General features: G+C 63.5%; 56 protein-coding genes and 1 pseudogene. 18 read left to right on the top strand and 39 right to left on the bottom strand.

The window, feature by feature from the left end; all coding sequences use genetic code 11:
* Positions 1–43: 43 nt before the first annotated feature.
* From BQ8482_RS17820 to tesB, 3 genes are all read right to left on the bottom strand, one after another.
* A complete protein-coding gene (locus BQ8482_RS17820) occupies positions 44–1462 on the bottom strand; it encodes an ammonium transporter (RefSeq protein WP_123148826.1) in 1419 nt (472 codons plus the stop codon).
* Positions 1463–1493: 31 nt separating this feature from the next.
* Positions 1494–1832 (bottom strand): P-II family nitrogen regulator, encoded by a 339-nt coding sequence (locus tag BQ8482_RS17815; RefSeq protein WP_023800571.1) that lies wholly within the window; start codon positions 1830–1832, stop codon positions 1494–1496.
* Positions 1833–2051: 219 nt separating this feature from the next.
* Positions 2052–2927, bottom strand: a complete 876-nt coding sequence (tesB, locus tag BQ8482_RS17810; protein WP_123148825.1) for an acyl-CoA thioesterase II — start codon at positions 2925–2927, stop codon at positions 2052–2054.
* Between the two features lie 93 nt (positions 2928–3020).
* Between tesB and BQ8482_RS17805 the strand changes: the two genes are divergently transcribed.
* Positions 3021–4283, top strand: a complete 1263-nt coding sequence (locus tag BQ8482_RS17805; protein WP_123148824.1) for a ubiquinone biosynthesis hydroxylase — start codon at positions 3021–3023, stop codon at positions 4281–4283.
* A 45-nt stretch (positions 4284–4328) separates the two neighbouring features.
* Here BQ8482_RS17805 and BQ8482_RS17800 read toward each other — a convergent pair whose 3' ends face one another.
* The 3 genes from BQ8482_RS17800 to BQ8482_RS17790 all read right to left on the bottom strand — a co-directional run bounded on the left by BQ8482_RS17800 (position 4329) and on the right by BQ8482_RS17790 (position 5552).
* Entirely contained in the window at positions 4329–4856 is a 528-nt protein-coding gene (locus BQ8482_RS17800; RefSeq protein WP_123148823.1) for a hypothetical protein, read from the bottom strand.
* A gap of 114 nt (positions 4857–4970) precedes the next feature.
* Positions 4971–5327, bottom strand: coding sequence for a YciI family protein (locus BQ8482_RS17795; RefSeq protein WP_095495584.1), 357 nt, complete (start codon positions 5325–5327; stop codon positions 4971–4973).
* A gap of 3 nt (positions 5328–5330) precedes the next feature.
* Complete coding sequence (locus BQ8482_RS17790; RefSeq protein ID WP_123148822.1) at positions 5331–5552, bottom strand: hypothetical protein; 222 nt, start codon at positions 5550–5552, stop codon at positions 5331–5333.
* 194 nt (positions 5553–5746) lie between these two features.
* Here BQ8482_RS17790 and BQ8482_RS17785 point away from each other — a divergent pair, with 194 nt between their 5' ends.
* Positions 5747–6172 carry an OsmC family protein gene (locus BQ8482_RS17785; protein ID WP_123148821.1) on the top strand — a complete coding sequence of 142 codons (426 nt, stop codon included), beginning with the start codon at positions 5747–5749 and terminating at the stop codon, positions 6170–6172.
* Between the two features lie 79 nt (positions 6173–6251).
* On the opposite strand, the gene BQ8482_RS17780 is transcribed toward BQ8482_RS17785, so the two are convergent.
* From BQ8482_RS17780 to BQ8482_RS17755, 6 genes are all read right to left on the bottom strand, one after another.
* On the bottom strand, positions 6252–6890 hold the full coding sequence (locus BQ8482_RS17780; RefSeq protein ID WP_123148820.1) for a YceH family protein: 639 nt from the start codon (positions 6888–6890) through the stop codon (positions 6252–6254).
* Between the two features lie 215 nt (positions 6891–7105).
* Positions 7106–7885, bottom strand: a complete 780-nt coding sequence (locus tag BQ8482_RS17775) for a succinate dehydrogenase iron-sulfur subunit (protein ID WP_123148819.1) — start codon at positions 7883–7885, stop codon at positions 7106–7108.
* 64 nt (positions 7886–7949) lie between these two features.
* Entirely contained in the window at positions 7950–9788 is a 1839-nt protein-coding gene (sdhA, locus tag BQ8482_RS17770) for a succinate dehydrogenase flavoprotein subunit (protein WP_123148818.1), read from the bottom strand.
* A 4-nt stretch (positions 9789–9792) separates the two neighbouring features.
* Positions 9793–10167, bottom strand: a complete 375-nt coding sequence (sdhD, locus tag BQ8482_RS17765; RefSeq protein WP_425294108.1) for a succinate dehydrogenase, hydrophobic membrane anchor protein — start codon at positions 10165–10167, stop codon at positions 9793–9795.
* A gap of 23 nt (positions 10168–10190) precedes the next feature.
* Positions 10191–10610, bottom strand: a complete 420-nt coding sequence (sdhC, locus tag BQ8482_RS17760) for a succinate dehydrogenase, cytochrome b556 subunit (RefSeq protein WP_123148816.1) — start codon at positions 10608–10610, stop codon at positions 10191–10193.
* 388 nt (positions 10611–10998) lie between these two features.
* Positions 10999–11343 carry a hypothetical protein gene (locus BQ8482_RS17755; protein WP_123148815.1) on the bottom strand — a complete coding sequence of 115 codons (345 nt, stop codon included), beginning with the start codon at positions 11341–11343 and terminating at the stop codon, positions 10999–11001.
* Between the two features lie 227 nt (positions 11344–11570).
* On the opposite strand from BQ8482_RS17755, the gene BQ8482_RS17750 reads away from it, so the two are divergent.
* A complete protein-coding gene (locus tag BQ8482_RS17750; protein WP_123148944.1) occupies positions 11571–11924 on the top strand; it encodes a hypothetical protein in 354 nt (117 codons plus the stop codon).
* Here the strand turns inward: BQ8482_RS17750 and BQ8482_RS17745 are convergent.
* Both BQ8482_RS17745 and BQ8482_RS17740 read right to left on the bottom strand, forming a co-directional pair.
* Entirely contained in the window at positions 11908–13131 is a 1224-nt protein-coding gene (locus tag BQ8482_RS17745) for a GGDEF domain-containing protein (protein ID WP_123148814.1), read from the bottom strand. The two genes, BQ8482_RS17750 and BQ8482_RS17745, sit on opposite strands and share 17 nt — an antisense overlap.
* Positions 13132–13210: 79 nt before the next feature.
* A complete protein-coding gene (locus BQ8482_RS17740) occupies positions 13211–14422 on the bottom strand; it encodes a GGDEF domain-containing protein (RefSeq protein ID WP_123148813.1) in 1212 nt (403 codons plus the stop codon).
* Positions 14423–14583: 161 nt separating this feature from the next.
* On the opposite strand from BQ8482_RS17740, the gene BQ8482_RS17735 reads away from it, so the two are divergent.
* The gene (locus BQ8482_RS17735) at positions 14584–14895 is read left to right on the top strand and encodes a hypothetical protein (RefSeq protein ID WP_095495597.1); all 312 of its coding nucleotides are present in this window, start codon (positions 14584–14586) and stop codon (positions 14893–14895) included.
* A gap of 71 nt (positions 14896–14966) precedes the next feature.
* On the opposite strand, the gene leuC is transcribed toward BQ8482_RS17735, so the two are convergent.
* The 5 genes from leuC to rplS form a co-directional block, all read right to left on the bottom strand.
* Positions 14967–16376: a 3-isopropylmalate dehydratase large subunit gene (gene leuC, locus BQ8482_RS17730; RefSeq protein ID WP_123148812.1), complete on the bottom strand. Its 1410-nt coding sequence runs from the start codon at positions 16374–16376 to the stop codon at positions 14967–14969.
* A 473-nt stretch (positions 16377–16849) separates the two neighbouring features.
* Positions 16850–17485, bottom strand: a complete 636-nt coding sequence (locus tag BQ8482_RS17720) for a class I SAM-dependent DNA methyltransferase (RefSeq protein WP_123148810.1) — start codon at positions 17483–17485, stop codon at positions 16850–16852.
* A 57-nt stretch (positions 17486–17542) separates the two neighbouring features.
* On the bottom strand, positions 17543–18358 hold the full coding sequence (locus tag BQ8482_RS17715) for an amino acid ABC transporter permease (protein WP_123148809.1): 816 nt from the start codon (positions 18356–18358) through the stop codon (positions 17543–17545).
* A 242-nt stretch (positions 18359–18600) separates the two neighbouring features.
* Positions 18601–19398 carry a transporter substrate-binding domain-containing protein gene (locus BQ8482_RS17705; protein ID WP_123148808.1) on the bottom strand — a complete coding sequence of 266 codons (798 nt, stop codon included), beginning with the start codon at positions 19396–19398 and terminating at the stop codon, positions 18601–18603.
* A gap of 241 nt (positions 19399–19639) precedes the next feature.
* Positions 19640–20179 carry a 50S ribosomal protein L19 gene (gene rplS / locus BQ8482_RS17700; protein ID WP_123148807.1) on the bottom strand — a complete coding sequence of 180 codons (540 nt, stop codon included), beginning with the start codon at positions 20177–20179 and terminating at the stop codon, positions 19640–19642.
* 332 nt (positions 20180–20511) lie between these two features.
* On the opposite strand from rplS, the gene BQ8482_RS17690 reads away from it, so the two are divergent.
* Positions 20512–21264 carry a sulfite exporter TauE/SafE family protein gene (locus BQ8482_RS17690; RefSeq protein WP_123148805.1) on the top strand — a complete coding sequence of 251 codons (753 nt, stop codon included), beginning with the start codon at positions 20512–20514 and terminating at the stop codon, positions 21262–21264.
* Here BQ8482_RS17690 and trmD read toward each other — a convergent pair.
* Both trmD and rimM read right to left on the bottom strand, forming a co-directional pair.
* The gene (gene trmD / locus BQ8482_RS17685; protein ID WP_123148804.1) at positions 21246–21944 is read right to left on the bottom strand and encodes a tRNA (guanosine(37)-N1)-methyltransferase TrmD; all 699 of its coding nucleotides are present in this window, start codon (positions 21942–21944) and stop codon (positions 21246–21248) included. The genes BQ8482_RS17690 and trmD overlap by 19 nt on opposite strands.
* Complete coding sequence (rimM, locus tag BQ8482_RS17680) at positions 21941–22540, bottom strand: ribosome maturation factor RimM (protein ID WP_123148803.1); 600 nt, start codon at positions 22538–22540, stop codon at positions 21941–21943. Before rimM ends, trmD begins: the two co-directional genes overlap by 4 nt.
* Positions 22541–22672: 132 nt before the next feature.
* Here rimM and BQ8482_RS17675 point away from each other — a divergent pair, with 132 nt between their 5' ends.
* Both BQ8482_RS17675 and BQ8482_RS17670 read left to right on the top strand, forming a co-directional pair.
* Entirely contained in the window at positions 22673–23611 is a 939-nt protein-coding gene (locus BQ8482_RS17675) for a tyrosine recombinase XerC (RefSeq protein WP_123148802.1), read from the top strand.
* Between the two features lie 118 nt (positions 23612–23729).
* Positions 23730–24797 (top strand): TraB/GumN family protein, encoded by a 1068-nt coding sequence (locus BQ8482_RS17670; protein WP_123148801.1) that lies wholly within the window; start codon positions 23730–23732, stop codon positions 24795–24797.
* A gap of 720 nt (positions 24798–25517) precedes the next feature.
* Here the strand turns inward: BQ8482_RS17670 and lpdA are convergent.
* The 9 genes from lpdA to mdh all read right to left on the bottom strand — a co-directional run bounded on the left by lpdA (position 25518) and on the right by mdh (position 36243).
* Complete coding sequence (gene lpdA, locus BQ8482_RS17660) at positions 25518–26924, bottom strand: dihydrolipoyl dehydrogenase (protein ID WP_123148800.1); 1407 nt, start codon at positions 26922–26924, stop codon at positions 25518–25520.
* A 39-nt stretch (positions 26925–26963) separates the two neighbouring features.
* Complete coding sequence (locus tag BQ8482_RS17655; RefSeq protein ID WP_123148799.1) at positions 26964–27719, bottom strand: SDR family oxidoreductase; 756 nt, start codon at positions 27717–27719, stop codon at positions 26964–26966.
* A complete protein-coding gene (locus tag BQ8482_RS17650; RefSeq protein ID WP_244602861.1) occupies positions 27716–28234 on the bottom strand; it encodes a hypothetical protein in 519 nt (172 codons plus the stop codon). Before BQ8482_RS17650 ends, BQ8482_RS17655 begins: the two co-directional genes overlap by 4 nt.
* A 45-nt stretch (positions 28235–28279) precedes the next feature.
* A complete protein-coding gene (gene odhB / locus BQ8482_RS17645) occupies positions 28280–29581 on the bottom strand; it encodes a 2-oxoglutarate dehydrogenase complex dihydrolipoyllysine-residue succinyltransferase (protein ID WP_123148798.1) in 1302 nt (433 codons plus the stop codon).
* A gap of 49 nt (positions 29582–29630) precedes the next feature.
* Positions 29631–32615, bottom strand: coding sequence for a 2-oxoglutarate dehydrogenase E1 component (locus BQ8482_RS17640; RefSeq protein WP_123148797.1), 2985 nt, complete (start codon positions 32613–32615; stop codon positions 29631–29633).
* Between the two features lie 148 nt (positions 32616–32763).
* Positions 32764–33666, bottom strand: a complete 903-nt coding sequence (gene sucD / locus BQ8482_RS17635; protein WP_123148796.1) for a succinate--CoA ligase subunit alpha — start codon at positions 33664–33666, stop codon at positions 32764–32766.
* A 64-nt stretch (positions 33667–33730) separates the two neighbouring features.
* Positions 33731–34045, bottom strand: coding sequence for a cupin domain-containing protein (locus BQ8482_RS17630; RefSeq protein ID WP_123148795.1), 315 nt, complete (start codon positions 34043–34045; stop codon positions 33731–33733).
* A gap of 4 nt (positions 34046–34049) precedes the next feature.
* The gene (gene sucC / locus BQ8482_RS17625) at positions 34050–35243 is read right to left on the bottom strand and encodes an ADP-forming succinate--CoA ligase subunit beta (protein WP_123148794.1); all 1194 of its coding nucleotides are present in this window, start codon (positions 35241–35243) and stop codon (positions 34050–34052) included.
* 31 nt (positions 35244–35274) lie between these two features.
* Complete coding sequence (gene mdh, locus BQ8482_RS17620) at positions 35275–36243, bottom strand: malate dehydrogenase (protein ID WP_123148793.1); 969 nt, start codon at positions 36241–36243, stop codon at positions 35275–35277.
* Between the two features lie 218 nt (positions 36244–36461).
* Here mdh and BQ8482_RS17615 point away from each other — a divergent pair, with 218 nt between their 5' ends.
* Positions 36462–36890: a GNAT family N-acetyltransferase gene (locus BQ8482_RS17615; protein WP_123148792.1), complete on the top strand. Its 429-nt coding sequence runs from the start codon at positions 36462–36464 to the stop codon at positions 36888–36890.
* Between the two features lie 80 nt (positions 36891–36970).
* On the opposite strand, the gene zapE is transcribed toward BQ8482_RS17615, so the two are convergent.
* Positions 36971–38173, bottom strand: coding sequence for a cell division protein ZapE (gene zapE, locus BQ8482_RS17610; RefSeq protein ID WP_123148791.1), 1203 nt, complete (start codon positions 38171–38173; stop codon positions 36971–36973).
* 82 nt (positions 38174–38255) lie between these two features.
* Positions 38256–38795: an AprI/Inh family metalloprotease inhibitor gene (locus BQ8482_RS17605; protein ID WP_123148790.1), complete on the bottom strand. Its 540-nt coding sequence runs from the start codon at positions 38793–38795 to the stop codon at positions 38256–38258.
* Between the two features lie 262 nt (positions 38796–39057).
* Here BQ8482_RS17605 and BQ8482_RS17600 point away from each other — a divergent pair, with 262 nt between their 5' ends.
* The 8 genes from BQ8482_RS17600 (at position 39058) to BQ8482_RS17565 (ending at position 46772) form a co-directional block, all read left to right on the top strand.
* A complete protein-coding gene (locus BQ8482_RS17600) occupies positions 39058–40098 on the top strand; it encodes an MBL fold metallo-hydrolase (RefSeq protein WP_165848606.1) in 1041 nt (346 codons plus the stop codon).
* A 307-nt stretch (positions 40099–40405) separates the two neighbouring features.
* Positions 40406–40567: a DUF1328 family protein gene (locus tag BQ8482_RS17595; protein ID WP_077380919.1), complete on the top strand. Its 162-nt coding sequence runs from the start codon at positions 40406–40408 to the stop codon at positions 40565–40567.
* Positions 40568–40847: 280 nt separating this feature from the next.
* Positions 40848–41732 (top strand): diaminopimelate epimerase, encoded by an 885-nt coding sequence (dapF, locus tag BQ8482_RS17590; protein WP_123148789.1) that lies wholly within the window; start codon positions 40848–40850, stop codon positions 41730–41732.
* Positions 41732–43087 (top strand): tRNA (N(6)-L-threonylcarbamoyladenosine(37)-C(2))-methylthiotransferase MtaB, encoded by a 1356-nt coding sequence (mtaB, locus tag BQ8482_RS17585; protein WP_123148939.1) that lies wholly within the window; start codon positions 41732–41734, stop codon positions 43085–43087. The genes dapF and mtaB overlap by 1 nt, the downstream gene beginning before the upstream one ends.
* Before the next feature lie 11 nt (positions 43088–43098).
* Positions 43099–44829, top strand: coding sequence for a signal recognition particle-docking protein FtsY (ftsY, locus tag BQ8482_RS17580; RefSeq protein ID WP_123148788.1), 1731 nt, complete (start codon positions 43099–43101; stop codon positions 44827–44829).
* A 62-nt stretch (positions 44830–44891) separates the two neighbouring features.
* A complete protein-coding gene (locus tag BQ8482_RS17575) occupies positions 44892–45566 on the top strand; it encodes a septation protein A (RefSeq protein WP_123148787.1) in 675 nt (224 codons plus the stop codon).
* A gap of 16 nt (positions 45567–45582) precedes the next feature.
* Positions 45583–46203: a pyridoxamine 5'-phosphate oxidase family protein gene (locus tag BQ8482_RS17570; protein WP_123148786.1), complete on the top strand. Its 621-nt coding sequence runs from the start codon at positions 45583–45585 to the stop codon at positions 46201–46203.
* Positions 46204–46238: 35 nt separating this feature from the next.
* A complete protein-coding gene (locus BQ8482_RS17565) occupies positions 46239–46772 on the top strand; it encodes an NADPH-dependent FMN reductase (RefSeq protein WP_123148785.1) in 534 nt (177 codons plus the stop codon).
* Between the two features lie 339 nt (positions 46773–47111).
* On the opposite strand, the pseudogene BQ8482_RS39335 reads toward BQ8482_RS17565, so the two are convergent.
* Positions 47112–47279, bottom strand: a pseudogene (locus BQ8482_RS39335) (tautomerase family protein); the annotation flags it as partial.
* A gap of 32 nt (positions 47280–47311) precedes the next feature.
* Positions 47312–48229, bottom strand: coding sequence for an SMP-30/gluconolactonase/LRE family protein (locus tag BQ8482_RS17550; protein ID WP_123148784.1), 918 nt, complete (start codon positions 48227–48229; stop codon positions 47312–47314).
* 309 nt (positions 48230–48538) lie between these two features.
* Between BQ8482_RS17550 and BQ8482_RS17545 the strand changes: the two genes are divergently transcribed.
* The gene (locus tag BQ8482_RS17545) at positions 48539–48706 is read left to right on the top strand and encodes a hypothetical protein (protein WP_084646772.1); all 168 of its coding nucleotides are present in this window, start codon (positions 48539–48541) and stop codon (positions 48704–48706) included.
* A 73-nt stretch (positions 48707–48779) separates the two neighbouring features.
* Here BQ8482_RS17545 and BQ8482_RS17540 read toward each other — a convergent pair whose 3' ends face one another.
* The 5 genes from BQ8482_RS17540 to ccmA form a co-directional block, all read right to left on the bottom strand.
* Complete coding sequence (locus BQ8482_RS17540; protein WP_123148783.1) at positions 48780–49823, bottom strand: DUF2332 domain-containing protein; 1044 nt, start codon at positions 49821–49823, stop codon at positions 48780–48782.
* Between the two features lie 15 nt (positions 49824–49838).
* A complete protein-coding gene (locus tag BQ8482_RS17535) occupies positions 49839–50414 on the bottom strand; it encodes a DsbE family thiol:disulfide interchange protein (protein ID WP_123148782.1) in 576 nt (191 codons plus the stop codon).
* Entirely contained in the window at positions 50411–50578 is a 168-nt protein-coding gene (gene ccmD / locus BQ8482_RS17530) for a heme exporter protein CcmD (protein WP_123148781.1), read from the bottom strand. Before ccmD ends, BQ8482_RS17535 begins: the two co-directional genes overlap by 4 nt.
* A gap of 137 nt (positions 50579–50715) precedes the next feature.
* Positions 50716–51381, bottom strand: coding sequence for a heme exporter protein CcmB (gene ccmB, locus BQ8482_RS17525; protein WP_123148780.1), 666 nt, complete (start codon positions 51379–51381; stop codon positions 50716–50718).
* A 52-nt stretch (positions 51382–51433) separates the two neighbouring features.
* Positions 51434–52036 (bottom strand): heme ABC exporter ATP-binding protein CcmA, encoded by a 603-nt coding sequence (ccmA, locus tag BQ8482_RS17520; protein ID WP_123148779.1) that lies wholly within the window; start codon positions 52034–52036, stop codon positions 51434–51436.
* Positions 52037–52321: 285 nt separating this feature from the next.
* Between ccmA and acnA the strand changes: the two genes are divergently transcribed.
* The gene (gene acnA, locus BQ8482_RS17515) at positions 52322–55012 is read left to right on the top strand and encodes an aconitate hydratase AcnA (RefSeq protein WP_123148778.1); all 2691 of its coding nucleotides are present in this window, start codon (positions 52322–52324) and stop codon (positions 55010–55012) included.
* The last annotated feature ends 120 nt before the right edge of the window (positions 55013–55132 follow it).

Raw genomic sequence — 55132 nt, 5'->3', positions numbered from 1 at the left:
GGCGGCCAAGGCCGCCCCAGACAAGGCTTACGGGTGGCAAGGCTTACGGGTGATAGGCCGCTTCGCCATGCGCGGTGAGGTCGAGCCCTTCACGCTCTGCATCGGCTGTCGGGCGCAAGCCTACGATCATATCGACGATCTTGTAGAGGATTGCGCTGCCAATACCCGACCACAGCACGGTTACGAGGACACCCTTGAACTGCGACCACAGCTGGGTCGCCGTGCCGGCATAGCCGGCGGCGAAGTCGGCTGTCGAATAGTCGACGATGCCAGCGCCGCCGAGGGCGGGATTGACCAGGATGCCGGTGCCGAGTGCGCCGATGATGCCGCCGATGCAGTGAATGCCGAAGACATCGAGGCTGTCGTCGTAGCCGAACTTGTTCTTCACTACTGAGACGAAGAAGTAGCAGACACAGGTGGCGACGATGCCGAGCACGATGGCGCCCATCGGTCCGGCAAAACCGGCGGCGGGCGTGACGGCGACAAGGCCGGTAACAGCGCCCGAAACCGCGCCAAGCATCGACGCCTTGCCGCGCAGCAGCGTTTCAAGCACGATCCAGGTCACTGCCGCCGCCGCTGTGGCGACGAAGGTGTTGACCATGGCCAGCACCGCATAGGCGTTGGCTTCGAGGTTCGAACCGGCGTTGAAGCCGAACCAGCCGACCCACAGCAGCGAAGCGCCGACCATGGTCAGCGTCATGGAGTGCGGCGCCATGACGTCCTTGTTGTAGCCAATGCGCTTGCCGATCATGAGCGCCCCGACAAGGCCGGCGATGCCCGCATTGATGTGAACGACGGTGCCGCCGGCGAAGTCGATGGCGCCGAAGCCGAAGATGAGCCCCGACGGGTCGCTATAAGCGCTCGGGCCACCCCAGAACCAGACCATATGCGCGATCGGGAAGTAGACGAATGTGACCCAGAGGATGGTGAAAAGGATCACGGCGGAGAACTTGACGCGTTCGGCGAATGCGCCGACGATCAGGGCGGGCGTGATGCAGGCGAAAGTCATCTGGAAGAGGACGAACACCAGTTCAGGAATGGCGACGCCCTTGGTGAAGGTTTCCGATACCGTCGTCACGTCGACACCGGCAAGAAACATCTTGGAGAGGCCGCCGACGAAGGCATTGCCGGGGGTGAAGGCAAGGCTGTAACCGTAGAAAACCCAGACGATCATGACCACGCTGGTGATGGTGAAGACCTGCATCAGCACCGACAGCATATTCTTGGCACGAACCAAGCCGCCGTAGAAAAGCGCAAGGCCGGGAATGGTCATCAACAGCACCAGAATGGTGGAAATCATCATCCACGTCGTGTCGCCCTTGTCGACGGTAAAGGCCGGTGCCGCTGGCGCTGCCGGAGCCGCTTCCTGCGCGAATGCGGCGACCGTGCCCAGTGCTGTGACAGCGAGCGAGCCCAGCAGCGCGGTGCGCGCCGCCGACTTCAAAGTAGCAGAAATATTCATTGAACTCTCCATTGGAATACGTGTCCGCAGATCAAAGCGCGTCGGTGTCTGTTTCGCCGGTGCGAATGCGCACCGCCTGGTCGATGCCGAAAACGAAGATCTTGCCGTCGCCGATCTGACCGGTCTTGGCCGCCGCGGTGATGGCTTCGACGGCCTTGTCGACCATGTCCAGGCCGACCGCGACTTCGATCTTGATCTTCGGCAGGAAGCTGACCGCGTATTCCGCCCCGCGATAGATTTCCGTGTGTCCCTTCTGCCGCCCGTAGCCTTTGACTTCGGTGACGGTCAGGCCCTGGATGCCGACTGCGGTGAGCGCTTCGCGCACCTCGTCGAGCTTGAACGGCTTGATGATTGCCATCACGATTTTCATAAGGTTTCACCCTTTGCTGTTGCGGTCCCCCGCGTTTGTACGACGTCGCCGATCCCCATGAGAGCCGGAGAGTGCCCGCTAGGATTCAAGCTCCGTGCCAATTGCCGAAGCAGGGTGTTAACCTGTTGTTAAATAAGGAATTCGGGAAGGTTTGTCGGCTGACTGTGCATAGTCGCGGCAACGCATCTGATTAAAAAATAGGCAATTTTGCAAAAATGCCTATTCGGCGGGCGGCCGCTTCAGCCTGATCAGGCCTTCCTGGGCAACCGAGGCGATCAGCGTGCCGTCGCGGGCAAACAGCGACCCGCGGGTGAACCCCCGCGACCCTTGCGTCGACGGGCTGTCCTGCGTGTAGAGCATCCAGTCGTCGAGCGGATGGCTGCGGTGGAACCACATGGCGTGATCGAGGCTCGCCGCCTGGATGTCGCTATCGAAAATGGCGCGGCCATGCGCAAAGGTTGAAGTATCGAGCAGCGTCATGTCGGAAAGATAGGCAAGCACTGCCGCCTGCGTGGCGCGATCGGCCGGAACCGGGCCGGTCGTGCGGATCCAGATGTTCTGCTTCGGCTCCAGCTTTTCCCGGCTGGTGTAATGCTCCAGCATCACCGGCTTCATCTCGATCGGCCGGTCACGCTCCCAGTAGCGCCTGATGCCGTCGGGCACGGCCTCGCCGAACTTGCCAATCAGTTCGCGCTGCGACAGCAATGTGTCGGGCGCCGGCACGTCCTGCGGCATCGGCACCTGATGCTCGAGCCCGACCTCTTCCTGCTGGAACGAGGCTTCCAGCGAAAAGATCGCCTGGCCGTGCTGGACAGCCACGACACGGCGCGTGGTGAAGGAGCCGCCGTCGCGGATGCGGTCGACCTGGTAGATGATCGGCACCTTGGTGTCGCCGGGCCGCATGAAATAGCCGTGCAGCGAATGCACGTGGCGTTCGGGCTCCACCGTTCGCTGGGCGGCGACCAGCGCCTGGGCGATGGTCTGGCCACCGAAGACACGCTGCCAGTCGAGTTTGGGGCTGCGACCTCGGTACAGGTTGTGTTCCAGCTGCTCGAGGTCGAGAATGCCGAGAAGCTCGTCCATGGCCGCCGTCATGTTTCGCGCCCTCGCCGTAGAAGTGTTATTGCTTTCCGACAGGAATGACGGGCAGTCAAGGCCGGAAGGGAATTTGGCCGGAAAGGAATTGCCATGGTGGACCGCAAGGCGGATGCAAAAAACCGAACCTCGCTCGATATCTTGGTCGCCGGCGCCGGCTATGTCGGCCTTGCCGCCGCGGTATCGCTGAAACAGGCACGACCAAGCCTGGCGGTCGCTGTCGTCGACGCCGCGCCCGCCGGTGTCTGGCAAAAGGACGGCCGCGCCTCGGCCATCGCCGCTGCCGCTTGCCGCATGCTCGACCAGCTCTGCGTCTGGGCCGAAATCGCGCCCGAGGCGCAGGCGATCACCGAGATGATCGTCACCGATTCGCGCACTTCCGATCCGGTGCGCCCGGTGTTTCTCACTTTCGATGGCGAGGTCGCGCCCGGCGAAGCCTTTGCGCATATGGTCGCCAACAGGGATTTGAATGGCGCCTTGCGCCGGCGCGCTGAAAAACTCGGCATCGACATCATCGAAGGCGTCGCAGTCAGTGCCTTCGACGTGAACGGCGCCGGCATCACCGTGCATCTTGCCGACGGCGCGACGCTGAAGGCGCGGCTGCTGGTCGCCGCCGACGGCGTCAACTCGAAGCTGCGCGACATGGCCGGCATCAAGACGGTGAAATGGGAGTACGGCCAGTCCGGCATCGTCTGCACCGTGGCGCATGAACGGCCGCACAATGGTCGCGCCGAAGAGCATTTTCTGCCAGCCGGCCCGTTTGCCACGCTGCCGCTCAAGCCGGACACGGACGGGACCAACCGCTCGTCGATCGTCTGGGTCGAGCGGTCGGAAGATGCCGAAAAACTGGTCGACAGCGACGACCTCGTCTTCGAGCACGAGCTGGAACAGCGGTTTGGCCTGAAGCTCGGCGAAATTCACGTCGCCGACAGGCCACGCGCCTGGCCGCTCGGCCTGACGCTTGCCCGCGCCTTCGTCGCGCCGCGCATTGCGCTCGCCGGCGACGCCGCCCACGGCATCCACCCGATCGCCGGCCAGGGCCTGAATCTCGGCTTCAAGGATGTGGCGGCTCTTGCCGAGGTGGTGGTCGAGGCCGACCGGCTCGGCCAGGATATCGGCGCGCTCGACGTGCTCGAGCGCTACCAGCAGTGGCGGCGTTTCGACACGCTGCAGATGGGCATCACCACCGATGTCCTGAACCGGCTGTTTTCCAACGACATCGGCCCGTTGCGCGCCGTCCGCGACATCGGCCTCGGCCTCGTCGAACGCATGCCGCGCTTGAAGGATTTCTTCATTCGCCAGGCGTCCGGACTGTCCGGCGACACGCCGAAACTGCTCAAGGGCGAGGCGATCTGAACCCGGAAGGGCGGCAAACCAATATTGAGCGTCAGGCAATTTCGTTCAGTTGACCTCGAAGCCCAGCTTCTGCCGCAGCCGCAGTACCCGCTGGTCGGATATCTTCAGGGGTTGCTCACCAGCCTGCGCCGCGCGGTTCACCATCTGCAGCAAATCGTTTCGCTCAGTCACATCCAGACGTTCGCGCAGGAACGGCGCCAGCTTGTCGATGACGATCGTGGCATCGTCGATCTGTGACGCCGCCCATTTGGCGTAGACCACGGCCTCATCGGTCTTCTTGTCGTCCGCAATCTCCGAAATCACCGACCGAATCGCGGCTTCGCGCTGCGGCAGGACAGGGCCGTTCTCGGAAACGATGGCGGTGATCAGCGTCGCGGCCGCCACGACCGAATCGTCGATCGCCGTCAGCGGTGAGAGCGCCGCCTGCTTGCGCAGTCTCTTGCGGCGAATGTTCCCTTGCACACGCCCGACGACGTCCGCGACCTCGCGCGCCGCATCGTTCATGGCCTTCATCCGATACCACCAGAACGCCGCCGCTCCCAACAGCCCAATTGCAGCAATCAGTATATGCATGCCCGTGATCCCCAAACCGCAGCGACGATAGGAGAAGTGCTGCCTCGCTTCAACACGCAAAAGTTGCACCCGCCGAAGAAATTTGATTCAGCCGGACGCAAAACAGAATAATCGCTAGGACCCCGGCACGTTGTAGATCGCCCTGACCTCGATCGTGCCGATTTCGGCCAGCGGGATGCCGCCGGCAATCTCCAGCGCCTCGTCGATATCCCCGGCCTCGATCATGACGAAGCCGAGCAATTGCTCCTTGGTCTCGGCGAAGGGGCCGTCTGTAATCAGTCGCTTGCCCTTGCGCCGGCGCACGGTTTTCGCGGTCTTCACCGACTGCAGCGCTTGCGCGATGATCAGCCGACCGCTTTGCTCTACCGATTTGTCGTAGGCCAGCGAGTCAGCGTCGAGCTTGGCCAGCCTCTCCGGACTCATTGCATAAAGGTCTTTTTCCTCACCATAGACCAGGCAAACGTATTTCATCTCTCATCTTCCTTGTTGTGGGGAACCATAGGATGCGGCCACCTCGGTGTCAGCCGCGCCTATGCCGGTCGCCGCGTGATCGAGAACGCATGCCGCGACCCCGATGATGGCGACCGCCGCCAGAAGCCGGCCGAAACCGAAAGGCGGCGGATGCAGCCAGTAATCTTCCCGCCGTTCGGGCTTGCGGCCCGAGCTCTTCCACAGTGCGATGAACAAACCATCCATGTGAACCTCCATCCGGCCGCGAAATCCGTGACCGCCCGCAGGACGGTCGAGGCCGATGGAAGTCGACATTTTTGCACGCGCATTTTTTTAACGCCTGGCCATTGGCGCGAAAGCACGGGTGGCCTTCGTGCCCACGCGCGCTATAGTCGATCAGACGCCGATCACGGCTCAGCCACCACATCAAGGAGGAATTCATGGACCGCACCGCAAACGCCGTCTGGAAAGGCAATCTGAAAGAGGGCAAGGGCACGCTCGACACGCAGAGCGGGGCTCTGAAAGGCACGCCCTACTCGTTCAAGATGCGCTTCGAGGATGAAAGCGGCAAGTCCGGCACCAATCCGGAGGAACTGATCGCAGCGGCGCATGCCGGTTGCTTTGCCATGCAGCTTTCGCATGTCCTGGCCGAGAACGGCACCCCCGCCACCGAACTCGACGCCAAGGCCGTGGTGACGCTGGTTCCCGGCACCGGCATCACCGGCAGCGCGCTCACGCTGGTCGGCAAGGTGCCGGGCATCGATGCCGCGAAATTCCAGGAGCTGGCCGAACAGGCCAAGGCCGGATGTCCGGTTTCGAAGGCACTTGGCGCCATAAAGGTGTCACTCGACGCCAAGCTCGGCTGAGAGTTTTTTTCAACCACACGCGCCGCCGGCTTTCGGGCCGGCGTTTCTTTAGGCTCAACGCACAGACCAGGTGCCGTCGCTAGCGCGCTTCGCCGATCAGCGCGTCGATTCGTGCGCGCAATTGTGCGACCTCTTCCTCTAGAGCCTGCACGCGCGCTTCGAGGTCCGCGGCCGGCGAAGGTGATTGCAGGGGCATTGCAGCCACTGGCGTCAGCACCGGCCCGCTCAAGAGATGCACATAGCGGTCCTCACGCTGGCCGGGTCCACGGTCGATCTGCTGGACGAGAGGCGGCTTGCGGCCGATCAGCAGGTCGAGATTGCTGCGAAGCTCGTCGATGGAGGGTAGGCGCGCCATGCGCTCGCTCCGCGCCAGCAATTCATGCGCGGTCTGCGGACCGCGCAGCAACAGCAGCCCGAGCAGCGCGATCTGCGCCGAAGTCAGCGAAAAGCGCTGCGCAACGACATGCTCGTAGCGCTCGACGCGCGAGGCAAAGACCTGCCTGACCAGGCCCTTGTGCTCAAGCTGGCCAAGCGCTCGTCTTACCTCGGCAAGCTCGACAGACATCACCGGCTCGCGCGCCGTCTTCTGGTTAGCGGCGACATGCGCTGCATTGAGCGTCAGCGGGTAGATATCGGGCGTCAGTTCCTTCTTTTCGATCAGGCAACCGAGCACGCGCGCTTCGACGGTAGAGAGGATGGGCAGTTCGGTGTCGGTCATTGGTCGGCTATCCTTTGAAGCTGGCGGGACAGCGCCCCCCACTTGGGGGAGATTGGATGTCACCTCGGCTTTCGCCAATCTCCAACATTGCAGACGGGGCGAGGTCGGTGAAGCTGCCGATCTCCCTCCTTGTGGGGGAGATGTCCGGCAGGACAGAGGGGGGGCGCGAAGGATCACTACCGACGAGATGATCCCTGCAGCAACCCCGTCCGCCGCTACACCCTTCTCTCCACCATCATCTTCTTGATCTCGGCGATCGCCTTGGCCGGGTTGAGACCCTTGGGACAGGTCTGGGCGCAGTTCATGATGGTATGGCAGCGATAGAGCCGGAACGGGTCTTCGAGATTGTCGAGCCGTTCGCCCGTGGCCTCGTCCCGGGAATCGATCAGCCAGCGATAGGCCTGCAACAGCGTCGCCGGGCCGAGATAGCGATCGCCGTTCCACCAGTAGCTCGGGCATGAGGTCGAGCAGCAGGCGCATAAGATGCATTCATAGAGCCCGTCGAGCTTTTCGCGGTCCTCATGACTCTGCAGCCATTCCTTGGCCGGCTCGGGCGACACCGTCTTCAGCCACGGCTCGATCGAGGCGTGCTGGGCGTAGAAATTGGTGAGGTCGGGCACCAGGTCCTTGACCACCGGCATATGCGGCAGCGGGTAGACCTTGATCGCGCCGGAAATGTCGTCGCAGCCCTTGGTGCAGGCGAGCGTGTTGGAACCGTCGATATTCATGGCGCAGGAGCCGCAAATGCCCTCGCGGCAGGAGCGGCGCAGCGTCAGCGTCGGGTCGATCTTGTTCTTGATGTAGAGCAGCGCGTCGAGCACCATCGGCCCGCAATCGTCCATGTCGACGAAATAGGTGTCCATGCGCGGGTTCTCGTCATCGTCCGGCGACCAGCGGTAGATGCGGTACTCCCGCAGATTGGTAGCATTCTCCGGCTTCGGCCAGGTTTTCCCGGCCTTGATCTTTGAGTTCTTGGGAAGCGTGAGTTCGACCATTACCTCAGGTCCTTTCGGATGACGAGCTTCAGCCCGGACCAAGTCCCGTTCACGGCGGCCATCGTCAATACACCCTCGCCTTGGGGGCGATCTTGGCCGGGTTGATGCCGCCGTCTGCTTCCCTAAGCAGCGGCTCGGTGTGCACCGGCCGGTAGCTGAGCGACACCTCGCCGGTCTCGCTGAGCCGGGCCAGCGTGTGCTTGCGCCAGTTCGCATCGTCGCGCGCCGAAAAATCTTCCCGCGCATGCGCGCCGCGGCTCTCCTTGCGCGCCTCGGCGCCGTAGACCGTGGTGATGGCGTTGGCCATCAGATTTTCCAGCTCCAGCGTCTCGACCAGGTCGGAGTTCCAGATCATCGAGCGGTCGAACACTTTTACATCCTTGAGCTCGCCCCAGATCTGCGAAATGCGCTTGCAGCCGCTTTCCAGCGATTCCTGCGTGCGGAACACCGCCGCATCGTCCTGCATCGCCTTCTGCATTTTTTCCCGCAGCACGGCGGTCGGCGTCGAGCCGTTAGCATGACGCAGCCGGTCGAAGCGGTCCATGGTCTTTTCGACCGAGGCTTCGTTGGGCGACGGGATCGCGGCGTTGCGGTCGATCACCTGGCCGGCCCGGATCGCCGCCGCGCGGCCAAACACCACCAGATCGATCAGCGAATTCGAGCCCAGCCGGTTGGCGCCATGGACGGAAGCGCAGCCGGCTTCGCCGACCGCCATCAGCCCGGGCGACACCTGGTCCGGGTTCAAGGCAGTGGGGTTGAGCACCTCGCCCCAGTAATTGGTCGGCACGCCGCCCATATTGTAGTGGACCGTCGGCAGTACCGGGATCGGCTCCTTGGTCAGATCGACGCCGGCAAAGATTTTTGCTGATTCCGAAATCCCCGGAAGTCTCTCGTGCAAAACGGCCGGATCGAGATGGTCGAGGTGGAGAAAAATATGGTCCTTGTTCTTGCCGACGCCGCGCCCCTCGCGGATCTCCAGCGTCATGCAGCGCGAGACCACGTCGCGCGAGGCAAGGTCCTTGGCTGATGGCGCGTAGCGCTCCATGAAGCGCTCGCCCTCTGAGTTGACGAGATAGCCGCCCTCGCCGCGAGCGCCCTCGGTGATCAGGCAGCCGGCGCCGTAGATGCCGGTCGGATGAAACTGCACGAACTCCATATCCTGCAGCGGCAGCCCGGCCCGAGCCGCCATGCCGCCGCCATCGCCGGTGCAGGTGTGTGCCGAGGTCGCCGAGAAATAGGCGCGGCCATAGCCGCCGGTCGCCAGCACCACCATTTTTGCCGAAAAACGGTGGATGGTGCCGTCGTCGAGGTTCCAGGCGACGACGCCGGTGCAGGTGCCGTCCGGCTCGATGATCAGGTCGAGCGCGAAATACTCGATAAAAAACTGTGCGTTGTTCTTCAGCGACTGGCCGTAGAGCGTATGCAGGATGGCGTGGCCGGTGCGGTCGGCGGCGGCGCAGGTGCGCTGCACCGGTGGGCCGTCGCCGAAATTCATCATGTGGCCGCCGAACGGCCGCTGGTAGATCTTGCCCTCTTCGGTGCGCGAGAACGGCACGCCGTAATGTTCGAGCTCGTAGACGGCGGCGGGCGCTTCGCGCACCAGATATTCCATGGCGTCGACGTCGCCGAGCCAGTCCGATCCTTTAACGGTGTCGTACATGTGCCACTGCCAGGAATCGGGCCCCATATTGGACAGCGAGGCGGCGATGCCGCCCTGAGCGGCGACAGTGTGCGACCGCGTCGGGAAAACCTTGGTGATGCAGGCGGTGCGCAGTCCCTGTTCGGCCATGCCGAGCGTGGCGCGCAGGCCGGCGCCGCCGGCGCCGACGACCACCACGTCGAATTTGTGGTCGACATAGCTGTAGGCGGACGCCGTGTTGGCGTTTTTCGCGTCCTTGGCCAAAACTTCAGCCTCCAAATGCCAGTTTGAGCAGGGCGAAGATCGAGGCGACGCCGACCACTATGGGAAAGAATGTGTTGAGCGCGAGCAGCGCCAGCCTCATGCCTTCGCCGTGCACATAATCCTCGATGATCGCCTGCATGCCGAGCCGCATATGATAGAGCCCGGACAACAGCACCAGGGCGAGGACCAGCGCCACGAACGGGTTGGCAAGTGCGGCGCGCACTTCCGCATAGCCGGCGCCGTTCAACGCGATCAGGAAGCCGACGAAGAACAGGATCAGCGGAATGTTGGCGATCGCCGTCAGGCGCTGGCGCCAGAAATGCTCCGTGCCCTCGCGGGCGGAGCCGAGGCCGCGGACTTTCGCCAGCGGCGTGCGCATGTCGGTGTTGTGGTGGCTCACGATCAGGCTCCCCGCGCCATATAGCCGACGATCCAGATCAGCAGCGTCAGTACAATCGAGCCGGCCAGCGTCGCCCAGGCGATCCTGGAGGCCGTGTCCTTTTCAAGACCCGCCCCGGTGTCCCAGATCAGATGGCGCACGCCGCCCAGCATGTGGTGCATCAGCGCCCAGGTATAGAAGAACAGCACCAGCCGCCCCAGCCACGAACCGAAGGCCCAGTTGACGGCATCGAAGGTGGACTGCGAACTCGCCGCCGCCATCAGCCACAGCGCGACCAGCACCGTGCCGAAATAGAGCGCCCCGCCGGTGATGCGATGGATGATCGACATCGTCATCGTGATCGGCGGCCGATAGACGGTCAGATGCGGCGAAAGCGGCCGTTCACGTCTGGCAAATTCGCGGGTGGCTGGTGATTTGCTCATGGCTCCCCCAGTTCGGCGTCTCTGGAGCCCCAGGTGGAAATGCGGCGTTACCGCTTCCGGTTGCGACTTCGGACAGCCGGTTTCTAATGCTCTTTTTGCACCGCGTCAAAGCCGGAAAATCGTTTCGAAAACGTAATTTAGTCTGACCGAATAGCCCGTTTTCGCTTCAATCGATTAGGGCGCGACCCAAAGTCGGCGCAATGTTCGCTGCACTGCGGCATATCTGCCCGGCTTGGGCGTCCAGGGTGTGTTGAGATTCAGGTCAGGCCGAGTCGAAAATGGTAGCTTACGAGAACCGGAGCGGAGCGTACATTTCCGTACGTGAGCACCGGAAGCGGAGGAGGCTGCCAGTTGCAGGCCGGCCTCACCTGAATATCAATGCACCCGATTAGCGCTTGCAGGTCAGCGGCGTCTTCCCGCCCTTCATCACCAGCGCGTCGCGTCCGTCGATCACGATTGCGTCATGCGCCTCGCCGAAGCGGCTATTTTGATTGGCTGGTGAGGCCGGCAGGTCCTCGCTGGCGCCGTCCGGGCCAAGCACGCGAACCGAGGTGCCGAGATTTTCGATGGTGATCCTGGCGCCATCGGCGCAAGTGTAGGTCGCGGTGCGCGGCTGCGGCGAATCGGCGAGCGGATTTCCGGCATTCGGCGCATTGGTCTGCGACACGCAGGCAGCAGTGATCAGCAATGGGAAAAGCGCAGGCGTTATCCGAAACGTCCGGCCTAACGCCATATGCTGCCTCCCTACGCGTCAATCCAGCCGCGGTGGTTTGCCGAGATCACCCGCGCCACGCGATGGTGCGGGCAAGCATGGCCGAATGATGGCCGCAGCGCAGGCGCCGGATATTAACCATGTTTGCCGAGATCTGGCTGCCAGCAGGGGCCGGTATCTTAACAAAGGTTAAGAAAAGATTAATTTGTGATTCGAGCAAGACTCGCCTCTGACAAATGGGGGACGCCATGCGTTCGAATTCAGGCAGATCGCGCCTTCCGGCGCTCATCCTGGTGGCGGTGGCCATCGGCTTCGCAGCACCGGCACTCGCCGGGACGCGCGACCGCGTCTACGCCGATTCCTTCGGAAATCTCGTCATCGAGAGCGCCGCCGGTTACAAGCGCATCCTCGTTGGCGACGGCAACCTGGCCAAGGAACTGTCGGACTACACCGGCGCCGGCCAGCCCAAAATCATCTATGAAGACGACCCGGATGACATCAGCAGCCGCGACTGCTACAGGCCGCCGGTTTTCGTGAAGGGCCGCAGCTATATGTACGGGCTTTCCGACGGCGAGATGCCCGAGCTCAGCCCCTGCCGCTGATCTTCGGCCCGGCGTTGGCGACAGCCGTCTGCCGGGAGGCGATCGACCCTATCGAGATGCGCACGCAATTGCGTCCGCTGCCCTTCGCTTGATAGAGCGCTTCATCGGCGCGCTGCTGCAGGTCGGAAAACCCTTCGGCCGGGTGAAGCTCGGCAACGCCGAAGCTGGCGGTGCAACGATGGTGCGCCGGCAGACAGTCTATCGGCAGGGCCCCGAAAGCGCTGCGCGTGCCTTCGGCGAAGAGCCGCGCGGCGGCGAGGTTGGTTCCCGGCAGGATGATGGCGAATTCCTCACCACCGATGCGGCCGGCGAAGTGGTGATCGGCGGCCGCATCACGCAGGAAGCCGGCAAAGGCCTCGATGACCCGGTCGCCGGGCGCGTGGCCGAAACTGTCGTTGATGCTCTTGAAATGATCGAGGTCGGCGATGACCAGGGCGACCGGAATACCCTTGCGCACGGCGTCACGCATCGCGAGCTCGGCATGACGTTCGAAGCCGCCCCGGTTGAGCAGCCTTGATAGCGTGTCCGTCTCCGACTTCGATGTCGCCTCGGCGAGCACGTCACGGACCACAATGACCAGAATGAGAAGCGCGATTGTCATGCCGAATACAGTGCCTAGTGATTGCGACACCAGAGCGTAGTTGCTCTGCAGATAGGCCTGCGGATTGACACCCCAGCCGCCCAATGCATGGGCGATGAACGGCTTGCTCACGAATTGCAGGGCGCTGGCCGCCAGAACGGCCATCAGCGCATGGTCGAGCCAGTCGCTTCTTTGCCTGGACGACCAGACGATGCCGACGCCGACGAACTGCATGGCCGCATAGGGAAGCTGGTAGGCCATCATGCGGGCAAGCGACTGGCGCGGCAGGTCCTGCACGAAATACACGGCCACGGTGGCCGCAAACAGGAAGACGAGCATCGGCGCCCAGGGCGGCGCCACACCGTATTTATGGGCAAGCCCGCCATTGAAGGCGATGGTGGCGCCAAGGAAAACGGCGAAGCCCGCGACGACCGCAGGTCGCGCATTGTCGAAGACCGGAATGCTGAACTCGATGGCGAAGTAGGCCATCCCGAGCAGATAACCGAAGACCAGCCAGCGCGCCGGCGCGCGCGCCACATCGTTGAACGAGATAGTCATGAAGGCGGCCGCCAGCAGACCGGCGACGAGCAGGTTGATTGCAAGGATGAACTCTGCGCCGCCGCCCATGTGGTTTCTCGCACTCCCTGCGCCAGCAAATCACGAACGGGCGAAAAAGACGTTAACGCGAGCCCGGGCGCGGATGCGATCAGCCGGCTTTGAGCGGTTCCACAACCGACACCGTTTCCGACGGTTCACAGGCCGACTGGTCATAGGACAGGCGCACGCTGTCGCGGCCGTTCCTCTTGGCTTTGTAGAGCGCCTCGTCGGCGCGGCGCATCAGCGGCTCCAGCCCTTCCTCGCCGGTGCGGGCCGCCACGCCGAAGCTTGCCGTCGCTCTTGTACCGTGCGGAAGCCCGTCGACGCTGCCCGCCGAATAGAGCGTGCGAATGGCTTCGGCAAACAGCCTTGCCGCGCCGAGGTCGCTCAGCGGCAAAAGCACTGCGAACTCCTCGCCACCGATGCGGCCGGCGACGCCGCTGGTGCCGGCAGCCGATCGAAGCTTGGCGGCGAAGTCGGCGATCACGCGATCGCCCGCCGCATGCCCGTGCAGATCGTTGAGCGCCTTGAAATGATCGAGGTCGGCGAGCACCAGAGAGACCGGCAGTTTGGCGGTGGCGCAGTGCTGCAGGAGAAGCGTGGCGCGCTCCTCGAAGCCGCGGCGGTTGAGCAGGCCCGACAGCGGGTCGGTGTATGCCTCAGCCTTCAGCACTTTCATCACGTCGAGCGCAGCCGCACAGAACAGGCAAAGCGCGATGAGCAGCGACAACAGCGCGTGCGACAGCAGCGCCGTCGTCCAGTAGGACGAGGCATAGAACCCGTCATAGCTTTGATAGGGTCCATGCGCGATGACGATAACGAGGGTGCGCACGAAGAAGTTCAGCCCCGAAAGCAGCGACAGCACGAACAGGATCATTTCCGTCGGGCCCTTGTCGCGCACGACGCGCAGTTCGGCGGCGACAACCAGGCTGAGGCCGCCGAAAGCGAAATTCATCACTAGGATCCGCCAGGTGAGGTCCGGCTGGATGAACATGAACCAGCAAAAAGCGGTCAGGCCGCCGCTCGCCAGAACGCCGATCGCAGCAAAGGGCACGCGCCGTCCATAACGTGTCACGATCGCGCCGGCGAGACCACAGGCGGCGATGGTGAAGCAGATGTTGGAGATCAGCTTGGTCGGCGCCATGCCGATGGGCAGGGTGAAATGCTGCAACAGGAAGCCGGCCGCCGAAAGCCAATAGCTGGCGGCCAGAACGGCCAGATAGGGGCGGTGACGTTGATAGAACCAAAGCACGAGAAACACCGCGCCGAGCGCAAGCGCGATCGTCGGGTTGAGCAACCCTACCAGCAGACCGGTGTCCAAAGGACCGTGACCCCCACGCTTCCTGAGGGAAGACCTTAGAGCGGAAGCCCAAACAAGCGGTTAAGCGGGATCGAATATGCGCGAGGTCACCCATGAAGCTGCTACACGGAACTTGAGACCGCGGCCGGCGTTTTCCAGCAGCAATCGATGGAGACGCTTTCATGGCCGATACGATCATGCTGACCGATCACGAGGCAATTCGCTCATGGGCCGCGTCACGTGCCGGATTTCCGGCAATCGTCGATGTATCGCCCGAAACAGGCACGCAAGCCATGCTGAGGCTGGTTTTCGGCCAGCATGCCTATCAGGACCAGGACCAGGCCGAACGCCCGGCCAACGCCGGCGGCTACGAACTGGTCGAATGGGACGAATGGTTCAAGCTTTTCGACGAACGCCAACTGGCGCTCGTGGTGGCAAAGGATCAACCCGGCCGCCGTGAGCAATTCCACGAGTTCGTTAGGCGCCCCGGCTGAAAGAAAGGGCCCGAATCGCGTTGCGGCTCGGGCCTGGCATGCACTCACATACGGACTGTGGCAGCCCTGAACTATTTCCACTCACGGATGTCGACGAAATGGCCGGCGATCGCCGCCGCCGCCGCCATCGCCGGCGACACCAGATGGGTGCGGCCCTTGAAGCCCTGACGGCCCTCGAAATTGCGGTTCGAGGTCGAGGCGCAGCGCTCATGCGGCTTCAGCCGGTCGTCGTTCATGGCAAGGCACATCGAGCAGCCCGGCTCGCGCCAGTCGAAGCCGGCGGCGACAAAGATCTTGTCGAGACCTTCGGTCTCCGCCTGCTCCTTGACCAGACCGGAGCCCGGCACGATCATCGCATCGACATGCGGGCTGACTTTCTTGCCCTCGACCACCTTGGCGACGGCGCGCAGATCCTCGATGCGGCCGTTGGTGCAGGAGCCGATGAAGACGCGGTCGAGCGCGATATCGGTGATCCTGGTACCCGGCGTCAGCCCCATATAGTCGAGCGCGCGCTGCTTGGAGGTGCGCTTGTTCTCATCGGCGATATCGTCGGGGTTTGGCACGATGCCCTGGACCGAAACGACGTCCTCGGGCGAGGAGCCCCAGGAGACGATCGGCGGCAATTTCGCCGCGTCGAGCACGACCACCTTGTCGAAATGCGCGCCCTCGTCGGACTGCAGCGTCTTCCAGTAGGCGAGCGCGGCATCCCACGCCTCGCCCTTGGGGGCCCGCGGCTTGTCCTTGACATAGGCGAAGGTCGTCTCGTCAGGCGCGATCAGGCCGGCACGGGCGCCGCCCTCGATCGACATGTTGCAGATGGTCATGCGGCCTTCCATGGACAGCGCGCGGATCGCTTCGCCGGCATATTCGATGACATAGCCGGTGCCGCCGGCAGTGCCGATCTCGCCGATGATCGCCAAAATGATGTCCTTGGCGGTGACGCCTTCCGGCAGTACGCCGTCGACGCGCACCAGCATGTTCTTGGCCTTGCGCTGGATCAGCGTCTGCGTGGCCAGCACATGCTCGACTTCCGAGGTGCCGATGCCATGCGCCAATGCGCCGAAAGCGCCGTGCGTCGAGGTGTGGCTGTCGCCGCAGACGATGGTCATGCCGGGCAGCGTAAAGCCCTGCTCCGGACCGATGATGTGGACGATGCCCTGGCGGATATCCTTTTCGGAGTAATATTCGACACCAAAATCCTTGGCGTTCTTGGCCAGCGCCTCGACCTGGATGCGGCTTTCCTCGTTCTTGATGCCGAACTTGCGCTCCGGCGAGGTCGACACATTGTGGTCAACCACGGCCAGCGTCTTTTCCGGATGCCGGACCTTTCTGCCGGTCATGCGCAGGCCTTCGAAGGCTTGCGGGCTGGTCACTTCATGGACGAGATGACGGTCGATGTAGAGCAGGCAGGTGCCGTCGTCCTGGCGGTCGACGACGTGGTCGTCGAATATCTTGTCGTAGAGGGTGCGCGGTGCGCTCATGTGCGTAAATCCGTCGATATAAAAAATGGGAAAGGACAAGCGCCGGCTAGCCGGCGAACACGGCCTAACGAAGTCGGCTGGTCAGAGCGCCGCAAACGCGCGCCGAGAATCGCGACGGCAGGCGTTTTCTGTCCTGCAGCACGAAACCCTTGTAAGCCGGATCGCCAAAAAGCTGTTCCATGGCGTGGCTCATATCAATCTTTTGGCTTTTCGGCAATCGCGGCTGCGTTCGCAGAACCTGGGTTCCTCGCCCCACGGAGTGGGGAGAGGTGGCCCGGCGAAGCCGGGACGGAGAGGGGCCTTCGCGGCGTCTGGGAGTTCGTTATGATAGGGTTGCATCATGGCCGGTCTTGCGCCCAGTCCCTCACCGGCTCTGGCTCACGAATGTCGTCCCCCTCTCCGTCCCGGCTTCGCCGGGCCACCTCTCCCCCGCTACGCGGGGGCGAGGAACCCAGGTTTCTGCAAACCGGTATTCAAACCACTTCGAAAACAAATGTCTTCACCAGCGCCTCGGGCTCGGCGATCGCATAGCAGCGGAACCACGGGCTTTCCTCGACCGGCCGCCATTTTTTGTCCTGTTCCAGCTTGGCAAAGACATCACGAAACCCGCCGTTTTCGAGCACCTGGTCGCGAACGGTGAAGATGGCATGGCCGCCCTTCTTGGTGATCCGCACCAATTCATGCAGGCCGGACGCCGGCGCGTGGCTGATGGTGAACACGCCGGTCGAGAAGAAGGCGCGGAAATACCCGTCCGGCCAAGGCAGCGGACCGCCAAGCATCGCCTGTTTCAGCTCGCTGTAGGCCTGGCGGCTGCCGGCGATGTCAAGCATTTCATCCGACAGGTCGAGCCCGGCGATGTCCTGATAGCCGAGCGCTTTGAGCGATGGTCCCGATAGGCCGGTGCCGCAGCCGGCGTCGAGCAGCGGCCCCTCGCCGGATGGCACATGGCGCGCCACCCAGGCGGCGATCAGGAACGGCAGGAGATAACCGAGCGAGGCGGTTTCGCTGTCATAGGTCGCAGCCCATGCGGCATAGGCCTGCGCCAGCGCTTCCGGCGTGTCGGCCGTATAGACGGACTCCAAGGCCGCATTGGCTTTGTCGATGTTCATGGAACTGACCCTCCAAAACGTATTGGCTGCAATCGTAGCGCCGCCTTCGCCTGCCGGTTATTGCTCATGCTGGCGGCGCAGCCGCTGCTCCAGCGCCCGCAAGGCCAGCGACAGGCCGACCGTCAGGATGAGATAGATATAGGCGACGATCGAATAGGTCTCGAAGAAGCGGAACGAGCCGGCGGCGTAGATCTTGCCCATCTGGGTGATGTCGGCGACGCCGAGCACCGAGACCAGCGATGAATCCTTGACCATGGCGACGAAATCATTGCCGAGCGGCGGCAGGATGGTGCGGATCGCCTGCGGAAAGACGATCAGCCGGAAACGCTGCGTGCGCGTCAGCCCCAGCGCCTTCGCCGCCTCGATCTGGCCCTTCTCGACTGCCTGGATGCCGGCGCGGAAGACCTCCGAGATGAACGCGGAATAGCCGATGGTCAGCGCCATGATGGCGCGCCACAGCAACGACACGTCGCGCACCAGCAGTTCTCCGAACAGGCCGGCATTTTGCAATGGCGCGGTCAGCGCATTCCACGCCGCGACGAAGGCTGGCGCCCCGGCAAAGGCGATCCAGAACAACAGCACCAGCATCGGCACGCCGCGGATGATCTCGACATAGAAGCGAGCGATCTGGCGCAGCCAGCGCGACCCCGACAGCCCCATCAGCGCAATGCCGAGCCCAATTGCCGAGGCCAGCGCGAAGGCGACCATTGTGACGAAGACGGTGATGCCGATGCCCTTGGCGACGGTCGCGAAAACCTGGGCGTAGAGGTCGCTTGCCGCAATGAAGACGGCAGTGGCCGCGGCGAGCGCCGCGGCCACGGCAAGCCACCACGGGAAGTCGGTTTTGGACGTGGAAGATGCGGGGGTTGCCATCAAGGCGCGCCGACGAAACAACGTCGAGCCAAGTGGCCCCCCTCTGGCCTGCCGGCAATCTCCCCCTCAAGGGGGGAGATTGGCAGCCTTGACGTCGCCGCCCATTCTGCAACGCTGAAAATTGGCGAAAGCCGATGCGAAAGCCGATCTCCCCCCTTGAGGGGGAGATGTCCGGCAGGACAGAGGGGGGTGCACGGGCGCAAAGTCAGCGTGAGCTCCTGTGCATCACCCGGCACTCGCAGCTACTGCCCCATCTTGTAGTCAAGGAACCATTTCTTGTTGAGCGCGTCGAGCGTGCCGTCGGCCTTCAGTGCGGCGATCGCTGCATTGACCGGTTTCACCAGATCCGAGCCTTTCGGGAAGATGAAGCCGAAATCCTCGGTTCCGAGCGGGCCGCCGATCAGCTTCAGCCCGCCATTGGACGCCTCGACATAGCCCTTGCCGGCAGTGCCGTCGGTCAAAACGACGTCGACGTCACCGGTCTTCAACGCCTGCACCGTCGCACCGAACGTCTCGAACAGTTTGATGCGCGGGTTCTGCTCATTGCCGTCGAGTACGCTGTAGACGGCGGTGTAGAAGGGGGTGGTGCCGGCCTGCGCGCCGATCAGCCCGTCCTTGAAGGCGCCAAAGGTCTTGGCGTCGGTGAAGCGCTTCTCATCGCCACGCACCAGCATGAACTGTTCCGAGCGCATGTAGGGGTCGGAGAAATCGACCTTCTGCTTGCGGTCGTCCTTGATGGTGATACCGGTCATGCCGATGTTGTACTGGTTGTCGGAAACCGCCTGGATCATCGCGTCCCAAGAGGTGTTCTGGTACTCGACCTGGAAATTGACCCGCTTGGCGATCTCGTTCATCGCGTCATATTCCCAGCCGATCTGCTTGCCGGTCTTGGCGTCGATGAACTGCAATGGCGGATAGGCGTTCTCCGTCACCACCACCACTTTCTTGCCGCCGAGATCGGGAAGCGCCTGCGCCAGGGCGGCGACGGGCGCAAGTATCAGAGCCAACAGGCCGGCCAACAGCAGTTTCGATTTGGTCATGGTACACCCCGAGAATTTGAACGGCCTCGACATGGTCGAGGCTTGCAGGAAATCCGGCGCCGACTTTAGCTTTCCGCAAGCGCCTTGCAAGCCGGCTTGATGCGCCGCTTTGCGCGAAAATGAACTCCCATGCTTTCACCAAACGATTACGGAACGATCCGTTTCGATTGCATCGAATCCATCCCGCGAAACAAAAAGGCGGCCGAAGCCGCCTTTTCGAAACATAGGTTTTGAAGACCCCTTATTCGGCGGGAGCGGCTTCCTCGGCCTTGGCGGCCTCGTCGGCGGCCTTCTTCTCGGCGGCGTCCTGCGCGGCCTTCTCAGCGGCCAGCGCCTGCGCGGCGGCCACCTTCTCGGCCTCGATGCGGGCCTTCTCGGTGTTCAGCAGATCACGCTCTTCGTCGTTGAGCTTGCGGGCGCGCACACCGGTGTTTTCCGAAATGCGGGCCGACTTGCCGCGACGATCGCGCAGGTAGTAGAGCTTGGCGCGACGCACCTTGCCGCGGCGCACGATCTCGACGCCCTCGACCATCGGTGAATAGACCGGGAACACGCGCTCCACGCCTTCGCCGTAGGAAATCTTGCGAACGGTGAAGTTTTCCTGGAAACCGGCGCCGGCTCGGGCGATGACGACGCCCTCATAAGCCTGGACGCGGGTGCGGGTGCCTTCGGTCACGCGGACCTGGACGCGCACGGTGTCGCCGGGCTGGAATTCGGGAAGCTTGCGCTTGGCTTCGATCTTGGCGGCCTGTTCGGCCTCGAGCTGACGGAGGATATCCATCTCTACAAATCCACTTCTTGTTCTTCCGACAGTCAGAGCGTCCGACACTCGCCTTGCAGTTGCATTAACCGCTCGGCTATGCCCTTCGTTCGAGAACATCTGGGTTCGAGAACATCGGGCAGGGGCGACTACACCGTCATTGTTGACGGGTCCGGCAGATTGTTCTTCCGGTTCGGCGCGCACATACAGCTATTTCGACGCTTTGTCACGCCTTCGCCGTGTCTTTTTTGGTCGTTGGCCGACATTGCAATCTTTCAGCGCAGGGGTTGCGTCGAAGGCCCAAGCTTTTTAAGCCGGGGAAACGTGACTTTCCTCCGGCGGCAACACCCTCCATGCCAGTTCTCGATGCGGCCCTGCTCTTTTTTGCGGGCTTTCTCTCAGGCGCCGTCAACGCCATAGCCGGCGGCGGGACGTTCATAACCTTCGGCGCCATGTCGCTGGTCGGCTTGCCGCCGATCGTCGCCAACGCCACCTCGTCGCTGACACAGTTTCCCGGCTACATCACCTCGACGCTCGCCTACTGGTCCGACATCAAGCATTTCTGGCGCACGGCATTGCTGCTCGGCCTTATCTCGGCTTTCGGTGCACTGGCCGGTGCGCTCATCCTTCTGGCGCTCGACAATCCGTCGTTTCGCGTCCTGGTGCCCTGGCTGTTGCTGGCGGCAGCCGCGCTGTTCGCCGCCGGGCCGTGGCTGAGGCCGGCGCCCAAGCAGGGACGTGAGGCCGCAGTGGGTTCGCTGGTCGGTGCCCTGGCGCAATTCGCCACCGCCGTCTATGGCGGCTTCTTCGGCGCCGGCATGGGCGTCATGATGCTGGCGACGCTCGGCCTCACCCAGCCCGGCGACTATCACCGTCTGAACGCGCTGAAGAACATGCTGGCCGTGGTCATCGCGGCGGTAGCCATCCTGGTTTTCATCTCCGGCGACGTCATCGCCTGGCCGCAGGCCATCGTCATGATACCCGGCGGCGCGCTGGGCGGCTATGCCGGCGTCTGGATCGCCAAGCGCGTGCCACAGATTGCCGTGCGCGGCTTCGTCGTTGGGGTCGGCGTGTTCCTGGCCTTTTACTATTTCACCAGGGGGTGAGCAGCTAACAGGTCCGGCCGCCGCTCCTTCGTCAATCTTTCCGACTCGGCGCGCCGCCATGCGGCGATCTTCTTGTGATTGCCCGAGGTGAGAACCTCGGGGATTTGACGGCCCTCGAATTCCTGCGGCCGCGTGTAGTGCGGATGTTCGAGCAGGCCGTTTTCAAAACTCTCTTCATCGCCCGACACCGCGTTGCCCATCACGCCGGGCAACAGCCGCACCACGGCGTCGAGCAGCACGAGCGCCGCCGGCTCGCCACCGGACAGGATGAAGTCACCGACCGAGACCTCCTCCAGTCCCCGCGCCTCGATAACCCGCTGGTCGACGCCCTCGAAGCGGCCGCAGACGATCACCGCGCCAGGCCCGGCGGCCAGTTCGCGCACGCGGGCCTGCGTCAGCGGCCTGCCGCGCGGGCTCATCAGCAGGCGCGGGCGCGGATCACCCGCCGGCGAGGCGTGGTCGATGGCGCTGGCCAGAACATCGGCGCGCATCACCATGCCGGCGCCGCCGCCGGCCGGCGTGTCGTCGACGGTGCGATGGCGATCGCTGGCGAAATCGCGGATCTGGATTGCTTCCAGGGACCACGTGCCGGCCTCCAGCGCCCGGCCGGCCAGCGACAGGCCGAGCACGCCGGGAAACATCTCGGGATAGAGCGTCAGCACCGAGGCGGAAAAACTCACCGGTTGCCCCCGGCGTCCTTCGGCCCGCGCGGCCTGCCCTTCGGGTCGAAACCATCGCTGCCGGGAGCATCGCCGTCTTCGTCATCGATCAAGCCCGCCGCCGCCGGATCGATGCGGAGGAAGCCCTCTTTGATCGACACGTCAGGCACGGCAGCCTGCGTGAACGGAATCAGCACGCCTTTGCGCTCGCCAAGCGTCACGTCGAGAATGTCGCCGCCGCCGAAATTATGCACGGCAACGACCTTGCCGATGTCAGCACCGGTATCGTCCCGGACTGCCAGCCCGACGAGATCGGCATGATAGAATTCGTCCTCTTCGCCGTCGTCCGGCAACATCGAGCGATCGACGAACAGTTCCGTGCCGGCAAGCGCCTCGGCGGCGTTGCGGTCGCTGATGCCCTTGAAGCGCACCACCACGACGTTATTGGCCGGCCTGATGTCGACGATCTGGAAGGCGCGGCCGTCCGTGGCATAGAGCGGCCCGTAGTCGGCCAGCGCCAGCGGATCGCCGGTGAAGGTTTTCACGCGCAATTCGCCCTTGATGCCGTGGGCGGCGCCGATCACGGCCATCTGGACAGGGTTTTGCGGTTTGGTCATCGGTGGAAAAATCCTTTGGCCTTGCTCTAGCTCCACCCTCTTGTCATTTCAATGACGCGGCTCTTCACAGCTTCCTAACCCGGCTGCCGGAAGATGGCCCAGAATGGAAGAGCGGCATATCGGAAGAGCGCAATGCAGGAATTCCTTATCCCGGCCAAGCCAGACCTTCTGGCGGCCCGCGAAAGCTGGCTGAAGATGCTGGCGCGCGAACGCCGGCTGTCGCCGGAAACCGTGGAAGCCTATGAGCGCGACACGCGCCAGTTCCTGCACTTCCTGACAAGCCATTGCGGCGGTTCGCCCGGCATTTCGGATATCGCCGATCTGCGCCCTGCCGATCTGCGCGGCTTTCTCGCCGCCCGCCGCGCCGGGGGCGCCGGCGCCCGCACGCTCGGACGCGGGCTCGCCGGCATCCGCTCACTGCTGCGTTTTCTGGAGCGGCGCGGCCTCGTCAATGCGGCGGGTGCTGCGGCACTGCGCGCGCCACGGCAGCCGAAGTCGCTGCCCAAGCCGCTGACGGCAAGCGATGCGAAACACGTCGTTTCGGTGGAAGGCCAGCTGGCCGAGGAGCCGTGGATCGCTGCCCGCAACGCGGCCGTGCTGACGTTGCTTTACGGCTCAGGTCTGCGCATTTCCGAGGCGCTCGGGCTGCCTGGCGCCGATCTGTCGGCCGCCGGCGATAAGGTGCTGCGCGTCACCGGCAAGGGCGGCAAGACGCGGCTGGTGCCGGTGCTGCCGATCGCGCTGCGGGCGATCGCCGAATACCGCCGGCTCTGCCCCTATCATCTCGATCCGAAGGGCCTGCTGTTTCGCGGCGCCCGCGGCGGCCCGCTCAACCCGGCCATCGTCCAGCGCGACATGGCCAAGCTGCGCTCGGCGCTCAATCTGCCCGACACCGCCACCCCGCACGCCTTGCGCCATTCCTTCGCCACGCATCTGCTTGGGCGCGGCGGCGACCTGCGCACCATCCAGGAATTGTTGGGCCACGCCAGCCTGTCGACGACGCAAATCTACACCGGCGTCGACACCGCGAGGCTGCTCGAAGTCTATGAAGCGGCCCATCCGCGGGCGTAACCGACCGACGCATGATTTCGCAAAGTTGCAGCCAGGATATCAGCCGTGGAACGATGTCCGAGACAATTTTGCTGCCCCGGTTAACCGTTTCGCCGTTCTTTGTCTCTAAAAAGCGGCCATGAAACGCGTCATTATCATCGCCGACCGCACGGCCCTTGCGTCGTTGAAGCTGCTCGTGGCGCTCAACGTCCTGTTTTTTCTCTCTTTCCTCGTCATCGCGCTGCTCGCCGCCGGCAAGGCGCGCGCCGAAACCCCGGTCTGCGCCGGCGCCGACATGCTGTCGGCCTTGCAGAAGGACGACCCCGCCACCTACCGCAAGATCGAGACGGAAGCGGCCGCAACACTGAACGGCAGGGGCCTGTTGTGGAAACTGGAAAAGGCGGGCGAAAGGCCGTCCTTCCTGTTCGGCACCATGCACATGACCGACCCGCGCGTGACCACGCTGCCGCCCGCCGCGCAAAAGGCCTTTGACGCTGCCGACACTGTCGTCATCGAGACCACGGAGGTGCTCGATCAGCAGAAGATGATGGCGGCGTTCCTGAAAGAGCCGGAGCTGATGATGTTCACCGACAGCACCACGCTGTCCTCGCTGCTGTCGCCGGACGATGCGGCGGCGGTGAACAAGGCGCTCGACGCGCGCGGCATCCCGCCGGCCAGCGTCGCCAAGATGAAACCGTGGATGCTGTCGACCATGGTCGCGCTCCCGGCCTGTGAACTGGCCCGCCAGGCCGGCGGCGCGCCGGTGCTCGACATCAAGCTCGCGCAGGACGCCAAAGCCTCAGGCAAGGCCGTCGATGGCTTGGAGACCGTCGCCGACCAGCTTCGCGCCATGGCCTCGCTGCCGCTCGCTTTTCACATGAAGGGCCTCGTCGACACATTGAAGCTCGGCAACAGGGTGAACGACGTCAACGAAACCATGATCGTGCTTTACCAGCGCGGCGACATCGGCATGCTCTGGCCGCTGTTTCGTGCCGTCCTTCCCGGCGGCGAAGACGATTCGGCGGGCTATGCCGCCTTCGAGGAAACCATGATCACCCGCCGCAACAAGGTGATGATCGATCATGCCGGGCCGATCCTCGCCAAGGGCAACGCCTTCATGGCGGTCGGCGCCTTGCACCTTCCGGGCGCGGAAGGCCTGGTCGAAGATTTCCGCAAGGCCGGTTACACCGTTACTGCCGTCGACTGAGTTGCACGGTCGAGTTGCAGACCCGGCAAGACGTGATTCGGGGCGATGCCTTTCCCGAATCACGGAAGGCTTGTCTGAGTACAGGAAGGTCGAAAGGTTTGTTTTGGCTCGATCGCTGCGAATTTTGCGAGTAAAGTGCATGCGGACAAACGATTCCCGGCGAAGATTGCCCTGTTTTTGGCGTTTTCGATCCCTAGCGTGAAACCTGTTCGACGATTGCGCGTTGATGTGTGTTGATTGATACTTTTCATCCCACGGAGGACACTTTTATGGCGAATCCAAACGACCCGTACACCACTCCGACACCCCCTCCCAAGTCGGGTGGCGGCAGCACCGGCTGGCTGATTGCCCTGGTTGTCGTTATTCTGGCCATTGTTGCTTACTATGTTTTTGGAACAAGCGGTGAGGCGCCAGCACCTGGTGAGCCGCCGGCCGCAACCACGCCGGCCCCGGCGCCAGCGCCCGCGGAACCGACGCCTGCTCCGGCAGAGCCTGCGCCAGCCCCGGCACCTGCAGAGCCTGCACCTGCCCCGGCACCCGCAGAGCCTGCTCCGGCGCCTGCCCCGGCACCTGCTCCGGCGCCTGCAGAGCCAGCGCCTGCTCCGGCGCCCGCACCGGCCCCGCAGTGATCGGCTGCTGACTCCAAATACGAACGGCCCGCTTTCAGCGGGCCGTTTTGCTTTGAGCCGTCAGATGGCTGCCGGAGTAGCTTGGGAAGGCCTACATATGGATCGGCTTGAAGAAGGTCGCCAGTGCCGCTTCCTTCACCGCTTCCGACATCGTCGGATGAGCGTGGCAGGTGCGGGCAAGATCTTCCGACGAGCCGCCGAACTCCATGAGCACCGCCGCTTCGTGGATCATCTCACCGGCGCCGAAGCCGACGATGTGGACGCCGAGCACGCGGTCGCTCTGCTTGTCCGCCAGGATCTTGACGAAGCCGTCGGTATGCAGCATGGCGCGCGCCCGGCCATTGGCGCTGAACGGAAACTTGCCGGCCTTGTAGTCGATGCCGGCCGCCTTCAGCTCTTCCTCCGTTTTGCCGACCGAAGCGATTTCCGGACTGGTGTAGACGACGTTCGGGATCACCTCGTAATTCACATGGCCGGCCTGGCCGGCAATGATCTCGGCCACCGCTACCCCCTCGTCCTCGGCCTTGTGGGCAAGCATCGGCCCGGCGATGACGTCGCCGATGGCGTAGATGCCGGGGACATTGGTCTTGAGATGGCCGTCCGCCTTGACCCGGCCGCGCTCGTCGACCTCGACCCCGGCCTCCTTCAGCCCAAGACTGTCCGAATAGGCCCGGCGTCCGGTCGCGATCAGCACCGCATTCGCCTCGATCGTCTCGGCCGCACCGCCCTTGACCGGCTCGAAGGTGACGATGGCGCCCTTCTTGGCCTTGGCGACACCAGTCACCTTGGCGCCGAGCCTGAATTCGATGCCTTGCTTGGACAGCATGCGCTGGAACTGTTTGGCGACCTCGCCGTCCATGCCGCCGAGAATGGTGTCGAGGAACTCAACGACGGTCACCTTGGCGCCGAGCCGCGCCCATACCGAGCCGAGCTCCAGCCCGATGACGCCGCCGCCGACCACCACCATGTGGCCCGGCACCTTGTCCAGCGACAGCGCGCCGGTCGAGGACATGATCACTTTCTCGTCAAAGTCGACCTTGACCCCCGGGATGCCGGTGACGTCGGAGCCGGTGGCGATGACGATGTTCTTGGTCTCGATCTCCTCGACCTTGCCGCCCTCGCCGGTCACCGACACTTTTCCGGCGGACATGACCTTGCCGGTGCCGCGAAAGCTGTCGATCTTGTTCTTCTTGAACAGGAAGGCGACGCCGTTGACGTTGGACGCCACCGTCGCGTCCTTGTGCGCCATCATCTTCTCCAGATTGAGCTTCGGCGCGCCGATTTCGACGCCCAGCGTGTCGAAGGAATGACCGGCCTCGGCGAATATCTCGGACGCATGCAGGAGCGCCTTGGACGGGATGCAGCCGATATTGAGGCAGGTGCCGCCGAAGGTCGCGTCCTTCTCGACCACCGCCGTCTTCAGGCCGAGCTGTGCCGCCTTGATGGCGCAGACATAGCCGCCTGGTCCCGATCCGATGATAACGACGTCATAAGCCATGATTTATCCTTCTGGTCTGGTACTCAGCCTTGGCTGGGATTAGCGGCCGCCGCCCACTTCCAAATTCGCGCCTGTCGTATAGGACGCCCCGTCCGACAGGAGCCAGAGAATTGCCGCGGCGACCTCTTCGGTGGTCCCAGCCCTTTGCATTGGCACGAGGTAACGCATCCTGTCGACGCGATCCGGCTGTCCGCCGGAGGCGTGGATTTCGGTGTCGATGATGCCTGGACTGACCGCGTTGACGCGAATGCTTTCGCCAGCCACCTCACGCGCCAGGCCAATCGTGAACGAATCGATCGCGCCCTTCGAGGCGGCGTAGTCGACATATTCGCCCGGCCCGCCAATTCTTGCAGCAATCGAGGAAACATTCACGATGGCGCCGCCCTTGCCGCCATGGCTGGTCGACATGCGCTTCACCGCTTCACAGGCACAGAGCATGGCGCCAATGACGTTGATGCGCATCATGCGCTCCAGCCTTGCTCCGCTCATTTCGTCGACACGCGCCCTCTGGTCGACCACGCCAGCATTGTTGACGAGCGCGTCGAGCGGCCCGAAGGCATGATCGATCCTCTCGAACATCGCCTGAATATCGGCCTCGCTGCCGACGTCGCCCTCGATGGCCAGCGCTTCGCCGCCATCCTGCTCGATCGCCTCGACAATTGCGGCGGCGGCGGCCTCGTTCGAGGCATAGTTGATCGCGACGCGGTACCCGGCCTTGGCGGCAAGCATGGATGTGGCAGCGCCGATGCCGCGGCTGCCGCCGGTCACCAGCAGCACTTTTTTGGCCGCGCTCATTCCTGACAGCCCATCAACGAAAAAACATCCCACGGCACCTTTGAAAACCCGTTGGCGCCATAGGCGGTCGACCTCTGCAGTGACGGTCCGAGGTCGGGAAAGATCAGGGTCTTCGGCGCGTCAACGCCTTCGGCCGGCAGCAGAGCGACGTTGCCCTTGTCGTCAGCACTGTAGACGACCCCCTCCCACAGCGTGCAGGCGGCGAGCTCGTCGCCGGTGACGTCGCCTGTCGGGCATTTGTACATCAGCGAACCATGCGGCCGCGCCACGCCTTCCGTCCACATGACGATCCCGTCGAGCACGACATCGTTATCGAGCACCATCTTGAACGTGTTGGTGACCACAGCCGACCCGCCGGTCGGCCTGAAATCGATCTCGGCCGCACCTTCGGCATCGCCATAGACGGCGAGCTCGAGCGGGCAGGCGGCAAAGGCTGCCGATCCCGTCTGCGCGACGCCGGCCGCGAGCACAGCTGCGAAAAACACCCTGGACCGGAAATGCGCGGAACTGGTCATCATTCGGTGGCGCAGATCCATTCTCCGGCTCAACTCGACCGGCCCCTAGAGGTCGAGCACCAGCCGCTCCGGATCCTCCAGGCTTTCCTTGACCCGGACCAGGAAGGTCACCGCTTCCTTGCCGTCGACGATGCGGTGATCGTAGGAGAGCGCCAGATACATCATCGGCCGGATCACGATCTGGCCGCCGACCACCACCGGTCGCTCCTGGATCTTGTGCATGCCCAGAATGCCCGACTGCGGCGCGTTAAGAATCGGCGTCGACATCAGCGACCCGTAAACGCCGCCATTCGAGATGGTGAACGTGCCGCCCTGCATGTCGGCGACCGACAGCTTGCCGTCACGCGCGGCGATGCCCAGCCTGCCGATATCCTTCTCGATCTCGGCGATCGACATCTGGTCGGCGTCGCGCACCACCGGCACGACGAGGCCCTTTTCGGTGCCGACGGCGACGCCGATATGGGCGTAATTCTTGAAGATGATGTCGGTGCCGTCGATCTCGGCATTGACGGAAGGGATTTCCTTCAGCGCATGGGTGACGGCCTTGGTGAAGAAGCCCATGAAGCCCAGCTTCACACCGTGCTTCTTCTCGAACACATCCTTGTATTTGGTCCTGAGCGCCATCACCGCGCTCATGTCCACCTCGTTGAAGGTGGTCAGCATGGCGGCGGTCGACTGCGCTTCCTTGAGGCGGCGCGCGATGGTCTGCCGCAGCTTGGTCATGCGCACGCGCTCTTCGCGCGACGCGTCATCGGCCGAGGACGGCGCACGGGCGGCGACCGGTGCAGGGGCCTTCGGCGTCTCGGCCGGTTGCGACGGCGCGCCCCTGGCGATCGCGTCGAGCACGTCGCCCTTCAGCACCTGGCCGCGCTTGCCGGAACCCGAGACCTGGTCGACCGCGAGATTGCTCTCGGCCAGCAGCTTCGCCGCCGCCGGCGCCGGCGGCATCGTGCGGGCCTCGATCGGCCCGGCATCGCCGGCGATCTTGGCGGTCTCGGCCGCTGCTTGCTTGACAGTGGATGCGGCGGTCGGCGCCGAGGCCTGCGATACCGCGTCCTGCTTTGGTTCGGGAGTTGACGCCTTCGCGGGTGCTGCCGCTTTTGCCCCGTCGCCCGCCGAAATCATGCCGAGCAAAGCGCCGACCTCGACCGTCTCGCCCTCCTTGACCGCGATCTCGCTAAGCGTTCCTGCGGACGCGGCCGGCACTTCCACCGTTACCTTGTCGGTCTCGAGTTCGACCAGCGGTTCGTCGGTGGCGATCGCGTCGCCTACCTTCTTGAACCATTTGCCGATGGTCGCCTCGGTGACGGATTCGCCAAGAGTGGGGACGCGGATTTCGGTAGCCATTGTGCCTGTCCGTTTTCTGTCGGTTCTGTTCTATTCACCGAGCTCTGTTCTATTCACCGAGCGCATCTTCGAGCAAGGCGGCAAGTTGGGCGAGATGCTTGGACATCAATCCGGTCGCCGGCGACGCCGCGGCCGGCCGGCCGGTATAGCGCACCCGCTGATGCTTGGCGTCGATATGCGCCAGTACCCATTCCAGATACGGATCGATGAACGACCAGGCGCCCATGTTCTTGGGCTCCTCCTGGCACCACACCATCTCGGCGTTGCGGAAGCGTGACAGTTCGGTGATCAGCGCCTTGGCCGGGAACGGATAGAGCTGTTCGACGCGCAGCAGATAGATGTCGTTGATGCCGCGCTTCTCACGCTCCTCGTAGAGGTCGTAATAGACCTTGCCCGAGCAGAGCACGACACGGCGGATCTTCGAATCCTTGGTGAGCTTGATCGCCTGGCCGGGGAGCTGCTGGGCATCGTCCCACAACAGCCGGTGGAACGCGCTTTCGCCCGACATCTCCGGCAGCGTCGACACCGCCCGCTTGTGGCGCAGCAGCGACTTCGGCGTCATCAGGATCAGCGGCTTGCGGAAATCCCGCTTCAACTGCCGCCGCAGGATGTGGAAGTAGTTGGCCGGCGTCGTGCAGTAGGCCACTTGCATGTTGTCTTCGGCGCAAAGCTGCAGGAATCGCTCGAGCCTGGCCGACGAATGCTCCGGCCCCTGGCCTTCATAGCCATGCGGCAGCAGGCAGACGAGGCCCGACATTCTGAGCCACTTGCGCTCGCCCGACGAGATGAACTGGTCGAACACCACCTGGGCGCCGTTGGCGAAATCGCCGAACTGCGCTTCCCAAAGCGTCAACGCCTTCGGCTCGGCCAGGCTGTAGCCATATTCGAAGCCGAGCACGGCCTCTTCCGACAGCATCGAGTTGATGACCTCGAAACCGGCCTGCGCCGCCGACAGATTGTTGAGCGGAATGTAGCGTGTCTCGTCGCGCTGGTCGTAGAGCACGGAGTGGCGTTGCGAGAACGTGCCGCGCTCCGAATCCTGTCCCGACAGCCGGACCGGGTTGCCGTCGAGCAGGATGGCGCCGAAGGCCAGCGCCTCGGCCGTCGACCAGTCGATGCCTTCGCCCGACTCGATCGCCTGGCGGCGATTCTCGAGAAAGCGCAGGATCGTCTTGTGGGCCTCGAAATCCTTCGGCACCTCGGTGAGCTTCTTGCCGATTTCCTTCAGCGTCTTGACCGGCACGGCGGTCTTGCCGCGCCGCTGTTCGTCCTGGTTGTCGGCCGTGCGCAGGCCCGACCAGGCGCCATCCAGCCAGTCGGCCTTGTTGGGCTTGTAATGCTGGCCGACCTCGAATTCCTGCTCGAGATGCGCCCGCCAGTCGGCCTTCATCTTGTCGAATTCGGCCTGGGTGATGTGCCCTTCGGTGATCAGCCGGTCGGCATAGATCTGCACCGTCGTCTTGTGGCGGCGGATGTTGCTGTACATGATCGGCTGGGTGAAGGCCGGCTCGTCGCCCTCATTGTGGCCGAAGCGGCGGTAGCAGAACATGTCGACCACGACAGGCTTGTGGAACTTCATGCGGAATTCGATCGCCACCTTGGTGGCGTGGACCACGGCTTCCGGATCGTCGCCATTGACGTGGAAGATGGGCGCCTCGATCATCTTGGCCACATCCGACGGATAGGGCGACGAGCGCGAGAAGCGCGGATTGGTGGTGAAGCCGATCTGGTTGTTGATGATGAAATGCAGCGTGCCGGCGACGCGGTGGCCGCGCAGGCCCGACAGGCCGAGGATTTCGGCAATCACGCCCTGGCCGGCAAAGGCGGCGTCGCCATGCAGGAGCAGCGGCAGCACCTTGGCGCGCTCTTCCAGCGGCACGATCTCCTCGCGGCTGCGGCCGAACAGGGAGTCCTGCTTGGCCCGCGCCTTGCCCATCACCACCGGATCGACGATTTCCAGATGCGAGGGATTGGCGGTCAGCGACAGGTGCACCTTGTTGCCGTCGAACTCGCGGTCCGACGAAGCACCGAGATGGTACTTCACGTCGCCCGAGCCCTCGACCTCGTCGGGTGCGGCCGAGCCGCCCTTGAACTCGTGGAAGATGGCGCGGTGCGGCTTGGCCATCACCTGGGAGAGCACGTTCAGCCGGCCGCGATGCGCCATGCCCAGCACAATCTCCTTCATGCCAAGCTGGCCGCCGCGCTTGACGATCTGCTCCAGCGCCGGGATCAGCGCCTCTGCGCCGTCGAGGCCGAAGCGCTTGGTGCCCTTGTACTTGACGTCGATGAACTGCTCAAAGCCTTCGGCTTCGACCAGCTTCTGCAGCATCGCCTTCTTGCCGGCGGCGGTGAAGGAGATCTCCTTGTCGGTGCCCTCGATGCGCGCCTGGATCCAGGCCTTCTCCTCGGGATCGGAAATATGCATGAACTCGACGCCGAGCGTCGAGCAATAGGTGCGGGTCAATATGTCGAGCATCTGCCGGATGGTGCCGAATTCGAGCCCGAGCACATTGTCGAGGAAGATCGGGCGGTCGTAGTCGGCGGCGGTGAATCCGTAATTTTCCGGCGACAGCTCGTTATAATCCTCGAGCTTGGCAATGCCGAGCGGATCGAGATTGGCGTGCAAATGGCCACGCATGCGGTAGGCGCGGATCATCATGATGGCGCGCACGGAATCGCGCGTCGCCTGATGCACGTCGGCGTCGGAAAGGGAGACGCCGTTCATCACCGCCTTGTGCTGGACCTTCTTCTCGATGTGCTTCTCGACGATGCCCCAATTGCCGTCGAGCGCCGACACCAGTTCGCCATTGGCCTGCAGCGGCCATGAGGGCTTGGCCCACGAGGCGCCCTTGGCATTCTTGCGGACATCGCCGGCGTCGTCCTTCAGCGCCGCGAAGAAATCCCGCCATTCGGGATCGACCGAAGAGGGATCGTCCTCATAGGCGGCGTAGAGCGCGTCGATATAATCGGCATTGCCGCCATAGAGGAAAGAGGTAAGCGAAAATTGGTCGTTGGCCTGATCTTGTCTTGCCATTTTTTCCGCGGAGCCTGGCTCCGTCTCCTTTTTTGGAGGGGAGTAGGGCAGTAAGGGAGTAGGGCAGTAGGGAAAAGTAGGCACTTGCCATCGTTCGTCCCGTTCTTCCTATTCCCCTACTCCCATACTGCCCTACTCCCTTACTGCCCTAACCTTTGATCGCTTCGACCAGCGTCGTGCCGAGCCGGGCCGGCGACGGCGAAACCTTTATCCCGGCCGATTCCATCGCCGCGATCTTGTCCTCGGCGCCGCCCTTGCCGCCGGAAATGACCGCGCCCGCGTGGCCCATGGTGCGGCCGGCTGGGGCCGTGCGCCCGGCTATGAAACCGGCCATTGGCTTTTTGCGCCCACGCTTGGCTTCGTCCTTGAGGAACTGCGCGGCGTCTTCCTCGGCCGAGCCGCCGATCTCGCCGATCATGATGATCGACTGGGTCTCGTCGTCGGCGAGGAACATCTCCAGCACGTCGATGAACTCCGTGCCTTTGACCGGATCGCCACCGATGCCGACGGCGGTGGTCTGGCCGAGGCCGACATTGGTGGTCTGGAACACTGCCTCATAGGTAAGCGTTCCCGAGCGGGAAACAACGCCGACCGAGCCCTTGCGGAAGATGTTGCCGGGCATGATGCCGATCTTGCATTCGTTGGGGGTCAGCACGCCGGGGCAGTTGGGGCCGATGAGCCGCGATGTCGAGCGGTCGAGCCTCGCCTTGACCTTGATCATGTCGATCACCGGGATGCCCTCGGTGATGCAGATGATCAGCGGTATCTCGGCTTCGATCGCTTCCAGGATCGCCTCCGCGGCGCCCGCCGGCGGCACATAGACAACGGAAGCATTGGCACCGGTCGTTGCCTTGCCTTCGGCAACCGTGGAAAAGATCGGCAGGCTCTCGCCCTTGGCGCCGGTCCACGTCTCGCCACCCTTCTTGGGGTGGATGCCGCCGACCATTTTTGTCCCGTGATAGGCCAGCGCCTGCTCCGTATGGAACGTGCCGGTCTTGCCGGTCAGGCCCTGCACGAGGACCTTGGTGTTCTTGTCGACGAGAATGGACATGGTGGTCCTTTTTACAAACCGTTGATCGAGGAAGGCTGCGCGGTCATCGTCAGAGCCGCCATAGTCAGAGACGCTTGAGGTCGGCGACGGTGAGGTCGCTCTTGGCGTTGCCGGTGTTGAGCGTCGTCGCCGGCTCGAACATCAGCACCACCGGCTCCTCGCTCAGCGAGCGCGGCCGGTGCTCGACCGACCGCGGCATGCGGCCGCGCTGCACCAGGAACGCTTCGTCCTCATCGTCATGCGCGTGCCAGTCGAAGACGTCACCGAACTTGGCGATCTTGACCTGGGCGTCGTTGACGTCGCCGGCGATATGGGGATCGAAGACCTGTTTGATCTTCTGATCCGCCGCCTCGACGAGATTTATCTTGTGCGGAGGCACCAGATCAGCCCTTCACTGCCGCCACGATTTTCTTGGCGGCGTCGTCGAGGTCGTCGGCCGAGACGACGTTGAGCCCGCTGTCGTTGATGATCTTCTTGCCGAGTTCGGCATTGGTGCCTTCGAGCCGCACCACCAGCGGCACTTGCAGGCCGACTTCCTTAACCGCCGCAATCACGCCCTCGGCGATGATGTCGCACTTCATGATGCCGCCAAAAATGTTGATCAAGATGCCCTTGACCGCCGGATCCTTGGTGATGATCTTGAACGCCGCAGTCACCTTCTCCTTCGACGCACCGCCGCCGACATCGAGGAAGTTGGCGGGTTCGGCGCCATAGTGCTTGATAATGTCCATCGTCGCCATGGCGAGGCCAGCGCCGTTGACCATGCAGCCGATATTGCCGTCGAGCGCGACATAGGCGAGGTCGTGTTTCGACGCCTCGATCTCCTTCTCGTCCTCTTCGGTGATGTCGCGCAACTCCATCACGTCGGGATGGCGAAACAGCGCGTTGTTGTCGAACGACACTTTTGCGTCGAGCACGCGCAGCCGGCCGTTCTTCATGACGATCAGCGGGTTGACCTCGAGCAGGCTCATGTCCTTCTCCAGAAAGGCTTTGTAGAGGATCGGGAATAGCGTCTCGCCGTCCTTGGCGGCGTCGCCGTCAAGCTTCAGCGCGCCGTTGAGTCCTTTCAAATCAGCCGCCGTCACACCCTTTTCCGGGTCGATGGCGACGGTGATGATCTTTTCCGGTGTGTCATGGGCGACCGCCTCGATGTCCATGCCGCCTTCGGTCGAAACGACGAAGGCGATGCGGCCGACCGAGCGGTCGACCAGCAGCGACAGATAGAGCTCGCGCTCGATGTCGGCGCCGTCCTCGATATAGAGGCGGTTGACCTGCTTGCCCGCCGGGCCGGTCTGCTTGGTGACCAGAGTGTGGCCAAGCATTTCCTTGGCGTTGGCGACCACTTCGGCCACCGACTTCGCCAGCCTGACGCCGCCCTTGGCGTCGGGGCCGAGCTCCTTGAACTTGCCCTTGCCGCGGCCACCGGCATGGATCTGGCTCTTCACCACATAGAGCGGGCCGGGCAACGCCTTGGCGGCGGCTTCCGCCTCGCTTGCCTCGAACACCGGCACGCCTTCGGCCACCGGTACGCCAAAGCCCTTCAGCAGCGCCTTGCCCTGATATTCATGGATGTTCATGCTAGATATCTCCGGGTCACTTGGCGGCGGGTCACTTGGCGGCGAGTTGCGGAGCGATCTTGACGCAGGCCTCGCATAGGCCCTGCACCGCCGCCACCGAATTGTCGAACATCTTCTGCTCGGCCTTGCCGAGCTCGATCTCGATGACGCGCTCGACACCGCCGGCGCCGATCACCACCGGCACGCCGACATAGGTGTTCTTGACACCATACTGGCCGGAGAGATGCGCAGCACAGGGCAGCACGCGCTTCTTGTCCTTGAGATAGGCTTCGGCCATGGCGATCGCCGAGGCGGCCGGTGCGTAGAAGGCCGAGCCGGTCTTGAGCAGGCCGACGATCTCGGCGCCGCCGTCTCGGGTGCGCTGCACGATCTGGTCGAGCTTTTCCTTCGAGGTCCAGCCCATCTTGATGAGGTCGGGCAGCGGGATGCCGGCGACCGTCGAATAGCGGATCATCGGCACCATGGAATCGCCATGGCCGCCGAGCACGAAGGCGGTGACATCCTCGACCGACACCTTGAACTCCTCGGCCAGGAAGTAGCGGAAGCGCGAACTGTCCAGCACACCGGCCATGCCGACGACATGGCTCTTCGGCAGTCCGGAGAACTTCTGCAGCGCCCAGACCATGGCGTCGAGCGGGTTGGTGATGCAGATGACGAAGGCTTTCGGCGCGTATTTCTTGAGACCCGCGCCAACCTGCTCCATGACCTTCAGATTGATGCCGAGAAGGTCGTCGCGGCTCATGCCGGGCTTACGCGGCACGCCGGCGGTGACGATGCAGACGTCGGCGCCCTCGATGCCGGCATAATCGTTGACGCCGACCAGCCTGGAGTCGAAGCCATCGACCGGCGACGACTGCGCGATATCCAGCCCCTTGCCTTGCGGGATGCCCTCGGCGATATCGAACAGCACAACGTCGCCGAGATCCTTGAGGCCGATCATGTGGGCGAGCGTGCCGCCGATCATGCCCGAGCCGATGAGCGCTATCTTGTTGCGTGCCATGTGAGGATGTTGTCCCTTTAGACTGTGACGGCGCCATGACGGCGTCGAAGAAGCGGGCCGGAATGCTGCGGGGAAGCCGCGAATTTTCGCCGCCCCCAATAGCCCCAGCGCGGAAGAAATTCAAACGATTATTTTGGAGTGAATAATTTCAATCGGTTAGAAACAACGGGAATTACGTAAGCGTCAAAAGAATTGAGCTGACTTGGGAAAGTTACGCAATGAAGATGGAAATAAGAAGGCTGTTTCCCGGCGATGACGCCCTTGTGATGCGGATCGCCGAAGATGTGTTCGATGAACCGGTCAGGCCGGATCGGCTCGCCGCCTATCTCGCCTCATCAGGTCATTTCATGATTGTGGCATTGGCCGATGGCATAGTCGTCGGCCAATGCGCGGCCGTCATCCACCGCCACCCGGACAAGGTGAGCGAACTCTACATCGACGAAGTCGGCGTGGCGCCGGCCTTCCAGCGCCAGGGCATAGCGACGAACATGCTCGACGCCATGTTTGAGCTCGGCCGGGAGCATGGCTGCGAGGAGGCGTGGGTCGGCACCGAGCCGCACAATGTCGCGGCGCGCGCACTTTATGAGGCGCGGAATGAGCCACATGGGCCGGCGGAGGCGTTCGTGATGTATGTGTATAAGTTGTAGGGCATTACAGCGGGATCGAACCTTTTGGCGATGGCGGGACAGTACCCCCTCTGTCCTGCCGGAACGCTACGAAACGAGGTTTAGGCCTGCGCCTGCCTCGCCTCCACAGGCACCACCTTCGCCTTCTGCCTCTCCACCCAGTCCTCAAGCCATTCATGGCTCTGCATCTCGATCAGCCGTGACGCTGTGCGCTCGAACTCGAACACCTCGGCGCCGCGCTTGGCCGTGTACAGCTGCGGTGGCGGTGCAGCGGCGCTCATTACCAGCCGCACATGATGGTCGTATAGAGTGTCGATCAGCAAGATGAAGCGCTTGGCCTCGTTGCGCATGCCTTCGCCGAGCACCGGCACATGATCGATGAAGACGGTCGAAAAGCGGCCGGCAATCGCCAGGAAATCGCGGGCGCCGAGCGGTTTTTCGCACAGATCCCCAAAGGAAAACCGCGCCGCTTCGCCGGCGGCACCCGGCACCACGACCTGCCGGCCCTTTACCGTCAGCGTAGCCTCGGCCGCCGGCCTGCCATGCGTCATCACTTCCCAGGCCTCGTCGAGAACAGCATCGGCGGCGGCATCGGCGGGGGTGACATAGACCGGCAGGCGGCTGAGCTTGTCCAGCCGATAGTCCTTGTCGGCGTCCAGCGCCAGCACCTGCGCATGCCGCTCCAGGATGCCGATGAAGGGCAGGAAAAGCTTGCGATTCAAGCCGTCGCGGTAGAGATCCTGCGGCGCGACATTGGACGTCGCGACCAGCACGACGCCGTTGGCAAACAGCGCCGAGAACAGCCGGGACAGGATCATCGCATCGGCGATGTCTGTGACGGAAAACTCGTCGAAGCACAGCACCCAGGCTTCCTCGGCCAGCGCGCGGGCCACCGGCGCGATCGGGTCGTCTTCCCTGACGGTGCCCTCTTTACGCGCCTGCCGGTGCTTCTGGATCCGGTCCTGCACATCGGCCATGAAGTCGTTGAAATGCACACGGCGCTTGCGCCTGACCGGCACCAACTCGAAGAACATGTCCATCAGCATGGTCTTGCCGCGGCCGACGCCGCCATGGATGTAGAGGCCCTTGACGGCCTCGCGCGTCTCGCGCTTGCGGGCGAACAGCCAGCCCAGCGCGCTCGATTTGTGCGCCAGCCGCTTTGCCGAGATCTCATCGATCAGCCGGTCGAGTGCCGCGACGATCCGCTCCTGCGCCGGATCGCGGTCGATCAGGCCTGACACAACCAGATGGTCGTAGCGCTGCCGGACGGTCGCATGGGTCTGAAGGCCGTCACGCAGATGCATTGGTCACGTCGTTCTAGAGCGATTCCAGGAAAAGTGTGTCTCGGTTTCCCGTCGGAATTGCGTAAAAACAAATGGGGGCGGGTCAGCCTCTTGTAAGCGAGATCGGCAGGCCGTTGGAAGTCTGGCCGTCGAATTTCTCTCCGCCCGAGGAATAGAGCCGTGCCAGCGTGCCGCCATTCTCGTCGTACAGCGTCAACTGCTTGCCGGCGACGTTCCAGGACTTAATGCCGTTGATCGGCGCCGGGCAATGCAGCGGCCCGGCCCGGTAGCCGGCGCCGAATTTGGTCTGTGGCGTCGCCACCTGGCAGCTCTGGCCGGAGACGCTGGCCTTCCACACGCCGGCGACGCTGGAGGCGGTAAGATCCGCAGCTCCGGCCGGAGCCGTCCCGTCCGGTGGCAGCGAAGCCACCTCGGAACCTTGCGGCGCCGTTGGAAATTTCGACGGGTCGGCAGTGCCGGGCGCCGCCGGCGGCGGCAGCTGATTTGCGGTCACCGTGCCGGAGGGCGCGGCTTCCAGCGGCGACGGCTGCTGGTCCATCGACGAGAATCGTGACGTTGAACAGCCGCTCGCAACGAGCGCGGCAAGCGATACGGCCAGCAGACCGGTTTTCGAAAAATTCATTTCAAACCTCCGTCGGATCCGGCTCGGGCTGCCGTCCGCACAATCTCCCATCACCAAGATGGAGAAGGTGGCGAAATTTCAACCCGATATGGTTAAAATACTTTTTGCGGCAGCGTCTGTTGCAATTTTACCACAAAATACATGCAGCCTAAAAGCCTGCCCTGTAGGTCTGACAGAGGCGCGCAGCTGTTTTGCTGGACAGGCGTGCTCCTGGCATTCGGCCGCCAAATGCTTGCGCCAGCCGGGTCCGGTCCTATCTCTGATGAAACGGAACCCTGCCGGAGGCGAAACCTTGGCTGCGAGAAAAAGAGCCGCCAATCGCTATTACAGCGGCCCGCCGAGCGATCATTTCGACGGCACCTTGTTCTTCAATCCCAACGGCAAGCTGCCTGCCCGCTTTTCCGATCTTTTGAAGTGGCAGTTGGGCGGCGAACGCTCGAAATGGCCGGCGGCGAATCCAAGTCCGTTTCATCAGGCGACACCGGCCAAACGGATCGGGGGCTCCGAACTGAGGCTGACCATGGTCGGCCATTCCTCGCTGTTCATCCAGACAGCCGGCCTGAACATTCTCACCGACCCGGTCTGGTCGCGGCGCGTCTCGCCGCTCTCCTTTGCCGGGCCGAAACGGGTCAATCCGCCGGGCATCGCCTTTTCCAACCTGCCGCCGATCGACCTCGTATTGGTCAGCCACAACCACTACGACCATCTCGACCTCGCCACGCTGAAGCGGCTGAAGACGAAGCACGACCCGCTGGTGCTGACGCCGCTCGGCAACGACGCCATCATCGACGATGGCGTTCCCGGCATGCGGCTTTCCGCGCATGACTGGGGCGAGCGGGTCGATATCGGCAAGGACGTCGCCGTCCATGTCGAGCCGGTGCACCACTGGTCGGCGCGCGGCACCCGCGACCGGCGCATGGCGCTGTGGGCGGGTTTTGTGGTCGAGACGCCAGGCGGAAAGGTCTATTTCGCCGGCGACACCGGTTTCCACGACGGCATCAACTACCGGCTAATGGCCGAAAGGCACGCCGGCTTCCGCCTCGCCATCCTGCCGATCGGCGCCTACGAGCCGCGCTGGTTCATGGCGCCTCACCACCAGAACCCGGAGGAGGCGGTGCAGGGCATGCTTTTGTGCAACGCCGCCTATGCCACCGGCTGCCATTGGGGCACGTTCCAGCTTACCAACGAGCCGATCGACGAGCCGGCCAGAAAGCTGGGCGAGGCCTTGGATGACCAGGGCGTCCCTCGCGAACGCTTTCGCGCCCTGCGTCCCGGCGAGGTCTGGGACGTGCCGGCGGTCTAATGCATGTCGCGCAAAAGTGTGCAGCGGTTTTGCGATAACGACATGCATAAGACAACAACCTAAAGCGCGTCGCGTGAGGCCGGTCAAACGCGACGCGCTTTAGAGCGGCGGACTTTCAAGTCGAAGCGGACCGCCGCTCAATCTTCTTGTTTGAGCATCGGATTTTTCCAAAACCGATACCCACTTTTGGGTCCGATGCACCAGGCAGGCAACCGGCTTCGCGGCGCACGGAAACCCGCAGCGGAACCCGTGACGTCGCAAACGCGTTGGCAGGCATCCACAACCGTCGGCTGCAAGGGATTTCCCCATGATCAAATGGATCATCATTCTTCTGATTATCGCGGCCGCGGCCAGCCTGCTCGGCATGCCGGCATTGGCCGGAGCCGCCGCCACCGGCGCCCGTATCCTCATCGGCATCGTGCTGATTATCTTCCTGCTGGTCATGCTCGGCGTCTTCGCGGTGGCGTAATGCATGTCGCGCAAAAGTGCGTAGCGGTTTTGCGATAATGACATGCATAAAAAACAAGACCTAAAGCACGTCGCATGAATCCGTTCAAAACGCGACGCGCTTTAGTCGCATCGGCCCGAAAATCGGAATCGATTTTCGGAAAGCACGATGCGCGGGTTCAAAGTGTCAGAGCGTACTTTGTGCGTCCAAGTGGACGCACGTCGCTCTGACGTCCGCACACTGGTAATTTCGGCCGGTATCCGCCATATAGGCGCCAAACCGGCATGAGACCTTTCGATCCATGGCAAGCACTGCCCCCTTCGCCAAGATGAACGGCATCGGCAACGAGATCATCGTTGCCGACATGCGCGGTCGCGCCGATCGGGTGACGCCGGCTGCTGCCGTTGCGCTCAATGCCGATGCGGCGACGAAATTCGATCAGATCATGGCGATCCACGACGCCAGGACGCCGGGCACCGCCTTTTTCATCGACATCCTGAATTCCGACGGAACCGGCGCGCAGGCCTGCGGCAACGGCATGCGCTGCGTGGTGCAGGCACTTGCCGCAGAGACCGGCCAGAAGACATTCGCCTTCGAGACCGTCGCCGGCATCCTCAACGCTGAAGAACATGCCGACGGGCTGATCTCGGTCGACATGGGCAAGCCGCGTTTTGGCTGGCAGGATATTCCGCTGGCCGAGGAATTCCGCGATACCCGCATGATCGAGCTGCAGATCGGCCCGATCGACGCGCCTGTGCTGCACTCGCCCTCGGTCGTGTCGATGGGCAATCCGCACGCTATCTTCTGGGTCGACCGCGACGTCTGGTCCTATGAGCTCGACCGCTTCGGCCCGCTGCTCGAAAATCACCCGATCTTCCCCGAACGCGCCAACATCACCATCGCACGGGTGACCTCGCCCGAGACGATGGTCATCCGCACCTGGGAGCGCGGCGCCGGCCTGACCAAGGCCTGCGGTACGGCGGCTTGTGCCGCCGTCGTCGCTGCCGCGCGCACCAGGCGGACCGGACGCAGTGTCTCCTTGGTGACGCCCGGCGGCGGCTCCTTGCATGTCGAATGGCGCGGCGACGACCACGTCATCCTCACCGGCGCCGCCGAATGGGAATTTTCCGGCAGCTTCGATCCGTCGACCGGGGTGTGGGCCCGCGACACCGAAAGCGCCGCCTGATGGCTCCTCTTGCCAAGAAGAGTCCCGCTTTTTCCAGGGGCCCCACTCTTCCCAAAGGTCCCACTCTTCCCAAAAGTGTTGACGTCGTCACCTTCGGCTGCCGGCTGAACACCTACGAATCCGAGGTGATGCGGCGAGAGGCGGAAAGCGCCGGCCTTGGCGCGCTTGAAGGCGGCGCCATCATCTTCAACACCTGCGCCGTCACCGGCGAGGCGGTGCGCCAGGCAAAACAGTCGATCCGCAAGGCCCGCCGCGAGAACCCGGCCGCCCGCATCATCGTCACCGGCTGCGCCGCGCAGACCGAGCCGCAGAGTTTCGTCGCCATGGACGAGGTCGATCTCGTCCTCGGCAATGAAGAGAAGCTGAAGGCGCATTCCTATCGCGCGCTGCCGGATTTCGGCGTCAACGATACCGAGAAGGCTCGCGTCAACGATATCTTTTCGGTACGCGAGACAGCCGGCCACATGGTCGACGCCATCGAGGGCCGGGCGCGGGCTTTTGTCCAGGTGCAGAACGGCTGCGACCACCGCTGCACCTTCTGCATCATCCCCTATGGCCGCGGCAATTCGCGCTCGGTGCCGATGGGGGCCGTGGTCGAGCAGGTCGAGCGGCTGAGCGGCAATGGTTATGCCGAGATCGTGCTGACCGGCGTCGACATGACCAGTTTCGGCGCCGACCTGCCTGGCAGCCCGAGACTCGGCAAATTGGTCAAGACAATCCTGAAGCAGGTGCCTGGCGTAAAACGCCTGCGCCTCTCCTCGATCGATTCGATCGAGGCCGACGACGATCTGCTCGACGCCATCGCCACCGAGCCCAGGCTGATGCCGCATCTGCATTTGTCGCTGCAGGCGGGTGACGACATGATCCTGAAGCGGATGAAGCGCCGGCACAACCGGGATCAGTCGATCCGCTTTTGCGAGGATTTGCGCAAACTGCGTCCCGGCATCGTCTTCGGCGCCGACATCATCGCCGGTTTTCCGACCGAGACGGACGCGATGTTCGAAAAATCGCTGGAGATCGTCGAGGAATGCGGGCTGACGCATCTCCACGTTTTTCCGTTCTCGCCACGCGAAGGCACGCCCGCCGCGCGCATGCCGCAGCTTCGCCGCGAGGTGGTCAAGCAGCGTGCGGCACGGCTGCGCGCCGCCGGCGACGCCGCTTACCGCGGCCACCTTTCCTCGCTCACCGGAACGCGCCAGTCGATCCTGGTCGAGCGCGACGGGCTCGGCCGCACCGAAGGCTTCACGCTTGCCGCGATCTCTGCCGGCGCGCCGGGCGAAATCGTTGAGGCTGATATCGTCGGCCATGACGGTATCAGACTGATCGCGGCGCCGCTTGCCACCCGCGCCGCCTGAGACGCAAAAACATGGCTGGTTTTCTCAAGAAGATATTTTCGTTCGGCAAGAAGGAAGTGGTCGAGGAGCGGATCGACGAGACCACGCCGCTGCCGCCGATCAAATGGGACGCTCTGGAGGCGCTGAAACCGGCGACGGAGCAGGCCGTTCCGGAATTTTTGAAACGCGAAGAGCCCCGGCCCGAGGCAGAAGCTGCGCCTCCGCCACCGGTCGAGGCGGAAGCACCGCCCGCGCCGCTACCGGCGCCTGTTGAAGAGGCCGAGCCCGCTCCGATCATTTCCCCCGAGCCACAAATCCAGCCGGAGCATGCTCCGGTCGAGGAGCCAAAGCCCGAGCCCGCTCCTACCGTTCCGCCCGAGCCAGAAATCCAGACAGAGCCTGCTCCGGTCGAGGAACTGCGGCCGCCGGAGCCGGAAACGGCTGCTGAGGAGCCGGAGCCCGAAGAAATCCCGGCCGCTCCCGTCATCGCTGAGCCAGTTCCTGCACCAGAGCCGCAGGAAATTCTTGAGCCCGAGCCGCAGCCGCCAGAAATCGCCCCGTTCCAGCCGGAAAAACAGCCGGAGCCGGAGCCCGTCGAAATGCCGGCACCGCCCGCCAAGGCCCCCTCAACTGCGCCCGAGCCTGAGGCGCCGCCGGCCGAAATCCCGCCCCCCATTCGCCAGCCGGCGCCGATCGAGGCGAAGCCGGTGCTTGCCGAGATCGCACCCGAGCCGGAGGCCGTTCCGCAACCACCGCCGGAGCCAAAGCCGGCCCCCGGCAAGGTCACTGTAACCAAGAAGGTCGAGCAGAAAGCGGAGCCGCAGAAGGCGCCGGGACCGGCACCGAAACGCTCCTGGTTCCAGCGCATGAAGGAGGGGCTTGCCCGCTCTTCCCGGGAACTGTCCGGCAACATCGCCGGCGTCTTCACCAAGCGCAAGCTCGACGAGGACACGCTGCAGGATCTGGAGGACGTGCTGATCCGCGCCGATCTCGGCATGGAGACGGCGTTGCGCATCACCGATTCGCTGGCCGCCAGCCGCTACGGCAAGGACGTCTCCGAGACGGAAGTCCGCGCCATCATGGCGAGCGAGGTGGAGAAGGTGCTGACCCATGTCGCCATGCCGCTGGAGCTTGACCTCAGCCACAAGCCGCATGTCATCCTTGTCGTCGGCGTCAACGGCACCGGCAAGACCACGACCATCGGCAAGCTGGCGGCAAAGCTGACCGACGGCGGCCTGTCGGTGATGCTCGCAGCCGGCGACACCTTCCGTGCTGCCGCGATCGAACAATTGAAGATCTGGGGCGAGCGCACCAAGTCGCCGGTCATCGCCTCCAAGCTTGGCGCCGATGCGGCAGGTCTTGCCTACGACGCGTTCGAACAGGCCAGGCAAGCCGGCTCCGACGTGCTGATCATCGACACCGCCGGGCGGCTGCAGAACAAGACCGAGCTGATGGCGGAACTGGAAAAGATCGTCCGGGTGCTGGGCAAACTCGATCCGGAAGCGCCGCACACCGTGCTGCAGACGGTCGACGCCACCACCGGCCAGAACGCGCTCAACCAGGTCGAGATCTTCCGCAATGTCGCCGGCGTCAACGGTCTGGTGATGACCAAGCTGGACGGCACGGCACGCGGCGGTATTCTGGTGGCGATCGCGGCAAAGCACAAATTGCCGGTCTATTTCATCGGCGTCGGCGAACAGGTCGACGACCTCGAACCTTTCTCCGCAAGCGAGTTCGCCAGGGCGATCGCTGGAGTGGCATAACAAGCATGATCCCAAGAAGTTGCAGACTTCTTGGACAGGATCTTGCGCAAGAAGGAAAGCCTATGAACCCGCGCATCCTCGAACGCGACCCGTCCGACCCCCAGAAACAGAAGAAGGAAGGCGTCAATCCGCTGCTCAAGCTGGTGCTGGAGCTCGGCCCGTTGATGGTGTTCTTCTTCGCCAACGCCCGTGGCGCATGGCTGTCGCAGAAATTTCCGGTGCTGGCCGAATTCGGCGGACCGATCTTCGTCGCCACCGGCCTGTTCATGGCCGCGACCGCGATCGCGCTGGCCGCGTCCTGGCTGCTCACCCGCACCTTGCCGATCATGCCGATGGTGTCGGGCGTCGTCGTCTTCGTCTTCGGCGCCCTGACGCTCTACCTGCAGGACGACATCTTCATCAAGATGAAGCCGACCATCGTCAACATGCTGTTCGGCGGCGTGCTGCTCGGCGGCCTGTTCTTCGGCAAGTCGCTGCTCGGCTACGTCTTCGATTCGGCGTTCAGCCTCGATGCCGAGGGCTGGAAGAAACTCACCCTCCGCTGGGGCCTGTTTTTCCTGTTTCTGGCCCTTGTCAACGAAGTGGTCTGGCGGAATTTCTCCACCGACGCCTGGGTTACCTTCAAGGTCTGGGGAATCATGCCGATCACGCTTCTTTTCACCTTCAGTCAGATGCCGCTGATCATGCGCCATTCGCTTGAAGGCAAGACCGGAAACGAAGAGAAGGCCGGCAAGTAACGGTTAGGGAGAGGGCATGGAATTCGTCACCACGCGCGAAGAGCTGAGAACGATCTACAAGACGCCTCGGCCGACCGACGGCTCGATCCGCAAGGAACTGAAGGCGCTGGATGGCCACAGCCGTTCCTTCATCGGCAAAAGCCCCTTCGTGCTGATCGGCTCCTCCGACGGCGCCGGCAATGCCGATGTGACGCCAAAGGGCGACAAACCGGGCTTTGCCGCCGTGCTCGACGAGAAGACCATCGCCATCCCCGACCGTCCCGGCAACAACCGGCTCGACACGCTGGAGAACATTCTTCTCAACCCCTCGGTCGGGCTGCTCTTCCTCATCCCGGGCATGAACGAGACGCTGCGCGTCAACGGCGACGCCCGCATCACCGTCGATGCTGCTTTGCGCGAGCGACTCGCCGTTGACGGCAAGGAACCGCAAAGCGTCGTCCTGGTGACGGTCAAGGCCGCCTACATGCATTGCGCCAAGGCCTTCATGCGCTCCGATCTGTGGAGGCCGGAAACCTGGTACGACCGCGCGACGCTGCCGACACTCGGCCAGATCCTGCGCGACCAGCTGGCGCTCGCCGATTCGGTCGAGGCGACCGACCGCTGGCTGGACGAAAGCTACAAGCAGACGATGTGGTAGGCTTTTCCCGACGCGATTCCAGACTGGCATCACCCTTGCTCAACATCCTGGCCATCTCTGGCAGCCTGCGGGCCGCCTCAACCAATTCGGCGTTGACCGTGGCCTTGGCGCAAAATGCGCCGACTGGTTGCCGCGTCGCCGCCTATGACGGGCTAGGCCGCTTGCCGATCTTCAATCCGGATGACGAAGGCGAACGGACACCGCCGGAAGCCTCAGTGCTGATCGATGCCGTAACCAGTGCCGACGGCGTCATCGTCTCCTGCCCGGAATACGCCCATGGTGTGCCGGGCGGGCTGAAGAACGCGATCGACTGGCTGGTCTCACGCGACGCCGCTGTCGCCAAGCCGGCCATGCTGGTGCACGCCTCGCCGCGCTCGCTGTTTGCCCGCGCGGCTCTGGCCGAGATCATGCGCACCATGTCTTTCGCGCTCTATGAGGAAGCTGCGCTCGAAATCGCCCTGCTCGGCAAGAAGCCTCCGGAGGTGGAGAAAATCCTGGCGGAACCGGCAAACCGGCTGGCGATGCGCAGCGCCATTTCGGCCTTCGCCGACTTCATCCGCTCGCGTTAAGTGGCGGCCACCGTGCTTTCGTTGTCCCGGAGCGGAGCGAACGCGAACCGAGCGTCGGCGATCCTTCGCGCCCCCTCTGTCCTGCCCTCTTTGCCACCACTTGGCATCTCCCCCACAAGGAGGGAGATTGGCCGTCATCCGCTTTCGCCAACCTCCATTGTTGAAAGACGGGCTAGGCGACGAAGCTGCCGATCTCCCCCAAGGGGCCTTGAGGGGGAGATGCCCGGTAGGGCAGAGGGGGGCGCTGTCCCGCAGGCCTCTTGCAAACTTCCGCGCCGCTGCCGTGCCCGTCGGGAGATTAGCCTTCCGTCTCAGCGTCTCGACATCGGTCTCACCGACGAACCAGTCGCGCGCATTGACCTCCTCGAAGACCACCCAGACATCGTTGCTGGTCAGGCCGGTGGCGCCGACGATCGCCGCGGTCACCTGGGCAGCGATCGCCGCTTTCTTGCCCGAGGGGTCATCGGCAATCACCTCCTTGACGAGGCGGATGTTCACGAATGGCATGGAGGCCTCCCTAGATGTTGCTTGACGGCCGCTCAAAATGTCTTGGCGCCGTTGACCATCAGCCGGACCATGTAGAGCGAGGTCGTGCCGGCGATGTAGAGGCAGTTCAGTTTGTTGCCGCCGAAAACGCAATTGGCGACGACTTCCGGCACCTTGATTTTGCCGATCAGCGTCCCGTCGGGATCGTAGCAATGGATGCCGTCGGCGGCACTGGTCCAGATCCGCCCTTGATCGTCGAGCCTGAAACCATCGAACAGGCCGGCCGTGCAGTCGGCGAAGACCTTTCCGCCGGAGACCTTCTTGCCACCCTCGTCGATATTGAACACCCGCATATGCGCCGGGTTCTGCGGGCCATGGGTGCGGCCGGTATCGACGACATAGAGCTTGCTCTCGTCGAGCGAGAAGGCGAGCCCGTTGGGCCTGACCATGTCGGTGATCACCGCGTCGATCTCGCCGGTTCCGGGATCGGCCCGGTAGACATGGCAGGCGCCGATCTCACTCTCGGCCTTGTCGCCCTCATAATCCGTATCGATGCCGTAGGTCGGGTCGGTGAACCAGATCGAACCGTCGGACTTGACAACCGCATCGTTGGGCGAGTTCAGCCGCTTGCCGCGCCATTTGTCGGCGATGGTGGTGATCGAGCCGTCATGCTCGGTGCGGCTGACCCGGCGGCCCGAATGCTCGCAAGTGACCAGCCGGCCCTGCCGGTCGACGGTATTGCCGTTGGAATTGCCGGACGGCTGCCGGAACACGCTGACACTGCCGTCGGTCTCGTCGTAGCGCAGCATGCGGTTGTTGGGGATGTCGGACCACGCCACATAACGGCCGGCCGCAAACCAGGCCGGCCCTTCCGCCCACCGGCATCCGGTGAACAGCTTGTCCACCTGCGCATTGCTGTTGAACAGCCGCGCAAAACGCGGATCGAGAATTTCGTAGTGTTCGGCGGCCATGGTTTCCTCCCGGTCATGCAAAATCGCTAGTGCCGGCGCGATCAAGCCAGCCGGCGATCAATATGGCAAGATCGTTGATGTCGGCCTCACCGCATCTTGAGACATCGGAGCAAACCACGGCAAGGCCGACCTTGCTCAAATGATAGGGCCCAAAATGACGGCGCTCATGCGCGGTTAACCGGCTATGCGTCCGGCGCAATGGTGCATTGCAACATCTTCTTTTTGCAGCGCATCATAACTATGTCATGCTGCGTATCGATCAGGGAGGAACAACCTGCCGCAACAATGCGGCACAGAAGGAACCTCGCTATGATTCTCGACAACCTCATGAGCCGCGCTCGCACCAGCATCGCCAAGCGCCGGCAATACAACCGCCTCATCGCCGAAATCGACTCTTTTTCCAGCCGCGATCTGGCCGACATGCGCGCCGACCGCAGCGAAATGCTCTACCAGGTCCACAAGCAGATCTACGGCTGAGGCGAACGGATGATCCCGAAAAGTTGCAGACTTTTCGGACGAGATCATGCGCAACCAGAACTGTTTGATCGGCTTAGCCGATCCATTCGATCCAGCGGCCGTGGTAATCGCAATGGGCCAGGCGACGTGTCTCGCCGCCGGGCCATAGAGTGAGGCTGAGCACCGCCCATGGCTTTGTGGGATCGCGCGACTCCATCCTCAGCCTTGCGATAGGCGCAGCCGCCGTGGCCTGTCTGCCCGCCTGCTCCAGGGTGGCGGTGATGGCATCCTTGGTCGCCCGCGGCAGGTATTGCCACATGGTCGAATGATAGAGCACGAAGGTGCCGCCCTGCTGCCGCGTGGCCAGTGCCTTCTCGATAAAATCCGCCGCGTCCGCTTTGACAAGCAGCGGTGGAAACTTTTCGGCAAGTGACAGCGCGGCGTCGAGCCGGGCCAGCCGCGCTGCCTGATCGGCCCAGACGTAAGACCGAAGCCGTAAGCGCGCCACTGCGTCGGCGACATCGATCGGCGCGATGTCGCAGCCGGCGCGATGGCGGACGTCGATCGCTCCGCCAATCGGCACAGCGAGGCCGCGCACCTCCGGTGCCAACCGCACGGGGGAGGCCGGGTCTCCCCACTCGGCATCGCCGTAGCGGTAGTGAAAGCTGTCGAACAGGAGATTGAGCCCGGCGCTGGCGCCGATCTCGCACAGATCCAGCGGCAGGCCGGTTTCCCGCGCCACCGTCAGAAATCCAGGCAGCAGCATCGCCGACCGGGCGATTTCATTGGTCTGCGGCGCGCCAGCGAGGCCGGCGATGATCTGATCGTCGGACCGCGCAATTACCTCCGGCAGCACCGCCGCGATCTCGGATTCGCTTGTCTGGTTGGGCGGATAGATCAGTGCCAGCTGCTCACTGGCACCCGTCAGGACCAACCCATGCAGCGCGCCGCAGAGCCGCAATGCGAGGCCGTCGGCGCGCGCGTCGCCCGGCCAGCCGAGCACCGCCTGCCCAGCCCTGGAGTTTGCGTCGAGAACCTTGGCCAGCGCACGGCATAAATTCGCGGTGAAGGGCGAGCCAAGTCCATCGCAGGCTTTCGCCTGAGCCAGAAGATGATCGCGGATGTCTCGTTCGTCCATCGCGTTTCCGGTGTCTCAGCCGGGCGCTGCCAGCGCCTTCTCGACCTCCGGCAAAAGCAGCGTCTGCGCCGAGCCTGGCGTCAGCGGGCCGACATGCTTGTAGGCGATCTTGCCATCCTTGCCGACGACGAAGGTTTCCGGCACGCCGTAGACGCCCCAGTCGATCGCCGCGCGCCCCGCCGCGTCGACGCCGATCGCCTGGAACGGGTTGCCGAGATCGCCGAGGAACCGGCGGGCGTTTTCCGGCTGGTCCTTGTAGTTGAGCGCGGCGATGACAAAGCGCTTGTCCTGCAACGCCAGCAGCACCGGATGTTCGTCGCGGCATGGCCCGCACCACGACGCGAAGACGTTGACCAGCGTGACCTTGCCGGCGAACTGCTTGGAATCGAGCCCCGGCAAATTCATGCCCTCCAGCGCCGGCAGATTGGTCTGCGGCGCCGGCAGGCCGATCAGCGCCGATGGCACTTCCGAAGTGTCGCGACCGGACAACAGCTGCGTCAGGAACAGCCCCGCCAGCCCGAGGAAAATCAGCAACGGCAACAGCACGATCAGGCGCCGCCCGCGCGCCGGCGTTTCCGTCTCCATGCTCATAATTTCCCCGCCTTGTCGGAGCGCCGCCGCACGCCGGATGCTTCCAACTCGGCGAGGTCCCTCTTGCGTGCACGCTGGTCGAACAGGATCCAGCCGATCAGCCCGGCCAGCACCACGGCCGTGATGGCATAGGCAGCGGTCACATAAAGGGCGTGTACGCTCATATGGGTAGCTCCGCCGGCGCAAAAACTTTCAACCGGACCATTCCGCTTCGTTCGAACATGCCTTCCCTTAACCTTGCGCCATCGGCTTCGCAATCGATGGCAGCGCCGCAGCCTTTGACGTCAGGCGGCCGTCTAATTTAGTCCGCCCCATGACGCAGCGCCAGCGCTGCCGCAACCGGCCCCAGCACGGCAAGAAACAAGGTCAGCGCGGCGAGAATGAGGAAAGGCTGCAGGAACGGATCGGGGTTGGCCACCGCGCCATAGCTTGCCGAGACGCCGAAGATCAGCACCGGAATGGTCAGCGGCAGCACCAGTACCGAGATCAGCAGCCCGCCGCGCGGCAGCGCCACCGCCACCGCCGCGCCGGTAGCGCCGATGAAGGTGATTGCCGGCGTGCCGACCAGGAGGGTCAGCGCCGTGGCGCCGATGCCGATCGGCTCCATGTTCATGAACAGGCCCAGCAAGGGTGCCGCGATGACCAACGGCAGCACGCTTCCCGCCCAATGCGCCAGGCATTTCGTCAACACGGTCAGCGCCAGCATCTGCCGGTCGTCGCCGAGCACCAGCAGATCGAGCGAGCCGTCCTCCCGGTCGGCCTGGAACAATCGGTCGAGACCGAGCAGGCAAGCGAGCAAGGCGCCGATCCACAGGATCGCCGGGCCGATTCGGGCGAGCAGATTGAGGTCCGGCCCAACGCCGAAGGGGATCGTGGCGATCACCGCGAGAAAGAAGATCACGCCGGTCAGCGCCCCGCCGCCGGCCCGGATACTCAGGCGGATATCGCGCAGGAAGAGGGCTAGCATGGTGTGAGATGCCTTTGCCCAGGACAGAGGGGGGTGGGCGGGAACGCCGACATCAACCGGTCATCCTCAATTCCTTCGCCCCCCCAAGCCCCAGCGCCAGATGCGTGGCCGCCACAACGATCCCCCCGTCTTCAAGATGCTTCCGCATCAGCACGGCGAATCGCTCTTCCGAAGCCTTGTCCAGCCCGGCCGTCGGCTCGTCGAGCAGCCACAGCGGTCGCCGGCTGACCAGCAATTTTGCGATCGCCGCGCGGCGGCGTTGCCCGGCGGAGAGATAGCCGAACGGCAGATGGCCGATACCATCAAGCCCGACCGTTTCCAGCGCCTCTTCAGCGCTCAAAAAATCCGCGCCCAAAAAATCGCGCCAGAAGCGCAGATTTTCCGCCACGCTCAGCGCCGTCTTCATCGCGTTCTGGTGGCCGAGATAGTGGCAGGCCGAGGCTACCGACGGAAAATCCTCAGCGCCACCTTCGAGAAGCAAACGGCCTGCCGCCACCGGCAGCAGCCCGGCAACTACCCTGAGCAGCGTCGATTTCCCCGCGCCGTTCGGCCCGGTGACGATCAGCGCCTGGCCTTTTTCCAGGGCAAAACCGATGCCGGAAAAAATCGTCTCGCCGCCGCGTTCGCCGCCCAGATTTTCGGCGATCAGCCGCATTCCTTGCCCGTCCCGAAAACACCGCGCCACGGCAGCTGCCGCATCGCACAAAATAGCCGTTCGACTGTCTAGAACTATTCCAGGAAATTCTCTATATCCGGGTCATCCGTGCCAGCGGTCGGCACGGGAAGCGAATTAGCGCCGAACCAGCGCACGCGCCGCCTTGAACGGCTCGGGTTGGCTGGGAACGGACAGCGGAAATGGCCGTACCCGCACCTTTGCGCGTGATTGCATGCCATCGGCGTCCGTTCCCGTTCAGGCTGAACAGACAAGGACGGATCGCACGTGTCAAAATCCCTCGATAGTTTCAATTGCCGCCGCACGCTGACCGCGGGCGGCACCGACTATGTTTATTACGATCTTGTCGAGGCCGAGAAGAACGGCCTCACCGGCATCGGCCAGTTGCCCTATTCGATGAAGGTGCTGCTGGAGAACCTGCTGCGCAACGAGGACGGCCGTTCCGTCACCAAGGAGAGCATCCAGGCGGTCGCCGGCTGGCTGACCGACAGGGGCACCGCCGGCGTCGAGATTGCCTATCGCCCGGCCCGTGTGCTGATGCAGGATTTTACCGGCGTTCCGGCCGTGGTCGACCTGGCCGCCATGCGCGACGCCATGGCATCGCTCGGCGGCGACCCGCAAAAGATCAATCCGCTGGTGCCGGTCGACCTGGTCATCGACCACTCGGTCATCGTCGATGAGTTCGGCACGCCGCTGGCTTTCGCCCGGAATGTCGAGCTTGAATACGAGCGCAACGAGGAGCGCTACAAGTTCCTGAAATGGGGCCAGCAGGCCTTCCGCAATTTCCGCGTCGTGCCGCCCGGCACCGGCATCTGCCACCAGGTCAATCTCGAATATCTCGGTCAGGTCGTGTGGACCAACACTGAAGGCGGCGAAACCACAGCCTATCCCGACACCTGCGTCGGCACCGATTCGCACACCACCATGATCAACGGCCTTGGCGTGCTCGGCTGGGGCGTCGGCGGCATCGAGGCCGAGGCCGCGATGCTCGGCCAGCCCGTCTCCATGCTGTTGCCGGAAGTCATCGGCTTCCGCCTCACCGGCAGACTGAGGGAAGGCGTCACCGCCACCGATCTCGTGCTCACCGTCACTCAGATGCTGCGCAAGAAGGGCGTCGTCGGCAAGTTCGTCGAGTTCTTCGGTCCGGGTCTGTCCAACATGACGCTGGCCGACCGCGCCACCATCGGCAACATGGCGCCCGAATATGGCGCCACCTGCGGCTTCTTCCCGGTCGATGGCGAAACCATCCGCTACCTCACCATGTCCGGCCGCGAGGAAAACCGCATCGCGCTGGTCGAGGCATACGCCAAGGCGCAAGGCATGTGGCGCGATACCGGCTCGGCCGACCCAGTCTTCACCGACCTGCTCGAGCTCGATCTCGGCGACGTCGTGCCGTCGATGGCCGGCCCCAAGCGTCCGGAAGGCCGCGTAGCACTTGAAGGCATTCCGGACGGCTTTGCCAAGGCGATGGAGACCGAATACCGGAAGGCCGCCGAAATCGACAAGCGCTACGCCGTCGAAGGCACCAACTATGATCTCGGCCATGGCGATGTCGTGATCGCCGCCATCACCTCCTGCACCAACACCTCGAACCCGAGCGTGCTGATCGGCGCCGGGCTGCTGGCGCGCAACGCCAACCGGCTCGGGCTCAAGCAGAAGCCGTGGGTCAAGACATCGCTGGCGCCGGGCAGCCAGGTCGTCGCCGAATATCTGGAGAAGTCCGGCCTGCAGAAGGAACTAGACCAGATCGGCTTCAACCTGGTCGGCTTCGGCTGCACCACCTGCATCGGCAATTCCGGCCCGTTGCCGGCGCCGATCTCCAAGACCATCAACGACAAAGGTTTGATCGCTGCCGCGGTCTTGTCCGGCAACCGCAATTTCGAAGGCCGCGTCTCGCCCGACGTGCAGGCGAACTACCTCGCTTCGCCGCCGCTGGTCGTCGCCCACGCGCTGGCCGGGACCGTGACCAAGGATCTGACCACCGAGCCGCTCGGCGAGGACCGTGACGGCAACCCGGTCTACCTCCGGGACATCTGGCCGAGTTCGGTCGAGATCCAGGAGTTCATCGAGAAGAACGTGACGCGCGAACTGTTCGCCCGCAAATATGCCGACGTCTTCAAGGGCGACGAATACTGGCAGAACGTCAAGGCGCCGGAAGGCCAGACCTACGCCTGGGACGACCATTCGACCTATGTGCAGAACCCGCCCTACTTCGCCGGCATGACATCAGGCTTCGGCACAATCGGCGACATCAGGGGCGCCCGCGTGCTCGGCCTGTTCGGCGACAAGATCACGACCGACCACATCTCTCCGGCCGGCTCGATCAAGGCGGCATCTCCGGCCGGCAAGTATCTTACCGACCATGGCGTCGGCGTCGCCGACTTCAACCAGTACGGCACGCGGCGCGGCAATCACGAGGTGATGATGCGCGGCACTTTCGCCAACATCCGCATCCGCAACCACATGCTGGGCGAGAACGGCCGCGAAGGCGGCTACACCCTCCACTATCCGTCGAAGGAAGAGAGATCGATCTACGACGCCGCCATGGAGTACAAGAAGGAAGGCGTGCCGCTGGTCATCTTCGCCGGTGTCGAATACGGCAACGGCTCGTCGCGCGACTGGGCGGCCAAGGGCACCAAGCTGTTGGGTGTTCGCGCCGTCATCGCTCAGTCGTTCGAGCGCATCCACCGCTCGAACCTGGTCGGCATGGGGGTCATCCCCTTCGTCTTCGAGCAGGGCACCTCATGGGCCTCGCTCAACCTCAAGGGCGACGAACTGGTCGAGATCGACGGACTGAGCGCCATCAAGCCGCGCCAGAAGATGGTCGCGAAAATCACCTATGGCGACGGCACGGTGAAGAAGATTCCGATCATCTGCCGCATCGATACGCTGGACGAGCTCGACTACTTCAAGAACGGCGGCATCCTGCAATATGTGCTGCGCGATTTAGCGGCATAGGGGAAGGGAGTAGGGCAGTAGGGCAGTAAGGCAGTAAGGGGCAGGGAACACATGCCCTACTGCCTTACTGCCTTACTGCCTTACTGCCTTACTGCCTTACTGCCTTACTGCCTTACTGCC

It is taken from the genome of Mesorhizobium delmotii, from assembly GCF_900149755.1.
Lineage (GTDB): Bacteria > Pseudomonadota > Alphaproteobacteria > Rhizobiales > Rhizobiaceae > Mesorhizobium > Mesorhizobium delmotii.
Note: the sequence above shows the minus strand (reverse complement) of the source record. Positions and strands in the feature narration are given on the sequence as shown.

What these genes read in the sequence shown, in the direction of transcription:
- BQ8482_RS17820 (WP_123148826.1), bottom strand. Translation starts at nt 1,462, where the DNA reads ATGAATATTTCTGCTACTTTGAAGTCGGCGGCGCGCACCGCGCTGCTG.
- BQ8482_RS17815 (WP_023800571.1), bottom strand. Translation starts at nt 1,832, where the DNA reads ATGAAAATCGTGATGGCAATCATCAAGCCGTTCAAGCTCGACGAGGTG.
- tesB (WP_123148825.1), bottom strand. Translation starts at nt 2,927, where the DNA reads ATGACGGCGGCCATGGACGAGCTTCTCGGCATTCTCGACCTCGAGCAG.
- BQ8482_RS17805 (WP_123148824.1), top strand. Translation starts at nt 3,021, where the DNA reads ATGGTGGACCGCAAGGCGGATGCAAAAAACCGAACCTCGCTCGATATC.
- BQ8482_RS17800 (WP_123148823.1), bottom strand. Translation starts at nt 4,856, where the DNA reads ATGCATATACTGATTGCTGCAATTGGGCTGTTGGGAGCGGCGGCGTTC.
- BQ8482_RS17795 (WP_095495584.1), bottom strand. Translation starts at nt 5,327, where the DNA reads ATGAAATACGTTTGCCTGGTCTATGGTGAGGAAAAAGACCTTTATGCA.
- BQ8482_RS17790 (WP_123148822.1), bottom strand. Translation starts at nt 5,552, where the DNA reads ATGGATGGTTTGTTCATCGCACTGTGGAAGAGCTCGGGCCGCAAGCCC.
- BQ8482_RS17785 (WP_123148821.1), top strand. Translation starts at nt 5,747, where the DNA reads ATGGACCGCACCGCAAACGCCGTCTGGAAAGGCAATCTGAAAGAGGGC.
- BQ8482_RS17780 (WP_123148820.1), bottom strand. Translation starts at nt 6,890, where the DNA reads ATGACCGACACCGAACTGCCCATCCTCTCTACCGTCGAAGCGCGCGTG.
- BQ8482_RS17775 (WP_123148819.1), bottom strand. Translation starts at nt 7,885, where the DNA reads ATGGTCGAACTCACGCTTCCCAAGAACTCAAAGATCAAGGCCGGGAAA.
- sdhD (WP_425294108.1), bottom strand. Translation starts at nt 10,167, where the DNA reads ATGCGCACGCCGCTGGCGAAAGTCCGCGGCCTCGGCTCCGCCCGCGAG.
- sdhC (WP_123148816.1), bottom strand. Translation starts at nt 10,610, where the DNA reads ATGAGCAAATCACCAGCCACCCGCGAATTTGCCAGACGTGAACGGCCG.
- BQ8482_RS17755 (WP_123148815.1), bottom strand. Translation starts at nt 11,343, where the DNA reads ATGGCGTTAGGCCGGACGTTTCGGATAACGCCTGCGCTTTTCCCATTG.
- BQ8482_RS17750 (WP_123148944.1), top strand. Translation starts at nt 11,571, where the DNA reads ATGCGTTCGAATTCAGGCAGATCGCGCCTTCCGGCGCTCATCCTGGTG.
- BQ8482_RS17745 (WP_123148814.1), bottom strand. Translation starts at nt 13,131, where the DNA reads ATGGGCGGCGGCGCAGAGTTCATCCTTGCAATCAACCTGCTCGTCGCC.
- BQ8482_RS17735 (WP_095495597.1), top strand. Translation starts at nt 14,584, where the DNA reads ATGGCCGATACGATCATGCTGACCGATCACGAGGCAATTCGCTCATGG.
- leuC (WP_123148812.1), bottom strand. Translation starts at nt 16,376, where the DNA reads ATGAGCGCACCGCGCACCCTCTACGACAAGATATTCGACGACCACGTC.
- BQ8482_RS17720 (WP_123148810.1), bottom strand. Translation starts at nt 17,485, where the DNA reads ATGAACATCGACAAAGCCAATGCGGCCTTGGAGTCCGTCTATACGGCC.
- BQ8482_RS17715 (WP_123148809.1), bottom strand. Translation starts at nt 18,358, where the DNA reads ATGGCAACCCCCGCATCTTCCACGTCCAAAACCGACTTCCCGTGGTGG.
- BQ8482_RS17705 (WP_123148808.1), bottom strand. Translation starts at nt 19,398, where the DNA reads ATGACCAAATCGAAACTGCTGTTGGCCGGCCTGTTGGCTCTGATACTT.
- rplS (WP_123148807.1), bottom strand. Translation starts at nt 20,179, where the DNA reads ATGGATATCCTCCGTCAGCTCGAGGCCGAACAGGCCGCCAAGATCGAA.
- BQ8482_RS17690 (WP_123148805.1), top strand. Translation starts at nt 20,512, where the DNA reads ATGCCAGTTCTCGATGCGGCCCTGCTCTTTTTTGCGGGCTTTCTCTCA.
- rimM (WP_123148803.1), bottom strand. Translation starts at nt 22,540, where the DNA reads ATGACCAAACCGCAAAACCCTGTCCAGATGGCCGTGATCGGCGCCGCC.
- BQ8482_RS17675 (WP_123148802.1), top strand. Translation starts at nt 22,673, where the DNA reads ATGCAGGAATTCCTTATCCCGGCCAAGCCAGACCTTCTGGCGGCCCGC.
- BQ8482_RS17670 (WP_123148801.1), top strand. Translation starts at nt 23,730, where the DNA reads ATGAAACGCGTCATTATCATCGCCGACCGCACGGCCCTTGCGTCGTTG.
- lpdA (WP_123148800.1), bottom strand. Translation starts at nt 26,924, where the DNA reads ATGGCTTATGACGTCGTTATCATCGGATCGGGACCAGGCGGCTATGTC.
- BQ8482_RS17655 (WP_123148799.1), bottom strand. Translation starts at nt 27,719, where the DNA reads ATGAGCGCGGCCAAAAAAGTGCTGCTGGTGACCGGCGGCAGCCGCGGC.
- BQ8482_RS17650 (WP_244602861.1), bottom strand. Translation starts at nt 28,234, where the DNA reads ATGACCAGTTCCGCGCATTTCCGGTCCAGGGTGTTTTTCGCAGCTGTG.
- odhB (WP_123148798.1), bottom strand. Translation starts at nt 29,581, where the DNA reads ATGGCTACCGAAATCCGCGTCCCCACTCTTGGCGAATCCGTCACCGAG.
- BQ8482_RS17640 (WP_123148797.1), bottom strand. Translation starts at nt 32,615, where the DNA reads ATGGCAAGACAAGATCAGGCCAACGACCAATTTTCGCTTACCTCTTTC.
- sucD (WP_123148796.1), bottom strand. Translation starts at nt 33,666, where the DNA reads ATGTCCATTCTCGTCGACAAGAACACCAAGGTCCTCGTGCAGGGCCTG.
- sucC (WP_123148794.1), bottom strand. Translation starts at nt 35,243, where the DNA reads ATGAACATCCATGAATATCAGGGCAAGGCGCTGCTGAAGGGCTTTGGC.
- mdh (WP_123148793.1), bottom strand. Translation starts at nt 36,243, where the DNA reads ATGGCACGCAACAAGATAGCGCTCATCGGCTCGGGCATGATCGGCGGC.
- BQ8482_RS17615 (WP_123148792.1), top strand. Translation starts at nt 36,462, where the DNA reads ATGAAGATGGAAATAAGAAGGCTGTTTCCCGGCGATGACGCCCTTGTG.
- zapE (WP_123148791.1), bottom strand. Translation starts at nt 38,173, where the DNA reads ATGCATCTGCGTGACGGCCTTCAGACCCATGCGACCGTCCGGCAGCGC.
- BQ8482_RS17605 (WP_123148790.1), bottom strand. Translation starts at nt 38,795, where the DNA reads ATGAATTTTTCGAAAACCGGTCTGCTGGCCGTATCGCTTGCCGCGCTC.
- BQ8482_RS17600 (WP_165848606.1), top strand. Translation starts at nt 39,058, where the DNA reads ATGAAACGGAACCCTGCCGGAGGCGAAACCTTGGCTGCGAGAAAAAGA.
- BQ8482_RS17595 (WP_077380919.1), top strand. Translation starts at nt 40,406, where the DNA reads ATGATCAAATGGATCATCATTCTTCTGATTATCGCGGCCGCGGCCAGC.
- dapF (WP_123148789.1), top strand. Translation starts at nt 40,848, where the DNA reads ATGGCAAGCACTGCCCCCTTCGCCAAGATGAACGGCATCGGCAACGAG.
- mtaB (WP_123148939.1), top strand. Translation starts at nt 41,732, where the DNA reads ATGGCTCCTCTTGCCAAGAAGAGTCCCGCTTTTTCCAGGGGCCCCACT.
- ftsY (WP_123148788.1), top strand. Translation starts at nt 43,099, where the DNA reads ATGGCTGGTTTTCTCAAGAAGATATTTTCGTTCGGCAAGAAGGAAGTG.
- BQ8482_RS17575 (WP_123148787.1), top strand. Translation starts at nt 44,892, where the DNA reads ATGAACCCGCGCATCCTCGAACGCGACCCGTCCGACCCCCAGAAACAG.
- BQ8482_RS17570 (WP_123148786.1), top strand. Translation starts at nt 45,583, where the DNA reads ATGGAATTCGTCACCACGCGCGAAGAGCTGAGAACGATCTACAAGACG.
- BQ8482_RS17550 (WP_123148784.1), bottom strand. Translation starts at nt 48,229, where the DNA reads ATGGCCGCCGAACACTACGAAATTCTCGATCCGCGTTTTGCGCGGCTG.
- BQ8482_RS17545 (WP_084646772.1), top strand. Translation starts at nt 48,539, where the DNA reads ATGATTCTCGACAACCTCATGAGCCGCGCTCGCACCAGCATCGCCAAG.
- BQ8482_RS17540 (WP_123148783.1), bottom strand. Translation starts at nt 49,823, where the DNA reads ATGGACGAACGAGACATCCGCGATCATCTTCTGGCTCAGGCGAAAGCC.
- BQ8482_RS17535 (WP_123148782.1), bottom strand. Translation starts at nt 50,414, where the DNA reads ATGAGCATGGAGACGGAAACGCCGGCGCGCGGGCGGCGCCTGATCGTG.
- ccmD (WP_123148781.1), bottom strand. Translation starts at nt 50,578, where the DNA reads ATGAGCGTACACGCCCTTTATGTGACCGCTGCCTATGCCATCACGGCC.
- ccmB (WP_123148780.1), bottom strand. Translation starts at nt 51,381, where the DNA reads ATGCTAGCCCTCTTCCTGCGCGATATCCGCCTGAGTATCCGGGCCGGC.
- ccmA (WP_123148779.1), bottom strand. Translation starts at nt 52,036, where the DNA reads ATGCGGCTGATCGCCGAAAATCTGGGCGGCGAACGCGGCGGCGAGACG.